We start from the raw sequence: 57,671 nt of genomic DNA on the forward strand, positions 1-57,671 counted from the left end.
ATGAATATGGCCGCAACGTTCGGACAGGCAATTTCCGAGGTCGATCAACTGATCATCGGGCAGGCGCACGAACTGTCAGACAAGCTGAAGCAGCACCGGCTGGAAATGTTCCCGCCGGTCGCGCAGAAGAGCCTGCGCCAGTTCCAGCTCAGCGAGGCCGCCCACTTCCTCGGGGTGACGAGCGGCTATCTGCGCAACCTTTCGCTCGAATCCAAGGGCCCGTTGCCGCAGGTGACGCCTTCGGGCCGCCGCTCCTATACGGCCGAGCAGTTGCAGGAGATGCGCGAATACCTGGAGCAGAACAGCCGCGGCCAGCGCTACGTTCCGCGCCGGCGCGGCGCCGAGCACCTGCAGGTCATCGCCGTCGTGAACTTCAAGGGTGGCTCCGGCAAGACGACGACGACGGCGCATCTGGCGCAGCATCTCGCGCTCACCGGCCACCGCGTCCTGGCCGTCGACCTCGACCCGCAGGCCAGCCTTTCGGCCGTGCACGGCTTCCAGCCGGAATTCGACGTCAACGAGAACGAGACCCTTTACGGGGCCATCCGCTACGATGACCAGCGCCGGCCTCTGAAGGAGATCATCCGCAAGACGAATTTCCCGGGTCTCGATATCGTGCCCGGCAATCTCGAACTCATGGAGTTCGAGCACGACACGCCGCGCATTCTCGCGCAGGGCAACAGCGGCGATTACGGCCGGATCTTCTTTGCCCGTCTCGACGAGGCGCTTTCCACCGTCGCCGACGACTACGACGTCGTGGTGATCGACTGCCCGCCGCAACTCGGCTTCCTGACGATGAGCGCGATCTGCGGCGCGACGGCCGTGCTGATCACAGTACATCCGCAGATGCTCGACGTCATGTCCATGTGCCAGTTCCTGCAGATGCTGGGCGAGGTGCTGAACACGCTGAAGAGCGCGGGCGGCAACATGAACCTCGACTGGCTGCGCTACCTCGTCACCCGCTACGATCCGGCGGACGGGCCGCAGACGCAGATGGTCGCCTTCATGCGCTCGCTCTTCAAGCAGCATGTCCTGACCAGCCCGATGGTGCGCAGCGTCGCGATCGCCGATGCTGCGCTCACCAACCAGACGCTCTACGAGGTCGATCGCAGCCAGTTCACGCGCGCCACTTATGACCGCGCGCTGGAATCCATGGAGGCGGTCAACGCGGAACTCGTCGATCTCATTCACAAGGCATGGGGGCGTTGATCATGGCGCGCAAGAACATTCTTTCCAACCTGATCGCACCGGCCTCCGAGAAGTTGACGCCGGTAAACCCCGGACCGGAAGAGCACCGGCAGCATGTCACCTACAAGGGGATCGGCGCACTCGGCGCGGTGACGCGCAGCATCGATGCGCTCGCGGCCAAGGCGGATGCGGCCAAGGAGATCGAGGCCAAGCTCACGGCCGGTGAGGTCGTCATCGAGCTGGAACCCGACCAGATCGAGGAATCCTTCGTTTCCGACCGTCTGGTGCATTCCGACCAGCAGTTCCAGGAGCTTGTCGAGGCGATGCGCGTGCGCGGCCAGGACTCTCCGATCCTCGTGCGCCCGCATCCCGCAAAGGAGGGCGTCTACCAGATCGCCTTCGGTCATCGCCGCGCCAAGGCCGCCCGTCTGCTCGGCCGGCCCGTTCGCGCGGTGGTCAAGGCGCTGACCGACCGCGATCACGTCATCGCGCAGGGCCAGGAGAACAGCGCGCGCGCCGACCTTTCCTTCCTCGAGCGGGCGACTTTCGCCGGCGAACTGGAAACGAGGGGCTTCGACCGCGAGACGATCATGGCCGCACTCAGCGCCGACAAGACGACCGTTTCGAAGATGCTGTCCGTGGTGAACCGCATCCCCAAGGCCGTTCGCGTCGGCATCGGTCCGGCGCTTTCCATCGGCCGCGACCGCTGGCATGAACTGGCGACGCGTTTCGACGAACCGGCCAACGAGGATCGCGCCGTGGAGTTCCTCGCGCGCGAGCGCATCAAGCTCCGCTCGCCGGAGGAACGCTTCAATCTCGTCAGCGGTCATCTTGCGAAGGGTGACGGGCCGGCGGCGGCGCACAAGCCTGCCCCCGCCACCTGGGAGCGCAAAGACGTTCAGGCCAATATCAAGGCCAATGGCCGCCAATACACGATTGCGCTGAAAGCGGCCGACGCGGCCGGCTTCGGTGCTTACATCACACGCAATCTGGACAGCCTCTACGAGGCGTATCGTTCGGAAAACAAACAGAAATCAGGAGATTGATCCGCAAAAGAAAAAGGCCCCCTCAACGTTACCGTCGCGGAAGCCCTTCTCATCGTTTAGCAGCCTGAGAATCGCACTTCCCCGAATCACAGTCAAGCCTTTTCGGCGCCGGTTTCGGTGATGGGGTCTCTTTTGCCTGTTGAAAGGTGAAGAGACATGGAGACGGACGGCATAACGACGCCCTTCGGGCGGCGGGCGATGACGCTTGGCATGCTGGCAAGCCAGACGATCGCGAAGGCGGTCTCGCCGGAAGCGAGCATCGACAAGTGGAAGCTCTATCGCTGGCTTTGTGAGGCGCGGCCGAAACTCGGCATCAGCGACCGGGCGCTTTCCGTCCTGAATGCGCTGATGAGCTTCCATCCAAAGACCGAGCTTTGCGGCAATGAGGGTCTCGTCGTGTTTCCCTCCAATGCCCAGCTTTCACTCCGCACCCACGGCATGGCAGAAACGACGCTGCGCCGTCACCTTGCCGCGCTTGTCGAGGCGGGCCTTCTGACGCGCAGGGATAGTCCGAACGGCAAACGCTATGTGCGCCGCGACAGGCAGGGCGAGATCGGCGAGGCTTACGGCTTCTCGCTGGCGCCGCTGCTCGCAAGGGCTGGGGAGATCGAGACCGTGGCGGCGGCTGTCACCGCAGAGCGCCTGCTGTTGCAGCGGATGCGTGAACGGATCACGCTGGTTCGCCGCGATATCGCCAAACTGATCGAGACAGCTTTGGAAGACGGCCTTCAGGGCGACTGGATGCGTTATGAGGCGGAATACCGCCAGCAGGTCCTGGCGCTGCCGCGGGTCGCGACGCCTGATATCCTGGCACCGATCCTCGTGGCACTCGAAGCATTGCGGGAAGAAATCCTCAAGCAACTGGAACGACAGTTGATTTTACAAAATTCGGCTGGCAATGCCGGCCATACCGAGCGGCACAAACAGAATTCAAAACCGGACTCCACCTCTGACTTTGAACCAAGCTTCGAAACGAAGCAGGGCGGCGATGGCAGCATTCGACCTGAAACGCTGGAGAGTGGGCGGGTAGCGGCAAGTGCGAGCCGGACCGTAGACAACTCGACGGGTAACGCAATGCCAGCTGACAAGGATGGTCGCCGCCAGCCTCGGCCGGCAGCGACAAACGAGCCGCACAAGCCCTATCCGCTCGGACTTGTCCTGCAGGCCTGCCCGGAAATCGTTCCCTTCGGTCCCGGCGGTGCGATTTCCGGTTGGCGGGACTTGATGACGGCGGCGGTGGTGGTCCGCTCGATGCTGGCCGTCAGCCCCTCGGCCTACGAAAAGGCCTGTGAGGTGCTGGGGCCTGAAAATGCAGCGACGGTGATCGCCTGCATATTCGAGCGTTCGGGGCACATCAACTCGGCCGGCGGCTATCTGCGCGACTTGACCCGCCGGGCGGAGCGGGGCGAGTTCGCCCTTGGCCCGATGCTGATGGCGCTGGTGCGGGCAAACGCGCATCCGGCGACGCGTGCCGGATGATGACAAAGCGGTGCGGCGAATCTGCTTTGGAAACCGCATGTTAACCATGCGGTTCCTAATCATGGGCGGAAGACAAGGAAGCCCGAATCAATGCCGCCATCCGCCTTTGCCCAGCCGCACCGCCATTCCGATACCGTCGTCCCGTTTCCAGCCGAGCGCCGCACTGCCCATGTTCGCCGCTGCGCCGGGGAGCTGGACGGTCTCCAGGGCGAGGATGCGCGCCATTACTGGATGAGGGTCTGCCGGGAGCTGGCGGAGGAGCTGCGCAAGCTCGGATCCAGCGAACACCAGGCGCGTGCGGCTGTCTTTGCTTTTCAGGATGAGGTGCAGCAGGAGCTTTCCCGACTGCACGAAGCCGGCTGATCTCAGATCAGGTTGGATGCGCTCCCGACCAGCCCTGCCGAAAAGAGGAGCAGGAAGACGGCGGCGATGCGATAGACGAGGCGCGGCGAAAGAACCGGCGCCTTGCCGACAACGTGGCCGAGCGTCAGAAAGCTTGTCCCGGCGGTCAGCACCAGCAGGCTGAAAAGCCCGAGTGCGGGAGTGATTTCCGCGAGCGTGCCATGCGGCATGATGACCAGCCCGATGATCGGGGCTTTCGGATTGAGCATGGTCGTCAGGAAAACCTGGCCAATCGTTATCGGGGCTGCCTGGCGCTCCGCCTTTTGCTCCGAAGACACGCGCCAGAGGCGGACCGCCAGAAAAAGTACCCAGCACGCAGCGGCGATCCGCAGACCTGCGGCAAGCGCGGGGCGTCCGTCCAGAAGTGGCGCGGCGATGGTTGCGAGCGGAACGATCACCGCGAGATAGCCGAGGAGTTCTCCCGCCAGCAAGGGAGTGCTCGCCCGCAGCCCACGCGTTGCGGCTGCGACGGTCAGTAGCGTATTGGTCGGGCCGGGCGTCAGCAGAAGCGCGAGAATGGCGAAAGTGAAAAAGCTGTCCGGCATGGTCGTCCATCGGTCGGTTGTAGAACTCCCCTACCCTATGGTCCTCGTGTCGGGCAACCTTGATCTCTATCAAAGCCCTTTCTCTCCGGCGCGAGTCCCGCTAGGAACAGCGAAAGGGTTTCGGTTGGGAGGCGAAAATGACGGAGATGCTGGCTGAGGATATTCGCAGGCTTGAGGAGCAGGAGCGGTTGCTGCGTTTCAGCCGGTTCAGTCCCGATGACGCCTGGGCGCTCGGCAGTCGTATCCGGGAAATGGCAATGGCCCGCGTCGCGAGCGTCGCGATCGATATCTCTTTGCGCGACCGTACGCTTTTCCACTGCGCCCTCCCCGGCACCACGACGGACAATGTCGAGTGGATCCGTCGCAAGCGCAACACCGTCCTGCGGCTTTGGAGCGCCTCCTATCTCGTGGGGCGAAAGCTTGCTCTTTCCGGACGTGACCAGGTGGAAGCTCGCAACCTTTCCTATGCGGACTTTTCCGTGCATGGCGGCAGCGTTCCGCTCTTTGTCGCCGATCTCGGCTGCGTCGGGGCTGTGACGGTCTCGGGCGTGCCGGAACGGATCGACCACGCGATCGTCGTCGATGGACTGGCTGACTTTCTCGGGATCGATCTTGGCGAGGCGCGCCTGCCGGAGTGAGGCCCCTCCCCTCTAAGAAAGACGAGACCGTCCGGCTGCTGGGAAAGAGGAGAGGATCTGGCCTTCCGTGAAGCCGCGCCACGTCCTGGCCTTCGTGATCCTCCCGATCAGCGTGGTTCCCACCACTCTTCGGCTGACCCGCAGCTACATGGACGAGACGCGCCCCTACAGGCGAGTTCGGTCCAGCGCCTTGCAGGTCATCTTGGCCGGTATGAGCCCTCCCCACGCTGATCGCTGACCACGACGATGTCAAAAGCCTGCTCCTGCTATAGGTGCTGGAAAATCCGACGCTTCGCAAGGCGGGAAAAATACCCTAAGGAAATCAATTGCCTGTTTGGATCGTCCGATACCTATTTGATGATCTCGAATCGCAACACGGTCGCTACGAGCAACTATGACCTACCGGGAACCTTCATCAGGTAGAATTTCAACTACCACCCTATTTTTAGAATGCGGTCGCCGGAAAGATGCTCGGTGTGACCGTCTTCAAGGTCGATCATCGATCCCATGGTTTCGATAAGCCGGCACTTACGAAATTTGCCTGCAAGCCCAATGATCGGCTAGGGCCGGTCTGTCTATTGGATGCGATCGCCGATACGATGGAGATCGTTGCGCTGGAAGGCTCAGACCTGGTGGTTCTGGCCGGTCCGTTCGACTTCAGTAGGTCCTCGTCAATATAGTTAGCAATGCCGCGGACGTTGGAGAGGAACTTGCCGAGCGGGATGTCCTGCTTTCCACGTGTCCGGCATCAAGGTACGTCACTATGGTGTCCCGGTGTGCCAGGCGCGATTGCCGAAAACCTCATCGAGAGCAAGCTTTTCGCCCATGAGGGCGCCGCCTATGAGTGCGGTCTCATTGCCTACGCGGCTTGGCACACACGGTGGTAGCCTGAAGCCGGTTTACGAGAAGATGCAGAAATACGGCCTCGGCAGGAGTTTCGAATATTCTGCTGCTTCTGAGGATATGTGAACGTGATGGGTGGATTTCCACCAATCTCCTCGGGCGTTTGTTCCCGTTTCCACCTGCTGAGCGAAGTTTACGGCGGTAAACACGGGCGGATGTCCCCTCCCCGCCTTGCTCCGTCCGCCATGTGGCTCACGCTTGATATATTCAGGAAACGGTGCGGGAGGAGCCACGAACTACGAAGGCCAACGAGGAGCCGGTGCGGTGACCAATGCCGGCATCGGAGAGACCTCCTCTCTCTGTGGCATGATGCTGGTGAGCGCTCTGCAGACGCAGTTCACTACCGTGCTCCAAAAGGAGCGGGGCCGACCGTGATCGACCTGCTGGGTGACCATACGACGAACACAGCGAAGTAGATCCTGGGCGGGCAATCAAGGTTTATCCCCGTAACCTCCCCAGCCCATCTCGATGCCCTGCCCGAAATCCCAACGGCTGAGGAAGGCGGCTTGCCCGGTCTCCAGATCGGCATCTGGCGCTGCGTCTATGCGCCGAAGGGCACCCCGCGGAGATGACCGAGTGTCTCTCCAAGTCGTTGCAGCTTACCTTGAAGGGCCCGAACGTCTTTGCTCACTTTGCCGAACTGGGCACGGTGCCCTTTTCTCGCTGACTTATGCGATTCCGACCGCGCTCAAAACGGGACTGGAGAGCGGGATCGGGGGCTAGAAGCCGACCATCGAGGCTGCTGACCGTTCGCCAATTGAGGCGGCAAGACCTGCTGGACCAGGCTCGCAGCGGCGTTCATGCCGTCGCGGTCTGAGGAGGCCGCAGGGAAAGGGATGCCCATGAAACAAGTACAATTCGACAGCGCCCGTGCGCTCTGCAGTCTGATGTTCACCGCGTTGGAAATCCTCCTAGTTTATCAATGGCTTAACCTTGAATTTAACACAGTGTTCCGCATGGAGCCGGGTTACTCTCCGCTGATCCTCGCTGCATCCAGGCGCTGCTCGGCGTCGTTCTGCTGGTTCAGGCGATGGGATGGACGGAGAGCCGATAGGACCGCTGGCGCTGTGCGGCATGCTCTTCATCCCCCCTGCCCCGGTCTTCTTCGGATTGGCGGTGCGCGGCCTTGGCTTCGTCCCGTCGCTGTTCTTCACGGTGCTGATCGGCGCCTTCGCCTCGTCGCGCATGAAGCCCGGTATGGCGCCCGCCGTCGCCGCCGTCATCACAGTCTTTTCCGCGGTGGTGTTCGGCTATGCCCCCGTTCCGCCGTTCGAGCAGGTCGCCCCCTGGACCCAACTCTAGAGGGATGTGTGAATCTTGTCAGCCATCTCGCGCTCGGCTTCTCGACCGCAGCCTCGCCCACCAATCTCGCCTGCCTCGGTCAAGGCGAAGCGCGACGAGGTCTTTCAGGAGGAGGGCTGACGGAAAAGAGGTGAAGCGTTCACCGGCACCCTTCCATCTTGGATGGCGATCATCACGCAGTTTACCGCGGTCAACTTCAGCCGGCGAGGGTGACGTTGACGCCGGCTGCCTTCAGCGCGGTCGAGATGTCGCGGGGAGGGGCTTTTTCGGTGAAGAGGTCGGTCAGCGCATCGAAAGCGCAGACGCGCACCAGGCCCTGCCGGCCGAACTTGCTGTGGTCGGTGACGACGATGGCCCGCCGACCGCGTGAGACGACGGCGCGGGCGAACTCGGCTTCCTCGAGATCATAGTCCATGATGCCGATGCCGGCGTCGATGGCGCCTGTGGTGATGACGGCGTGGCCGACGGTGAAGTGGCTGATGAATTCGATGGCCGAGACCCCGAAGGCCGCACCGTTGTCGCTGCGCAGCTCGCCGCCGGCCATGTAGACGCGATTGCCGTTGACGGTCGACAGGGTGCGGGCGATATCGGATGAGTTGGTGACGACGGTCAATTGGCGGTGGCCGAGAAGCTCTCGGGCGAGGTAGCTTGTCGTCGTGCCCGTATCGAGCATGATGGAATCGCCGTCGCGGATCGTCGCCGCCACGGCCATGGCGATGGCCTTCTTGGCGTCGCTGTTTTCGCGCATGCGCTTTTCGAAGGGGGCTTCGCCGACGCTTGAGGCCAGCGCCACCGCGCCGTGCATCTTCACCACCGCACCGCTGGTGGTCAGCGGCTTGATGTCCCGCCGCACGGTTTCCAGCGAAACGTCGAGTTCCCGGGCCAGATCCGCGATGGAGACCGTGCCGTCCTGCTGGAGGAGTCGGAGGATGTCGCTGTGGCGTTTGGAATGGTTCATCTCTTCCGAACCCTCGATACTGCCCTTGTTTCATACCCTTTTGGAGATCGCCTGGCAAGAAAACCGCAGAATCGGGCGCAAAGACAGAAAAAACCACAGGCCGGAATTGACAGCCGTGCCTGTCCGGCGTGACATGGGCGAGCCGTGGCATCCACAAGAACAATGGGGGAAGACGCCGGGCGAATTTCGGGGGGAAGTGCATGGAGGGCCTGAGTACGCCCGACCGAGCCGTGGAGGACCGCATCCGCGCCTTGCCCTGCTGGCGCGGGCGTATCGATATCGCGCCGCTCAAGGGCGGCATCAGCAATGAGAGCTATCTGGTGACCGACGGAGCCGGGCGTCATGTGGTGCGCTTCGGCAGGGACTATCCGTTCCATCACGTTTTCCGCGAGCGGGAGCTGATGGTGGCGCGGGCCGCCCATGCGGCGGGCTTCGGGCCGGCGGTGCGCTATGCGGAGCCTGGCGTCATGGTCTCGGTCTATCTCGGGGCGCGGACCTTCGGTGCTGAGGATGTCGCGGCGGAGCGTCGCCGTCTGGCGGCGTTGCTCCGCCGCTTCCACGTCGAAATGCCGGCCGTAATCAGCGGCGCTGCCTTTCTCTTCTGGCCCTTCCATGTGGTCCGGGATTATGGCCGGACGCTTGCGGCCGGCGGCAGCCGTATGACGGCACACCTGCCCGGCTACATCGCACTGGCGCAGGAACTGGAGGCGGCGCAGGCGCCGCTACCCATCGTCTTCGGACACAACGACCTTCTGCCCGCCAACATCCTCGACGACGGTGAGCGGCTCTGGCTGATCGACTTCGAATATGCCGGCTTCTCCACGGCGATGTTCGATCTTGCCGGCACGACCTCCAATGCGGGTCTCTCGGCGGAGGAGGCGGAGGATTTCCTTGCCGCTTATTTCGACGGTGCGCCGGCCCCGGCGATCCGACGCTCGCATGCGGCCATGCAATGCGCCTCGCTGCTGCGCGAGGCCATGTGGAGCATGGTGTCTGAACTCCATCTCGCCGCACCGGGGGCCGACTATGCGGGCTACACGGCGGAAAATCTCGCGCGGCTCGACAGGGCGCTCGATCACTACAGAACGACATACGGGAAACATACCACATGACCCTGCCTTCCCATGCCGGGATCGTTGTCATCGGCGGCGGCATTATCGGCTGCTCGACCGCCTATCATCTTGCACGCGACCATAAGGCGGATGTCGTGCTTCTGGAGCAGGGGATGCTGACATCGGGATCGACCTGGCATGCCGCCGGCCTCGTCGGCCAGTTGCGCTCCTCGGCGTCGATCACCCGCGTGCTGAAATATTCCGTCGATCTCTACAGGGGGCTGGAGGCCGAGACGGGCCTTGCCACCGGCTGGAAGATGACGGGCTGCCTTCGCCTTGCCACCAACCGCGACCGCTGGACGGAATTTCGTCGCCTCGCCACGACGGCCGGGAGCTTCGGCATGGAGATGCATCTGCTGACGCCGCCTGAGGTGAAGGCTATGTGGCCGCTGATGGAGGTCGGCGACCTTGTCGGTGCGAGCTGGCTGCCGACCGACGGGCAGGCAAGCCCCTCGGATATCACCCAGTCGCTCGCCCGCGGCGCACGTATGCACGGGGCGAGGATCATCGAGAATGTCCGTGTCACCGGCTTCGACATGGAGGACGGACGCATCCGCCGCGTACACACCACGGTGGGCGATATCGCCTGCGAAAAGGTCGTCAATTGTGCCGGGCAATGGGCGCGCCAAGTGGGGGCGATGGCGGGCATCAACGTGCCGCTCCAGCCGGTCAAGCACCAGTATATCGTCACCGAGAAGGTGCCGGGCCTTGCCACGGATGCACCGACCGTCCGCGATCCCGATCGCCGCACCTATTTCAAGGAGGAGGTCGGCGGGCTGGTGATGGGCGGCTATGAGCCGAACCCGCAGCCCTGGACGACGGGCGACGTACCGGATGACTGGGCCTACCGCCTGTTCGACGACGACTTCGATCATTTCGAGCAGCATATGGTCGAGGCGATCGCGCGGGTGCCGGCGCTGGAGAAGGTCGGCGTCAGGCAGATGGTCAACGGGCCGGAGAGTTTTACGCCGGACGGCAACTTCATCCTCGGCGTCGCGCCGGAATGTGCGAATATGTTTGTGGGCGCCGGCTTCAATGCCTTCGGTATTGCGTCCGGGGGAGGGGCGGGCTGGGTGCTGGCGCAATGGGTGATCGACGGCGAAGCGCCGCTCGATCTGTGGGCCGTCGATATCCGTCGCTTCACCGGGATGCATCGCGACCGACAATGGGTGCTCGACCGCACGCTGGAAGCCTATGGTAAACACTACACCATCGCCTTCCCGCACGAGGAATACGACAGCGGTCGTCCGCGCCTCGTCTCACCGCTCTATGCCAAGCTGAAGGCACAGGGCGCTGTCTTCGGCTCCAAGCTCGGTTGGGAGCGGCCGAACTGGTTCGCGCCGGCCGGCGTCGAGCCGAAGGATATCTATTCCATGGGCCGGCAGAACTGGTTCGATGCCGTGGGCGAGGAGCACCGCCATGTGCGTGAGGCCGTCGGTCTCTTCGACCAGTCCTCCTTCGCCAAATACGAAATGGCCGGACCGGACGCGCTGAAGGCGCTCGACTGGCTCTGCGCCAATGACACCGACAAGCCTGCGGGCCGGCTCACCTATACGCAGCTTCTCAATACCCGCGGCGGCATCGAGGCGGACCTGACGGTCGCGCGGCTTGCCGATGACGCGTTCTACATCGTTACGGGCACCGGCTTCCGCACGCACGATCTCGGCTGGATCGCGGACCATATTCCCACCGGCCTCGATGTTACGCTGCGTGATGTGACGGAGGATTTCGGCACGCTCTCGCTGATGGGGCCAAAAGCGCGCGACGTGCTTGCGGCTGTTACGGAAGGGGATGTCTCCAATGCCGGTTTCCCCTTCGGTCATGTTCGGGAGATCGTCATTGCCGGTCATCCCGTGCGGGCGCTGCGTGTCACCTATGTCGGTGAGCTTGGCTGGGAGCTGCATATGCCGATTGGCGGGGTCGGGGCGGTCTTCGATGCCCTGATGTCGGCAGGCGCGTCTTTCGGCATCCGTCCGGTCGGCTATCGCGCGCTGGAATCGCTGCGTCTGGAAAAGGGGTACCGCGCCTGGGGTTCCGATATCACGCCGAACGACACACCGCTCGAGGCCGGGTTGGGCTGGGCTGTAAAGCTAAGCAAGACCACCGATTTTCTTGGCCGCCGGGCGTTGGAAGCGGTGCGGGGTGCACCGCGCGGGAAGGCGTTCGCCGGCTTTACGGTGGACGATCCCGATATCGTGCTTCTCGGCCGCGAGACGATCCTGCGAAACGGCGAGCCGGTCGGCTATCTTGCCAGTGGCGGCTTTGGCTATACGCTCGGCAAGGCCATCGGCTACGGCTATGTGCGCCGTGGCGAGGGACTGGATGATGCGTATCTGATGGACGGCGATTACGAACTCGTGGTCGCCATGGAGCGTATACCGGCGAGGATTCATCTCGGCCCGCTTTACGATCCCTCTGCGACACGGGTGAAATGCTGAAAGATATTTCACGAAGTAGTCTTGATTTCATCTCTCTGATCTGAAATATATTTCATTGTGTGAATTATATTGACACGCAATGCGCCTTGCGGTTAGCTGCCCATACCGGACTTCGAGGAGGAAGTTCGGTCTTCATCGAGATCAACGGCGTCGGAACATGACGCCCATGGGCTTTTGGGAGGGGCTTTGGCCCCGAGGAGGATACTTGCGCACTTTTTTGACGACGACCGCCATGGCGGTCCTTGCGACCACGCTTTTTGCCGGCTCCGCATCCGCCGAGACGGAAAGCCCGTTCCGCTGCAAGCCGGGCGAGAAATACGTCATGAACGTCATGGTTTCCGGCGTGGAATACTGGTTCCCGGTCTATGAAATGTTCAAGCAGGCAGGCCAGCAGATGGGCTGCGAGACCGAATATACCGGCACGCCGGAATATGACGTCAACAAGCAGATCGCCACCTTCGACCAGGCGCTGGCGCAGAACCCGGCCGGCATTCTCGTGCACCCGATGAACTCCGATCCGTTCATCGAGCCGATCAACCGCGCCATCGACCAGGGCACGGCGGTCGTCACCTTCGCCGCCGACTCCCCGCTTTCCAAGCGCGTGTCCTTCATTACCTCGGACAATACCCGCGAAGGCACCTATGCAGCCGATGCGATTGCCGAGAAGCTGGGCGGCAAGGGCGAATATGCGGTGCTGGAGAACCCCGGCCAGGACAACCATGACAAGCGCATCGCCGCCTTCATCGCCCGCATGGAGGAGAAGTGGCCGGATATGAAGCTCGTCGGCCGCGCGGCGTCCAACCAGGACCCGACCAAGGCCTATCAGGGCCTGTCGAGCCTCATCCAGGCCAATCCGAACCTCGCCGCGGTCTTCATGCCGGAAGCCAACTCCGCTATCGGCGCGGCGCAGGCCAACAAGGAGGCCGGCGGCAAGGTCCTCATCATGAATGCGGACGTCAACGCCAACATCCTCGATATGATCAAGGCTGGCGAGGTCTTCGGCTCGATCAACCCGAATCAGGGCATGCAGGGCTATATGGGCTTCATGCTGCTGTGGCTTGCCAAGCACCCGGAACTCATTGACCCGATGAACGACGCCAAGCGCTCGGGCTTCAACCCGATGAGCATCCCGGTTGTCGACAACGGCCTTTCCATCGTCACGGCCGAGAATGCCGATGACTTCTATTGGGACAAGTACCTGAAGCGTCGCGGCACCAAGGGTATCGAGGAGTAAGCTCCCAGGCGAATGCCATCCGCGCCCCTGCGGCGCGGATGGTCTTGAAAGGAGAGGGAGGAAGACGATGGCGGAGCCGGTGCTCACCATTCATGGCGTGACCAAGCATTTCGGGGCGGTGAAGGCATTGACGGATGTCGACTTCACGCTCGAACGCGGCGAGGTCCATGCGCTTTGCGGCGAGAACGGCGCCGGCAAGTCGACGCTGATGAACATCATCGCTGGCGTGCTGCAGCCGACCGCGGGCGAGATCCGCGTCGACGGTCAGCCTGTCCGTATACCTTCCCCGGCTGCCGCGCAGGCGCTCGGCATCGGCCTCGTGCACCAGGAGATCGCCCTCTGCCCGGATGCGACTGTCGCCGAAAACATGTTCATGGCGGCGACCAACCGTCGCCGCTCGCCCTTCATGAATTACCGCGCGCTGGAACGCGATGCGCAGGCCGTGATGAACCGCCTTGCCGCCATCGACGTCCGCCGTAAGGTCGCGGACCTGCCGATTTCCAGCCAGCAGCTCGTCGAGATCGCCAAGGCGCTGACGCTCGACTGCCGCGTGCTGATCCTGGACGAGCCGACCGCCGCGCTCACCGAAACCGAAGCGCAGCAGCTTTTCTCGATCATCCGGGATCTCAAGGCGAACGGCATATCGATCATCTATATCAGCCATCGCATGGCCGAGATTTTCAGCCTGTGCGACCGCGTGACCGTCTTCCGCGACGGCCGCTATGTCTGCACCGACCGCATTGCGGATGTGACGCCCGATGATGTGGTGCGCCGCATGGTTGGGCGCGAGATCACCCAGCTCTATCCGGATAAACTCCGCCCCGAAGAGGCGACGAGCGAAACGATCCTCGAAGTCGACGGGATTGGTGACGGTGGGCGCTTCAATAATGTCAGCTTCAGCTTACGCAAGGGCGAAATCCTCGGTATCGGTGGCCTCATCGGCTCCGGCCGCACGGAGATCGCGGAAGGCATCTGCGGCCTGCGGCCACGCACGGCGGGCACGGTGCGCCTGCATGGCGCGGCGCAGAAGATCGCGGCCTATTCCGACGCGGTGAAGGCCGGCATCGTCTACCTTTCGGAGGACCGCAAGGGGTCCGGCGTCTTCCTCGACATGTCCATCGCGCAGAACATTTCCGTGCTGGATCTGAAATCGCTGACCAATGCCGCCGGCCTGCTCGACGGCCGCGCCGAGGCGGTGCTTGCGGAGGATTTCGCAAGGCGGCTTGCCGTGCGCATGGGCGGCATCGAGGCGCCCGTCAAATCGCTGTCCGGCGGCAACCAGCAGAAGATGGCGATCGCCAAGCAGCTTGCGGTGAAGCCGAAGGTCATCCTGATGGATGAGCCGACGCGCGGCATCGATGTCGGTGCCAAGACGGAGATCCATCGCCTGCTGCGCGAGCTTGCCCGCTCGGGCATCGGTATCGTCGTCATTTCCTCGGAAATGCCGGAACTGCTCGGCCTTGCCGACCGCGTTCTGGTCGTGCGGGAAGGGCGTATCGCCGGTGAACTCGGCGCGGACGAGATGTCGGAAGAGGCCGTGATCCGCCTCGCATCGGGACTGGGTACGGCGCAGGCGACAGACCATGCCGCGTGAAGAGAATAAGGGAGAGAGGGAAATGGCAATCGACACGATGGCAGGCGCAGCGCCGAAGACATCGTCCTTCAAGCGCATCGGCACGATGCGCGAGGCCGGGCTGATAGCGATCATTCTGGCGCTTGGGCTGATCATGAGCTTCGCCTCGCCGCACTTCCTGACGCTCGGCAATTTCCGCGCCATGCTGATGAGCTTTTCGGTGGAGGGCATCGTCGTCGTCGGCATGACGATCCTGCTCATCGTCGGCGGCATCGACCTTGCGGTCGGCTCCGTCGTCTGCTTCGCCATGGTACTTTCCGGCTCGCTCTTCCTCGCCGGGCTCGATCCCTGGACCGCCTCGCTGATCGGCATTCTCGCCAGCAGCGCCATCGGCGGCATCATGGGCTTCTTCGTAACGGTCGTCGGCCTCAATCACTTCATAACGTCGCTGGCGGCGATGGTGATCGTGCGCGGCCTCTGCCTTATCATCACCAAGGGCACGCCGCTCTCGCTCTTCACGCTGCCGGCCGGTTTCAAGGCGGTAGGGCAGGGCACCTTCTACGGCGTTCCCTACGTCATTCTGATCTTCGTCGCCGTCGTGATCCTGTTCGACTTCCTGCTGCGCCGGGCGACCGCCTTCCGCAAGGTCTTCTATACCGGCAGCAACGAGAAGGCCGCGCTCTATTCGGGCATCAAGACCAACCAGGTGAAGTTCTGGGTGACGGTGTTGTGCTCGACGCTTGCCGGTGTCGCAGGCGTCATCTACATGTCCCGCTTCGGTGCGGCGACGCCCACCTTCGGCGCCGGCATGGAGCTGAACATCATCGCGGCCGCCGTTATCGGCGGAGCCTCGCTCAACGGCGGTTCGGGCACCATCCTTGGCGCGATCCTCGGCATTGCCCTGCTCTCGCTCGTCACCTCGTCGCTGATCCTGCTCAACGTTTCCGTCTATTGGCAGGACATGATCAAGGGTTGCATTCTGCTCGCCGCCGTGTCCATCGATCATTTCCTGCACAAGCGGAAGGCTGCCTGACATGCCCATCGCCAAACTGAAGCCCGCTCCGCGCGAAGAGATCGTTATCGCCCGCCAGATGCACCAGGCGCTCGTCCTGCACTTCCTGGAAGGCCTGACGCAAGCACAGATCGCCGACCAGCTCGGCCTCTCGCATGCCACCGTCAACCGTCTCATCAAGCGCGGCCGCCAGCTCGGCCTCGTCGAGATCAAGATCAAGTCGCCGGTGGAGCCGCTGGTGGACATGGAAGAGCGGCTTCTGGCGCTCGGCGGCATCGGCCGCGCCGTGGTGGTGCCGACCGTTTCGGACAATCCGCAGACCGCGCTGCTGGCGGTGGGGGAGGCGGCCGCGCGGCTGCTGCTCGAAGAGATCGCCGATGGCGACACGATCTGCATCACCGGCGGCAAGGGCGTCGGGGCCGTGGTCGCCGGCCTTCAGGCCCAGCGCCGCTTCGATGTGGAAGTCATTCCCGCAACGGGCTGCGTGCAGGGCAAGCACTATACCGATGTCAACCATGTCTCGACGCTGATGGCCGAACGGCTGGGCGGGCGCTCCTACCAGATCCACGCGCCGCTCTTTGCCGATGATGCCGCCCAGCGGGCGATGCTGATGAACATGCGATCCGTCGCGGAGGTCTTCCAGCGGGCGCGGGAGGCCAAGGTGGCCGTGGTCGGCATCGGCTCGATTCTGAGCGCGGATTCCACCTATTACGACCTGCATCCGTCCTCCAGCACGGACCGCTCCGCCATCGAGCATTCCGGCGCGAGTGCGGAACTTCTCGCCCACCTGCTGGATGGCGAGGGGCAGGTCTGCGACTACAGCCTCAACCGCGCGCTGGTCTCGCTGACGCTTCAGGAATTCGCCTCGATCCCGACGAAGATCGGCGTGGCGAGCGGCCTCAACAAGGCCGGCTCCATCCTCTCCGTCCTGCGCGGCAGCCATCTCGATACGCTGGTGACGGACGAAGCCACCGGCGCGCGCATTCTCGACCTTGCATCCGAAGAAGGACTTTCCGCATGAGCGGCGAACAGTTGACCCGTGAAATCGGACGCTCCGGCGTCAGCGCCTCGGCCGTCGGCCTCGGCACCTGGGCCATCGGCGGCTGGATGTGGGGCGGTACGGACGAGGCGCAATCCATCGCCGCGATCCAGGCCTCGCTCGATGCCGGCGTGACGCTGATCGATACGGCTCCGGCCTATGGCCTCGGGCGGTCAGAAGATATCGTCGGCAAGGCCATCGCCGGCCGCCGCGACAAGGCCGTCATCGCCACGAAATGCGGCCTCGTCTGGCACACGCGGAAGGGCAACCACTTCTTCGATCAGGACGGCAAGCCGGTTTATCGCTATCTCGGCCGGGATTCGATCATCCACGAGGTTGAGGAGAGCCTGCGCCGTCTCGGCACGGACTATATCGATCTCTATATCACCCACTGGCAGGACCCGACGACGCCCATCGAGGAAACCGTCGCCGCGCTGGAGGCGCTGAAACAGGCCGGCAAGATCCGCGCCATCGGCGCGAGCAACGTCAACCGGTCGGAACTCGAAGCCTATATCCAGACCGGGTCGCTCGATGCGATCCAGGAGCAGTTCAGCATGATCGATCGCGAGATCGAGGCGGACCTGCTGCCGCTCACTGTTCGAAACGGCGTGTCGACGCTCAGCTATTCCTCGCTGGCGCTCGGCCTGCTGTCCGGCACGATAGGTCCGGAACGCATCTTCGCGGGCGACGACCAGCGCAAGGACAATCCGCGCTTCTCCGTTTCCAACCGGCAGAAGGCGACGGATTTTGCCGGAGCGATCCGGCCGGTCGCCGAGCGGCATGGCGCGAGCATCGCCCAGGTCGTCATTGCCTGGACGCTGGCGCAGCCGGGGGTGACATTTGCCCTCTGCGGGGCGCGCAACCCGGCGCAGGCGCTCGACAATGCGCGGGCCGGCACCTTGCGGCTCGGGGCCGATGACCTTGCGGCCATCGATGCCGCGATCGCCGCGAAACTGGCCGATATGGACGGATAACGGGCTGCCATCATGAACCGGAAAGAGACATTGCACGGGCTGCGCCACAGCCCGAAGGTGGACGTGTGTGTCCTCGGCGGCGGCATCAACGGGCTCAGCGTCTTCCGCGAGCTGGCGCTGCAGGGCGTGAACGTGCTGCTGGTCGAGAAGGCGGATTACTGCTCCGGTGCCAGCGCGGCGCTGTCGCGCATGGTGCATGGCGGGCTGCGCTATCTGGAGAACGGCGAATTCAGCCTCGTCCGGGAATCCCTCGTCGAGCGCGACCGGCTGCTGCGCAACGCGCCGCACTACGTCGCCCCGCTGCCGACCACGGTGCCGATCTTCGATACCTTCTCCGGCCTTGCCAACGGCATCGTGCGCTTCCTCGGCCTTACCCGCCGTCCCAGCCGCCGCGGCGCCATCGCCATCAAGGCCGGCCTCGGTATCTATGATTTCCTGACGCGCAAGCGCGCGCTGATGCCCAAGCACCAGTTCCGCAGCCGCAAGGCGACCCTCGGCAAGTGGCCGGCGCTCAATCCGGCCATCCGCAATTCCGCGACCTATTACGACGCCTGGGTCAGCCATCCCGAACGCATCGGCATCGAGCTTCTGCGCGACGGCCTCTCGGCCGGGCCGGATGCGATGGCGCTGAACTATGCGACGGTCGAGGAGAACGGGGCCGGCAGTTTCCTGCTGCGTGACGGCGTTTCCGGTGAGACGCTGCCCATCCAGCCCCGGCTGGTCGTCAATGCGACGGGCGGCTGGATCGATATCGCCAATGGCACGCTGTTCCCGCAGGAAGCGCGTCCTGCGCCGCTGATGGGGGGCACCAAGGGTTCGCACCTCATCGTCGACAATCCCGCGCTCCGCGACATGCTCGACGGCCACATGATCTACTACGAGAACGAGGACGGGCGTATCTGCATCCTGTTCCCCTATCTCGGCAAGGTGCTGGTCGGCTCGACGGATATCCGTGTCGACGATCCCGGCACGGTGCGCTGCGAGGCGGATGAGCGGGACTACATCCTGCAATCCCTCTCCTTCGTGCTGCCCGGCGTGACGATCCGTCCGGAAGAAATCGTCTTCCAGTTTGCCGGCGTGCGCCCCCTGCCGGCCAGCAACGACAGCTTTACCGGCCGCATCCCGCGCGATCATTTCTGCACCGTGCTCGAAGGCGAGAACGGCGGACCGCCGGTGCTCTGCATGATCGGCGGCAAATGGACGACGTTCCGCTCCTTCGGGGAACTGGCCGCCGACATGGCGCTGGAGCGGCTGGGCCTGTCGCGCCGCATCGATACGGCGGAGCGTACCTTCGGCGGGGGGAGGGCTTTCCCCAGGGACCGCGCAAGCTGGATTCGCAAGCTCGCCGTCTCGTCTGGTCTCTCCGAACAGCGGACGGCGATGCTGTTCGATCGCTACGGCACGGATGCGGAGGACGTCGCGACCTTCCTCGTCGCCGGACCGGACCACGCCTTGCCTCACGGCGGCTACAGCGCCCGGGAACTGCTCTTCCTGATCCGCGAGGAGGCGGTTGAGCATCTCGACGACCTGTTGCTGCGCCGCACGACACTGGCGATTTCCGGCGAACTCTCGCTGGCCATGGCCGAGGCCGTTCTGGCGGTTCTGGCCGCCGAAAAGGGCTGGTCCGCAGCGCGCACCGCCGAGGAACGCACCCGCTTTCTCAACCTCATGCACGAGCGCCACGGCGTCTGCGAGCAAACCCTTTCCGCAAGGAACGAACACAGGAGTGAACTATGCGAAACAACCGCAAGGTCCGGATGAACCGGCTGTTCGGCAACGGCCGTTGCCTGGACGTGGCGATCGATCATGGCGTGTGCAACGAACCGTCTTTCCTCGACGGGCTGGAGAACATGCCGGCCGTCGTGAAGGCGCTGGTGGACGCAAGGCCAGACGCGATCCAGATGAACTACGGCCAGGCCGACCTGCTGCAGGACATCCCCGGCAAGGACAAGCCGGCGCTCGTCATGCGCATCGACATGGGCAATCCCTATAACCGCATCCGCCACCGCGACATGTGGGCGGTCCTCCAGAACGAAGCCGAGCCGCTGGTCGGTGCGCTGGAGATGGATGCGGCCTGCGTGGTGGTGAACCTCTTCATGCTGCCGGATGAACCGGATCTCTTCCGCCAGTGCGTGCAGAACATCTCCCGCGTCCGGGCGGACTGCGAGAAGTATGGCATGCCGCTGATGATCGAGCCGCTGGTCATGCAGCCGGTTACCGAGCGCGGGGGCTACATGGTCGATGGCGACGCGGAGAAGATCGTCACGCTGACGCGGCTTGCCCGTGAAATGGGCGCTGATATCGTCAAGGCCGATCCGACGACGAATGCGGAGGACTTCCACCGGGTCGTCGAGGCGGCGCGGTGCCCGGTTCTGGTGCGCGGCGGCGGCAAGGAGGACCTTCGCGCCGTCTTCGACAAATCCGCCGCCTTGATGCGGCAGGGCGCAATGGGCATGGTCTATGGGCGCAACATCTACCAGCATGCCAATCCGAGCGCCGTGGTGCGCGGGCTGATGGCGATCATCCATGCAGATGCGAGCGGCGAGGAAGCCTTCGCCGTCTACCAGCAGGGTTGATGGGCAATGCGGACCTTGGGAGGGGTTCACGATGGGTGAGTATCTGTTGGGGCTGGATGCCGGCAACACCGTCATCAAGGCGGTGATCTTCGACTGCGCGGGCCGGGAGCTGGCGCATGCCGGTGAGGAAGGCCATAGCCGCATGCCGCAGCCCGGCCATGTCGAGCGCGATCTCGGCGAACTCTGGGCCAATGCCAAACGCGTCATCCGCGCCTGCCTCGACAAGGCGGGCATCGCGGCGGGCGATATCGCGGCCATTGGCTGCGCCGGGCACGGCAACGGCTTCTATGCGCTGGACAAAGACGGCGAGCCGCTGATCGGCATCCAGTCGCTCGATACACGGGCGACCGGCCTCGTCGAGGAATGGGCATCTGCCGGTGTCGGTGAGCGGACCTATCCCATCGCCCGCCAGCGCCCTTGGCCCTCCCAGACACCGACGCTGCTTGCCTGGCTGAAGCGCCACAGGCCGGACCTCTTCAAGCGGATCGGCACGGTATTCTTCTCCAAGGATTTCGTCGTCAACCGGCTGACGGGCGCGCGCGTCAGCGAGATGTCGGACATGTCCGGCGCGGGGCTGCTCGACCTTGCGGCGCGGCGCTATGACAGGGCGCTGATGGAGGCCTATGGCCTTGGCGATTGCATGGACATGCTGCCGCCGCTCATCGAAAGCGCCGATATCGCCGGGCGTGTGACGGAGGACGTGGCGCGGGAAACCGGGCTTGCCGCAGGAACGCCGGTCGTCGGCGGGCTGTTCGACGTCGTCGCCTCGGCGCTCGGCTCGGGTGTTTCGCGCACGGGCAGCGCCTCCGTTATCGCCGGCACCTGGAGCATCAACCAGGTGATCATCGACAAGCCGGATCTCAATGGCCCGGTCTTCATGTCCTCGACCTTCGACCGCAGCCGCTACATGGCAATGGAAAACAGCGCCACCTCGGCCGCCAATCTCGAATGGCTGGTACGGGAATTCTTCGAAGGCGATCACCATGGGGAAGTCTCGCCCTTCGACGCCTGCTGCGCGCTGGCGGCGGCGGTCGAGCCGGCGGCGGATGATCCGCTTTACCATCCCTATCTCTACGGCGCGCAGCAGGACGGGCACGCGCGGGCAGGCTTCTACGGCATGGCCGGCTGGCACACAAAGGGGCATCTCGTCCGCGCGCTGCTGGAGGGGGTCGCCTTCGGCCATCGCCAGCATGTGGAGACCATTCGCAAGGCGGGTGCGACCTTCGAGGAGGCCGTGCTTTCCGGCGGCGGCTCGCGTAGCCGGCTCTGGCCGCAGATTTTCGCCGACGTGCTGGGCGTTCCCGTCTCGGTGGCGGTTTCGCGGGAGACCGGGGCGCTCGGCGCGGCAATCGCGGCGGGTACCGGCGTCGGCCTCTTTGCCGATTTCACGGAAGGGGCGGATGCCATGGTGAAGGTCGACCGGCACTATAAGCCGAATGGAGCGCTCGCCGCGCACTACAACAGGCGCTATGCGCTCTACACGGATATTGCCGAAGCGATGACGCCGCTCTGGCGGCGGCTCACGGCATCGGAAAAGGTAGCGACGGGAGTTGCGGCGTGAGCATGCCTATCGATGAAAAGCCGGTGGACGAAGGCAGCTACGATTTCATCGTGGTTGGCGCGGGATCGGCAGGCTGCGTGCTGGCGAACCGGCTTTCCGCCGATCCGAGGAACCGGGTGCTGCTGCTCGAGGCAGGCGGCTCGGACCGCTACCACTGGGTCCATATCCCGATCGGCTACCTCTACTGCATGGGCAATCCACGCACCGACTGGATGATGAAGACGGCGGCGGAGGTGGGGCTGAACGGCCGCGCGCTGAACTATCCGCGTGGCAAGGTGCTGGGCGGCTGCTCGTCGATCAACGGCATGATCTACATGCGCGGGCAGGCGGCCGATTATGACGGCTGGCGGCAGGCGGGCAATGCCGGCTGGGGCTGGGACGATGTTCTGCCCTATTTCGTGAAGTCGGAGGATAATTACCGCGGAAAATCCGCCATGCATGGCGCCGGCGGCGAATGGCGCGTCGAGCGCCAGCGCCTCTCCTGGCCCATTCTCGACGCCTTCCGCGATGGTGCCGAAGAACTCGGCATCGCCAAGACCGACGATTTCAACGACGGCGACAACGAGGGGTCCGGTTATTTCGAGGTGAACCAGCGCGGCGGCCTGCGCTGGAACACGACGAAGGCTTTCCTGCGCCCCGCGATGAAGCGCGGGAACCTGCGCGTGCTGACCGGTGCGGAGACGGAGCGGCTGGAATTCGACGGCAAGGTCGTGACCGGCGTTCGCTTCCGGCTCAATGGCCGGCTCTGCGCTGCGCGGGCGTCGCGCGAGGTAGTGCTTTCGGCCGGCGCGATCAACTCGCCAAAAATCCTGGAACTGTCGGGCGTCGGCCGGCCTGACCTGCTCTCCGGCCTCGGCATCCCGGTCCATCACGATTTGCCGGGCGTCGGCGAGAACCTGCAGGACCACCTTCAGATCCGCACGGTGTTCCGCATCGAGGGTGCACGCACGCTCAACCAGCTTTATCACAACCTCCTCAGCCGCGCAGGGATGGGCCTGCAATATGCGATCAGCCGTTCCGGCCCGCTCTCGATGGCGCCGAGCCAGCTCGGCATCTTTGCGAAGAGCGATCCGGCCGTCGCGACGGCCGATCTCGAATATCACGTCCAGCCGCTCAGCACTGACAGGCTCGGCGAGCCGCTGCACCGCTATCCGGCCGTCACGGTTTCCGTCTGCAATTTGCGGCCTGAAAGCCGCGGTACGGTGCATGTGACGGCGCGCGATAACACGTTGCCACCGGAAATCCGCCCCAACTACCTCTCAACGCCGGGCGACAGGCTGCTGGCCGCAAAGTCCATCCGCCATGCCCGCAGCCTGATGGAGACGCAGGCGATCTCGCGCTTTCGTCCGCAGGAAATGCTGCCGGGTACGGGGTTCCAGAGCGACGATGAGCTTGTCCGCCGGGCCGGCGATATCGCGACCACCATCTTCCACCCCGTAGGCACCTGCAAGATGGGCGGCGATTCGATGGCGGTGGTGGATGCGAAGCTGCGCGTGCACGGCCTCGACCGGCTCCGCGTCGTCGACGCCTCGATCATGCCGACCATCGTTTCCGGCAATACCAATTCGCCGGTGATCATGATCGCCGAGAAGGCGGCGGAGGCGATGCTGGAGAGGAACTAGGACCCGATCCGGTTGAGGAAGGCCAGTACCGCTTCGTTGAAGAGCGTAGGCCTTTGCAGCGGCGCGAAATGGCTGACGCCGGGTAGCGTGACGAGCGTGGCACGGGGAATGTTTGCGGCCAGATAGGCAGCGTGTTCCGGGCGGATGGCGCAAAAACAACCGTGAGGCAGTCGTGAGTTTTGAGAGGTTGCGGAGCAATGCGGCATTTGCATAGCCGCATTGCACAATAAATATTTTCCATCTGGTCAAGAAATGGGCATAGTGCATGCAGCTGATGCACATGGCGGTTTTCCTCCCAGTGCCGCCGTATCGGCTGTTCCCCTCTGGAGGTTTTTGACCTTCACACTTCATGGGCCGCGGTTTCCGCAGGCCCATTTTTTTTGCTTCACGCTGCTACATGCCGTCTGAAATGACGCAGATAGGATGCAATCTCGCGGTTGCATTAGCCTTTTCATTACGCTCTCGTGCTTCAATCTCCCGATACGCAGGCGTGGCCTCGGCAAGAACGGGCATGGTGAAACGGGTGCGGCCTTTGGATGGGACGACAACGATCGCTAGCGGAAAGACAGGCCGGCTTCGAGCCTGCGCCGCCCGTTTCCGGCACAGCCGGAGCCGTGCATGACGCGCCCTCCCAAGACAACGCTGCGCCTTATCGCGGTCGCCTGGCCCTTCGTCCTCATCGTCATCCTGCAGACGGCGCTGGCGACCTTCAGCCTGCAGGTCACCTCGTCGCTGCGGGCCTTCGTCACCGGCGAGAGCCTGTGGTCGAAGGGGCAGCACGACGCGCTCTACTATCTCAACCGCTATGCCGAGTCCGGCAACCGCTCCTTTGTCGACCGCTACCATCAGGCCATGGCGATCCCGATGGGCGACCGCTCGGCGCGGCTGGCGCTGGAAGCAAGCCCCGCGGACAATGCCGCCGCCTTCGAGGGCTTCCTGAAGGGCGGTAACCACCCCGACGACATTCCCAACGTCATCTGGCTCTTCCGCTATTTCCGCTGGCTGCCGATCATGGATGCCAGCATTCGCGACTGGCGCACGGCGGAAGGCGTGCTGATGCAATTGCTGCCGATCGGCGAGGGGATCGATGCGTCGCGCCATATCAGCGACGTCGACCGTCGTGACATCACGCGCCAGCTCGACGAGATAAACGCGCTGGTGACGCCTTTGACCAGGCGGTTCTCCGACCGTCTGGGCGAGGGCACGCGCCAGGTGCAGACGGTGCTCTTCGCCGCCAATCTTGCCATCGCGCTCCTCTTCATCGCGCTGACCGTCTGGCGGCTGAATAGCTTCCTTGCCCATCGCCGCAATATCGAGGAGCAGCTTTCGCACAGTGCGAACCACGACGACCTCACGGGCCTGCCGAACCGGCGGCTCTTCGAGGAAAAGCTGGCGGGCGTGCTCGACAATGCGGAGGCGCGTCATGCGCTGATGTTCATCGACCTCGATCAGTTCAAGGCGGTGAACGACAATGGCGGCCATGCGGCGGGGGACGCGCTGCTGCGTCGGGTCTCGCGCGACCTGAGCAACGCTATCCGCGGCTCGGATGTCCTTGCCCGGCTGGGCGGCGACGAATTCGGCATCGTCCTGCCGAACTGCCTGCCGGACGACGCGCTGCGCATCGCCATGCGGCTGCGCGAGATCACCGAGAGCATCGATTTCGTCTGGAGCGGGCATCGCTATTCGATCAGCGCCAGCATCGGTGTGGTCCATCTTGGCGGGCGCGGCTACACCCTGCAGGAAGCGCTGCGCGCCGCCGACATCGCCTGCTACATGGCCAAGGAGAAGGGACGCAACCGCGTGCATGTCTTCGAGACGAGCGATGCGGCGCAGAACCAGTTCACCGCGAACCTGAGCTGGGTGCAGCGCCTGCACCGGGCGCTGGAGGAGGATCGCTTCCAGCTCTTCTCGCAGGCGATTGCCGCCGCCGACGGGAGCGGGGAGGAGGGGGAGCACTGCGAGATCCTGCTGCGGCTGGAAGAGAACGGCAAGCTGCTTTCGCCCGGCGCCTTCATCCCCGCCGCCGAGCGCTACGGGTTGATGCCGTCGCTCGACCGCTGGGTGATCCGCAACGCGCTCGACCTCATCGGTCGGAACGCCGGCGCGGTCCCGGGCACCTATTCCATCAATCTCAGCGGCCTGACGCTGAAGGACGATACTTTCCTGCCGTTCTTCCGCGAGGCCTTGCAGCGCAGCCGCGTGCCGGCGAGCGTGCTCTGCTTCGAGATCACCGAGACCAGCGCCATCGAGAATCTCGACGAGGCCATCGCCTTCATGAATGCGATGCGCGCCATGGGCTGCCGCTTCGCGCTCGACGATTTCGGGGTCGGCATGTCGTCGCTGACCTACCTGAAGCGCCTGCCGGTCGACTATGTGAAGATCGACGGCAGCTTCGTGCGGGACATGCTGTCGGACAAGACGGACTGGATGACCGTCGAGATGATCAACCAGATATCGCATCTCGCCGGCCGCCGGACGATTGCGGAATTCGTCGAGAGCCCGGAGATCCTGGCGGCGCTGCGCACCATCGGCGTGGACTATGTGCAGGGTTACGCGATCGCGCGGCCCGCGCCTTTCGAGCCGGGACCGTCCGTTTCGGCAATCGAGCCGCGCCGCGCCAGCGTGGGCTGAGGTCAGGCTGGATCCGAGGCGCGCTCCAGCGCCTTCAGCATCGTTCGTTCGGCGAGGTTGAGATAGGTCTCCATCTGCGCCGCGGCCTCGACGGGCCTGTTCTCCTCGACAAGCGACAGGATGGTGGCGTTCATGTCGACGAAGGGGGCGTGCAGGTGCTCCGGGTCGTTCAGCAGGCCGAAGCACAGGCGCAGTTCCGCCGATATGCGCGCGTAGAACTCGTTGAGCCGCGCGCTGTCGGACAGGTCGACCACGGCTGCATGGAAGACCATGTTGGCGCTGCCGACGCCGGTCCAGTCGCCCGCATCGCGCGCGCGCTGCCCGTCGCCGACGGACTGGCGCATGATCCGGATGGCGGGGTGCTGCGGCCAGGCCTGGCGCAGCGCGCCGCATTCAAGCATGCGCCGCACCCGGTAGATATCGATGATCGAGGCCATGGAGGGCACGGCGACGAAAACGCCGCGATTGGCCTCATGGTGCAGGAGACCGTCCTTGGTGAGAAGGCGGAAGGCCTCGCGCAGGGAGTTGCGCGAGACGTCGAAGCGCTCGCTGAATGCGGCCTCGGAAAGGCGCTGGCCGGGAGAAAGCTCGCCCGAGATCAGCAGCGCGCGCATGCGCCGCGCCAGTCGATCCGCAAGCGGCAGGCCATCTGCGTCGTCGGTCATTCCGTTCTCCCTGTCCGGCTGTGGCCTTAGCATGAATGCGGGAACAAGGGAGGCGAAAAGTGCAGGAGATCTGCCGCTTCACGAGAAGAGAATGGAAATATTGTTGAACAATATTGACATTTTTGTCCAGCAAGGCATGATCGCCTGCCTTTACAGGACTGCGTAAGACGGAGGAAGCCATGGCAGCGATCGATCTTAACAGCGATCTCGGTGAAAGCTACGGCGCCTGGCGCATGGGCGACGACGCGGCGATGCTCGCCGTCGTCTCCTCCGCCAATATCGCCTGCGGCTTCCATGCCGGCGACCCGGCGGGCATCTATCGCACGGTGCAGGCCGCCGCCGCGAACGGCGTCGTCGTCGGCGCCCATGTTTCCTATCCGGACCGTGTCGGCTTCGGCCGCCGCGACCTCGATGCGACGGCCGAAGAGTTGATCGCCGACGTCATCTACCAGATCGGCGCGATCAAGGGCATCGCCGCTGCGGCCGGAACCACGGTGCGCTACGTCAAGCCGCACGGCGCGCTCTACAACCGCATCGCCTATGATGCGAAACAGGGGCAGGCGGTCATCGATGGGATCAGGGCGGTCGATCCGGCGCTTGTCCTGATGGGACTTGCCAATGCGCCGATCCTCGATCTGGCGCGCCGCTCCGGTCTTGCCGTCGTGGCGGAGGCCTTCGCCGACCGCGCCTATACGCCGAAGGGTGAACTTGTTTCCCGCCGTGAGGCCGGTTCCGTGCTGCATGATGAGAGGAAGATCGCCGACCGCATGGTGCAGCTTGCCCGTACGGGCACGCTCGAGGCCATCGACGGCAGCACGATCCGGGTGGAGGCCCAGTCGATCTGCGTGCATGGCGACAGCCCCGGCGCCGTCGCCATCGCCCAGGAGATCCGCCGCCGCTTCGAGGCCGAGGGCATTGTCATCCGCTCCTTCGCCGGCAAGGCATGAAGGCATGGCGCGCTTTCTTCCCGTTAGCCTGACCACGATCCTCGTCGAACTGGCCGATCTCGATGAAACGCTGGCGCTTTTCGCCGCGCTTCAGGCGGCCCCCATCGACGGCATCGAGGAAATGGTGCCGGCGGCACGTACGCTGATGATCCGCTTCCGCCCGGAACAGGTGACGCCGGCGGCACTTGCGGCGCGGATCGCAACCTACGACCTGTCGGCGAAGATCGCGCCTTCGGAGCATCTGGTAGAGATCCCGGTGCGCTATGACGGTGAGGACCTGGCCGATGTGGCGGATCTGACGGGCCTTTCCGTGGACGAGGTCGTCCGCCGCCATACGCAAAGCGAGTTCACAGTCGCCTTCTGCGGTTTCGCGCCGGGCTTCGGCTATCTCGTCGGTGGCGATCCGGCGCTGCACGTGCCGCGCCGCAAAAGCCCGCGCACCCGCATTCCCGCCGGCTCCGTGGCGCTCGCCGGGGCCTTCAGCGGCGTCTACCCGCAGGCAAGCCCCGGCGGTTGGCAGATCATCGGCACCACGCCGGTGAAAATGTGGGATATCGACCGCGAGCCGGGCGCACTGTTCCAGCCCGGTTACCGCGTCCGCTTCTTCGACATGGCCAAGTCCGGCCGGACCGTCAGCCTGCCCGAACCGCTACCCCGCCGTGAACGCGCTATCCTGCCGGATGCGCCTTGCTTCACGGTGCGCGCCGCGCCCATGCCCGCCCTCTTTCAGGATCGCGGCCGTTTCGGCCAGACGGGGCAGGGCGTCTCGGCATCCGGGGCGCTCGACCGCGCCGCGTTCAACGCCGCCAACCGTATCGTCGGCAACCCCGCCGGCACGCCCGGGCTCGAACTCACGTTTGGCGGCTTCTCCTTCGAAAGCACCGCCCGCGCCGTGATCGGTCTTGCCGGCGCGGCTACGACGGTCACAGTTCGAGATGCCCTCGGCCGCAGCCGGGATTTTCCGACCTATGCGCCTATCCCGCTGGAGCCTGGCGACGTCGTGACCGTGGGGCACCCGAGGAAAGGCATGCGCGCTTATCTCGCCGTGCGCGGCGGCTTCGATATCGCGCCCGTTCTCGGCAGCGCCGCAACCGACACGCTTGCCGTCGTCGGCCCGGAGCCGGTGGCGGCGGGAAGCGTGCTGGCCCTGAAGGGGGAGCGTGCGGGACTGACGAGCGTTTCCCTCGATGAGGCCCCGGCTTTCGGCCTGCCGTCCGCCGACGATATCGTGACGCTCGACGTGGTGCTCGGCCCTCGGACGGACTGGTTCACACAAAAGGGCGTCGAAACCCTGACCGGCCAGCTCTGGCACGTCACGCCGCAGTCGAACCGCGTGGGCATCCGTCTTGCCGGGGCGGTGCCGCTGGAGCGCAAGGATAGCGCGGAACTGCCGAGCGAGGGCACGGCGACGGGTGCGATCCAGGTGCCGCACAGTGGCCAGCCGGTGCTCTTCCTCGCCGATCACCCGCTGACGGGCGGCTATCCCGTCATCGGTGCGGTCGCCGATCATCATCTGGACCTTGCCGGCCAGATCCCTGTCAATGCCAGCATCCGTTTTCGCCCGATCGGCCCCTTCGCCGAGATCGCCGCGCCGCAGAGCCGATAGGAGGAGCGCCATGAAGAAAGTCCTGATCGCCAATCGCGGTGAGATCGCCGTGCGCATCCTGCGCGCCTGCCGCGACCACGGTCTCCTGTCGGTTGCCGTCTATGCCGACCCGGATGCCGACGCGCTCTTCGTGCGCCTTGCCGACGAGGCCTATGGCCTCGATGGCGTGCGCCCGGCCGAGACCTATCTCGATATCGACAAGCTGATCGCCGTCGCGAAGCGTTCCGGCGCGGATGCGGTGCATCCCGGCTACGGCTTCCTCTCCGAGCGGGCGGAATTCGCAAGGGCCGTGCAGGATGCCGGCCTCGTCTGGATCGGTCCCGATCCGCAGGTGATCGAGGCGCTGGGCGACAAGGTCGAGGCACGGCGCATCGCCGCCAGCGTCGGTGCGCCGCTTGTCGCGGGCAGCGACGGCCCCGTCTCCTCCGCGGCCGAGGTGATCGCCTTCGCCGAACGCCACGGTCTGCCGGTCGCCATCAAGGCGGCGCATGGCGGCGGTGGGCGCGGCATCAAGGTGGCCTGGAAGATGGAGGAGGTCGCCGACCTCTACGAATCGGCCGTGCGTGAGGCGACGGCCGCCTTCGGCCGCGGCGAATGTTTCCTCGAACGTTTCCTCGACCGGCCCCGCCATATCGAGGCGCAGGTCGTCGCCGACCGGCACGGCAACGTCCTGGTGCTCGGCACCCGCGACTGTTCGGCCCAGCGCCGTAACCAGAAGCTCATCGAGGAAGCCCCCGCGCCCTTCCTGACGCCGGAGCAGCGCGAGCGCATCCACGCGGCCGCCAAGGCGATCTGCGCCGCCGCCGGCTATTGCGGCGCGGGCACGGTGGAATTCCTTCTCGGCGCCGATGGCACGATCTCCTTCCTCGAGGTGAACACGCGCCTTCAGGTTGAGCATCCGGTGACGGAGGAGACGACGGGGATCGATCTCGTCATCGAGCAGTTCCGCATTGCTGAAGGCAAGCCCCTGAGCGTTACCGAGACCCCGCAGCCACGCGGCCATTCCATCGAGTTCCGCATCAATGCCGAGGATCCCGGCCGCGGCTTCCTGCCGACGCCGGGGACGGTCACCGCCTTCGATCCGCCGTCCGGCCCGGGCGTGCGCCTCGACAGCGGCGTCGTTACCGGCTCCACCATCCCCGGCGTCTTCGATTCGTTGATGGCCAAGCTCATCGTCACCGGTGCGACGCGCGAGGAGGCGCTGCGCCGTGCCCGCCGGGCATTGCGGGAATTCCGTATCGAAGGCGTGGCGACGGTGCTGCCGTTCCACCGTGCGGCCATCGATACGGAGGATTTCATCGGCGTGGACGGCTTCAAGGTGCATACCCGCTGGATCGAGTCCGAATTCGCCGCCATGCCGGACGCCATGGCCCGGCCGGAGCCGGCGGCCGATCCGTCGTTGATCCGCACCCATATCGAGATCGACGGCAGGCGTGTGGCGCTCGCCGTGCCGAGCCTGCTCCTGGCCGGCCTCGGCGCCGTGGGGCAGGGCGGGGCGCCTGCGAAAGACAAGGTGGCCGACAACGGCATCGCCGCCCCGGTCTCCGGCACCTTGCAGGCCTTCAGCATCGCCGACGGCGCGACGGTCGCAGAGGGCGATCCGGTTGCTGTCATGGAGGCGATGAAGATGGAAACGCAGGTTCTCGCGCCGAAGGCCGGCCGCCTGCGCCTGCGGGCGAGGGAGGGCGACTATCTTCAGGCGGGCGATACGCTGATGGTATTCGAGGATTGACAGGAAGTCCTTTTGCGGTCGGGCGTTTTTACGCTTGCCGTCATTGTCATCCTGCGCTTTCGTCGATATCGCCATCCGGCTCGAAGCTCCGGCCTGGAAGGGCATTTCCAGGCCGGGGGCGAAGCGGTCGCTTTCCTGAAGCGAGGCTGCGCTACATGGCGTGGCTACCGATATAGCCGAGCGATGCGGCGGCCATCCACACGGCCATGGCGATCATCATTAGGTTCTCCGTCAGCGAGATGAAGCCGAGCGGGACGTTGCTCGCACCGCCGACGCAGGCGCATTTCAGTTCGCGGCGGTCGATATAGACGGCCTTGAAGACCGATGCCGCGCCGACCGTGCCGATGAAGAGGGCGACCGGAACCGACAGCCAGTTGAGTGCGCCCGCCACCATCAGCACCCCGGCAAGGCCTTCGGCATAGGGGTAGATGTAGCTATAGGGCACCCAGCGCTTGGCGAGCAGGTCGTAGTTGAGGAACATCGTGGCGAAGCTCTCGACATTCTGTAGCTTCAGCATGGCGAGAACGACCATCGAGAAGGCGATGAACCATTCCGCCGCCTGCAGCGTGAAGGGCGTGCCGCTGACCGCGAAGCTCGTCGCCATGGCCATGAGCGCCGTCAGCGTGAAAAGCACGATGACCGGGCGATAGGTGGTTGCCGCCGGATCCGCGACGGGCTTGCCGAGATAGCGGCGCAGGTCGTCGTAGCCGCCGATGCGCGCGCCGTCGATGAAGACCTGCGGGGTGGTGGCGACGCCGTGCTGTGCCTTGAAGGCGTCGGTTTCCTCGCGGGTCGTCAGGTGGCGGTCGTCCACCGTATAGCCCGAGCGGCGCAGAAGGTCCTTTGCCTTGAGGCCGTAGGGGCAGGTGTGGTGCGGCGTTACCATGCGGTAGAGGATGGCCTTCCGGCCGGCGTTCTGAACTGTGTCCAACATCCCACGTCTCCTGTCTTGTGAAATCGTTGGCAGGACTATAAGTTCCGTACCATGGTACGGAGTCAACACCCTGAAGAGCTGACGATCGGAAAACTTGCCGCCGCCGCCAATGTCGGTGTCGAGACCGTGCGCTTCTACCAGCGCCGCGGGCTGCTCTCGACGCCAAGGCGCATGGACGGCATCCGCCGCTACGGCGAGGCGGACGTCTCACGCCTCCGCTTCATCCGGCAGGCGCAGACGGCGGGCTTCACGCTGGAGGAGATCCGCCAGCTCCTCGCGCTCGATTCGGGCGAGGACCGCGCCGCGGCGCGCGCGATGGCGACGAAGCGCCTTGCCGAACTCGATGCCCGCATGGAGGACCTGCAACGGGCAAGGGCATCGCTGCAGACGCTCGTTTCGGAGTGCGCGGTCGGCAAGAAGGGGCCATGCCCTATCCTGAAATCCTTCGAGGCTTCTTAACCGTCTGTTGGCCTAGTCTTGCAACAGGCATTTAGGAGTCTGGCGTTACGGTGCGGGCATGGCGGCAACCGCGCGCCGCGTTTGCATGGTGACGCCCGTCGGCGGCCCGGCATCTGCAGGATGGGGAGAACGCGTTCGGAATGGATGCGCAGACCATATTCACAACGGCCTCCGTGATGGTGCTCGCCAACGGCGCCATCCTGACGGCCATGGGCCGGGAGCTGCCGGCGAGCCTGCGGGCCGCGGCCATACACTGGTGCCTCGGCACGCTGTTGATCGCGTTCGGCTGCATCGTGTTCGCCTTCGGCGGACCGATGCCGCGTCCGCTGATGCTGTCGGCCGCCAATGCAGCCTTTGCCTTCGGCCTGACGGTCTACTGGATTGCGATCCGCCTGTTCCTGCGGCTGGAGATAAAGGCCCGGTTCTTCCTGCCTGCCGTGGTGGCTTCCGGCGCGGTGGTCTGGTTCTCGGCCGTCATGCCCAGTTTTTCCGTCCGCATGCTCGTCGTCTCGGTCGTCTGGGCCGGCCTGATGCTGATGTGCGTGAGGGATCTTGTCGATCCGTCGCGCGGCAATTCCTCTCTTGCTCGCTCGATCCTCGGTGCGATGTTCGCCGTGGTCGGCCTCTACTCCGTTGCGCGCTGCGGTTTCTATCTCTTCGCCGCGCCGCCAGAGGACTTCGCCGTCGAGGCGGGCGGTCATTGGCTGAACGTGCTGTCCGCCCTTCTGATGACGCTGCTGCCGGTGGTCGGCACGACGGCCTTCCTGCTGATGTGCTCGGATCGCCTGCGGCGGGGGTTGGAGCGCGCGGCGGCGACGGACTACCTGACGGGCCTGCCCAACCGGCGCAGCCTCGCCAAGGCAGGGGCGGGCGCTTTCCTCGATGCGCGGGCCGGCGGTGTCGAATTCGCTGTCGCCGTCTTCGATGTCGACAAGTTCAAGGCGATCAACGACGGCTATGGGCACGATGCCGGCGACCGTGCGCTGATCCACGTCGCCAACCGGCTGAGCGGGCAACTGCGCCCCACGGATATCATCGCCCGCACGGGCGGGGAGGAATTCGTCGTGCTGCTTCGTGAGCTGGTGCCGGGCGATGCGCTTGCTATGGCCGAACGCATGCGCGCTGCCGTCGAGCGGAGCGATTTTTCCGTCGATGGACGCGAGGTCCGGCTGACCATCTCGGCGGGCCTTGCCGTCAGCAATGCCGGCGATGCGGACTATGACAGTGTGCTGCGCCGGGCGGACGATGCGCTCTATCGCGCCAAGGAAAACGGTCGCAACCGCGTGGAGATCGCGCGCGACGACGCTTCACCATCGGGTGAAGCGGCAGGCGGGCGGCTGACGATCAACGATCCGCCCGCCATATCCGGCGAGGACTGGTCCCTGCCGGACGAAGGCCCGCAGGCCCGTCCTCTTGACGGTCAGATTTCGAGATAGGACGAAATCAGCGCGGCGATATCGGACTGCGGGTCGCTGGCGGCCGGGGGCTCCTCCGTCACGCTTTCCGTGTCGCCGGTTCCCGTCGGGCTGAAGGCGAAGCCGGTCACGCCCGGGCCGCGCGGCAGGGCCGCGATCTGCGATGAGGTCATGGCCGCGAGCTGGCTTGGCGTGAAGGCGTTCGCCTGCTCGTTGGTCAAGCCGGCGAGGGCGGCGGTGCCAAGGCCGCCGATGGCGTTCGGGCTGAGCGCGAGGATATGCTCCACCGAGAAGGCGCCGAGATCGTCGGCGCCGAGAGCCGCTGCCTGGGTCGCCGTCAGCGCGCCGACCTGCCCGGTCGAGAGCGCGGCGACCTGCGAAACGCTCATGGCGCCCATCTGGCCGTAGGTGAGGGCGGCCAACTGGTCATTCGTCAGGGCCGCGACGCTCTCGGTCGGCAGGGCGGCGATGACGGACGACGAAAGCCCCTTGATGGCCGTCGCGCTCATGGCCGCAAGCTCGTCGGTGGAGATCGTCTGCATCTGTGCGGTCGTAAGGCCCGACGTGCCCGGCATGGTGAGGGCGGCGATCTGGGCGAGCGAGAAGGCTTCCACCTGCTCGGTCGAGAGTGCGGCGACCTGGGCGCTGCTGAGGCCAGCGATGGCGCCCGTTCCGAGGGCGGCGATCTCGGCCACCGTCAGCGTCGCGACATAGCTCGGCGGCAGGCCCTTGATGGCGGCCGGACCGATGGCCGCGAGCTTGTCCTTCGAGAAGGTGTCGAGCGCCTCGCTTGAGAACCCGCCGAGTGCGGCGGCGGTAAGCGCCGCGATCTGGCCGGTACCAAGGGCTTCCGCCTGCTCGAAGGTGAGACCCGCGGCCTGTGCGCCTGTAAGGCCGGCAAGGCCGCTTGCGCTGAGCGCGGCGATCTGGCGTGGCGTCAGGGCGGCGATGTCGGCGACGGCGAGCGCCGCGACCTGTTTGGAGGTGAGCGCATTCACCTGCGCGGTCGAGAAGGATGCGATCTGGCCCGGCGCGAGCGCCGCGATCTGGCCCGTCGTCATGCCGCTGACGCCCGAAGGGCTGAGCGCCTCGAGCTGTTCGGGCGAGAAGCCGGCAAGGATCGTTTCCGAAAGGCCAGGCATGGCGACCGAGCTGATGGCCGCGATGTCGGCGGTCGAGAACAGCGCGATGTCGCCCGCGTCGAAGGCCGCCATCTGGCGTGAGGTGAAGGCGCCGATCTGCGTTGCGGTCAAGGCTTCGACCTGATCGGCGTTGAGCGCCGTGATCTGCTCGCTTGACAGGCCGGAAATGCCGGCCGTGCTGAGGGCGGCGATCTGGGCTGTGGTCAGCGAGGCGATCATGCCGGTCGTCAGGCCAGTCACGGCGCGCGATCCGATGGCCGCGATATCGGCGGTCGAGAACAGGGCGAGATCGTCAGCGCTGAGCGCCGCGATCTGCCGCGAGGACAGCGCGCCGACCTGCGCCGGTGTCAGGGCCTCGGCCTGCGCGGTGCTGAGGGCGGCGACCTGATCGGTGCCGAGCGCATGGACGCCGTCCGTGCTGAGCGCCGCGATCTGCCGGGGCGACAGCGCCGCAATGTCGTCGGTGCCGAGCGCCGCGATCTGTGCGGAGCCGAATGCGGCCATCTGGAGGGTCGTCAGGGCCTCGAACTGCGTGCTGCTCAGCGCGTCGATCTGCGCGCCGGTGAGGCCGGCGGCATTGATCGCGGCGATCTGGCCCGGCGTGAAGGCGGCGATGGCCGCCGTCGGAAGCCCGGCGAGGGCGCGTGAGCTGATCGCGGCGATCTCCGCGGTGGTGAAGGTTTCGAGATTGTCGGCGCTCAGCGCCGCGATCTGTGCGGAATTGAGGGCGGCGATCTGCGTGCTGGTGAGCGCCTCGGCCTGCGCGGCTGTCAAGCCGGCGATCTGCGTGCCGGTGAGGCCGGAAACGCCGGCGGGGCCGAGCGCTGCGATCTGCGCCGGGGAAAGCGCCGCGATATCCTCCGTGCCGAGGGCCGCGACCTGCCGGGAGCCGAGGGCGGCGAGCTGCGTCGTGGTGAGTGCGCCGACCTGGGCGGAGGAAAGGGCTGCGACCTGATCGCTCGTCATGCCGCTAATACCGGCCGCGCCGAGGGCTGCGACCTGCGCGGTCGACAACGCGGCGAGCATGGCGGAGGTCAGGCCCGGCACGGCGTCGGCGCTGATCGCGGCCATGTCGGCGGAGGAGAAGGTGGCGATCCTGCCCGCATCGAGGGCAGCGATCTGCCGCGAGCCGAGGGCCGCAACCTGCGTGGGCGTAAGGGCCTCGGCCTGGGCGCTGGTGAAGGCCGCGATCTGCTCGGGGGAAAGCGCGGCGATGGTGGCCGCATTGAGCGCGGCGACCTGCTCGGGCGAGAGCGTCGCGATATAATCCGGCCCGAGGATGGCGATCTGGCGGGCATTGAGCGCGCGCATCTGCTCCGGCCGGAGGGAATCGATCTGTTCGCTGGTGAAGGCTGCGACCTGTCGCGGCTCGAGACCGTTGATGGCGGCGGTGCTCAGTGCTGCGACCTGCGCCGTCGAGAGGGAGGAGACAGTCGCCGTCGACAGGCCCGTGATGGCGTCCGCGCGAATGGCGGCGATCTCGCGCGGGGCGAAGGTGGCGATATCAGCGCTCGAGAACGCGGCGATCTGCGCGGCATTCAGAGCGCCGATCTGGGCGGTCGTGAGCGCTTCGGCCTGCGCGGTGCTGAGGGCCGCGATCTGGCTTGAGGTGAGACCGGTGACGCCGGCGCTGCTGAGCCTTGCGATCTGGGTGGTCGTGAGCGCGGCGATGGCGTCGCTCGACAGGCCCGAGATCGCGCCCGAGGTGATGGCGCTCATCTCGGGAAGGGAGAAAGTCGCCAGATCGTCCGGGCCGAGCGCGGCGATCTGGTCGGAGGTGAGGGCGGCGATCTGGCCGGCGTTGAGCGCTTCGGCCTGCGCGGTGCTGAGGGCCGCGATCTGCTGGGTGGTCATCGCGCCGACGGCGGCCGGGTTCAGGGCGGCGATCTGGGCCGTGGTGAGTGAGGCGATGACGGCGGGCGACAGGCCGCGGATGGCCTGCGAGGTGATCATCGCCATGTCCCGCGCGGTGAAGGTCGCGATGTCATCGGCGCCGAGTTCGGCGATCTGCTCGGATTTCAGTGCGCCGACCTGTACGCTGGTCAGCGCCTCGGCCTGGCTGGTGGTGAGCGTGGCAAGCTGCTGCGAGGTGAAGCCGGTGATGCTGCCGGCGTTCAGCGCGGCGATCTGCGCGGCCGTGAGCGCGGCGATCTTGTCCGTGCCGAAGGCGGGAATCTGGCCGGAGGTGAGCGCGCTCATCTGGCGGACGGTGAGTGCGGCGGCCTGGCTCGTGCCGAGGGCGGCGATCTGGCCGGAGGTGAGGCCGGCGATGCCGGATGCGCTGAGCGCGGCGATCTGCTGCGTTGTCAGCCCTGCGACGTCGCTCGCCTTCAGGGCTGCGACCTGCTTGGAGGAGAGGGCCGCGACCTGCTGCGTCGTCATGGCGGCGAGCTGGTCCGGGGTGAGGACGCCGATCTGGTCGGTGCGCAGTCCGCCGACCGCCGACGGGCTGAGAGCACCGATCTGCGCGGGGGAAAGGGCCTTGAGGTCGTCGTCGAGCGCGGCGGCCTGCGTCGCCGTCAGGGCCTTGAGCTGGGTGGTGGAGAGCTGGCTGACCTGCAGCGAGCTTAGCGCTTCGATCTGGCCCGGTGTCAGCCCGGCGAAGGTGCCGGTGGCAAGGGCTGCGATCTGGTCGGAGGTGAGTGAAGCGAAGAGATGCGGCGAGAGGCCGGAAACCGCACCCTTGTTCAGGGCGGCGATCTGCGCGGTGGAAAGGGCGGGCATGTCGCGCGCCTCGAGGCCGGCGATCTGCGTGGAGGTGAGGGCGGCGATCTGCGCGGTGGTGAGGGCGGCGATCTGCGCCGTGGACAGTGCCTCGATCTGGTCGGCCGTCATGGCGGCCAGTGTGGCGCGGTTGAGCGCCGTGGTCTGGGTTGGCGACAGTCCGGCGAGTGCATCGCCGCTGATGCCCTTGACGGCCCGGTTGCCGATGGCGGCGACATCCGCCGTCGAGAAGGTCGCGAGGTCGGCCGCGCTGAGGGCGGCGAGCTGGGTGGAGGAAAGCGCCGAAACCTGCGCGGGCGTCAGCGCCTCGATCTGCGCCGTGGACAGCGCCTCGATCTGGTCCGGCGTCAGGCCGCCGATGCCGGTCGCGCCGATGGCCGCGATCTGCGCCGTCGTCAGCGATGCGAGGAAGGCCGGATCCAGCGAGGCGATCTGCCGGGGCGTGAGGCTGCGGATCTGCGTGCTGGTGAAGGCGGCGATCTGGTCGGGCGAAAGTTCGGAAAGCGAAAGGCTGTCGAGGCCCGCCATCGCCTGGGTGCCGATCGCGGCGAGGTCGTCGGAGGAGAAGGTCGCGATGCCCTCCGGTCCGAGGGCGAGAAGCTGCCGTGCGTTCATCACGCGGACCTGGCTAGGCGTCAGCGCCTCGATCTGGTCGGTGCCGAGCACGTCTAGCTGGCCGGTGGAGAGGCCGGCGACCACGCTCGGGCTGAGCGCGGCGATCTGCTCGGGTGTCAGCGCTGCGATGACGGAGGTGGGCAGGCCCGCGACGGCCTTGCTGCTGAGGGCGGCGATATGCGCCGTCGAGAAGCCCGAGAGCGCATCGGAGTTCATGGCCGAAAGCTGCGCGGAGGTAAGCGCGGCGATCTGCTTGAGCGACAGCGCCTCGATCTGCTCCGGACTCATCGCGCGGATCTGCGCGGCGCCGAGGCCGGGGAGCGTGGCCGTGGCGATGGCGGCGATCTGCTCGGAGGAAAGTTCCGCAATGGCGTCGCTGCGCAGACCCACGATGGCCTTGGCGGTGAGGGCGGCGATATCGGCGGTAGAGAAGGTCGCGAGCGCCTCGCCCGACAGCGCGGCGAGATGCGCGGCGCTGAGGGCCTTGACCTGGGTTGGGGTGAAGGCTTCGACCTGTTCGGCGTCGAGCGCGGCGATCTGCGTGGATTTGAGGGCGGCGATCTGGGCGACGCCGAGGGCGAGGATCTGGTCGGTAGAGAGAGCGGCCATCGCGTCGGAGCCGAGGCCCGACAGCGCGGCGGTCTGGATCGCGGCGATATCCGCCTTGGAGAAGCGCTTGAGCGCCTCGGGATCGATTGCGGCGATCTGCTTGGCGGTGAGCGCGCGCGTCTGGAGCGGCGTGAAGGCTTCGATCTGCTCCTCGCTCATCGACGCGATCTGCGCCGTGGTCAGTCCGGCTATCGCCCCGACGCTGAGCGCGGCGATCTGCGTCGTGGTCATCCCCGAAATCGCGTCTGTGGTAAGGCCCGAGAGCGCGTTGGCCGACAGCGCGGCGATCTTCGCGGGCGTCATCGCCGTGATGTCGTCCTCGTCGAATGCGCCGATCTGCTGGGCGGTGAAGCCCCTGAGCTGTATCTGCGAGAAGGCCTCGATCTGGGTAAGCGTCAGCGCGTCGATCTGCTCCGACGTCAGCCCCTTGACGGCGCTGCTGGAGAGCGCGGCGATCTGGCTGGTGGAAAGCAGTTCGATCGTGTCGGTGCTGAGGGCGGCGACCTGCCGTGCGTCGAGCGCGGCGATCTGCACGGTCCTCAGGGCGCCCGCCTGTTCGTCGGACAGTCCGGCGATGGCGGCGGTGCCTAGTCCCTTGAGGCCGGCGGTCGAAAGGGCGGCGATGCTGGCGCTGGAAAGTTCCGCGATGTCGTCGGTGCCGAAGGTGGCGACCTGTGCGGCGGTGAGGACGGCGATCTGCGCGGGCTTCAGGCTGGCGATCTGCTCGGGGCTGAGCGCGCTCATCTGCGCGACGGTCAGGCCGGGCAGCGCCTGCAGGCTGAGCGCTCCAAGCTGTTCGACGGACAGGCCGGCGATCGTCTCCGTGCTTAGGCCGGATATGGCCTTTGCGGAAAGCGCGGCGAGGTCGTCGAGCGAGAAGAGGGCGATATCGCCCGCGCTCATGGCAGCGAGCTGCGCGGCGGTGAGCGCCTTGGACTGTGCGGGTGTCAGGGCCTCGATCTGCCCGTCCTCAAGGGCGACGACCTGCCGCGGCAACAGGCCGGTGATCGCGCTGGTGCTGAGCGCGGCGATCTGCCCCGTCGAGAAAGCCATGACGGCCTCGTCGCTGAGCGCGGAAATCTGCGCGGGCTTGAGCAGCGCGACCTGAGCGGTGGTCAGCGCGCGGATCTGGTCCGAGGTGAGGCCGGCGACCTGGGAGGCGGTGAGGCCGGCAATGGCGAGCGGGCTCATTGCGGCGAACTGCTCGCTGGAAAGGGCCGCGAGTGCCTCGTTGCCAAGCCCCTGCACGCCCTTGTAGCTGATTGCCGCCATGTCCTCGGCCGAGAAGGTCTGGAGGTCCTCGATGTCGAGGGCGGCAAGCTGGGCCGCGCTCAATGCCTGGACCTGCGAGGCCGTCAGCGCCTCGGCCTGGGTGGAGGAGAGCGTGTTGATCTGCTTGGTGGTCAGCGCGGCGATCTGCCCGGACGTCAGGCCCTCGATCTGGCCAGTCGTGTAACGGTTGAGTGCGCCGATCTGGTCGAGCGACAGGCCGACGATGGCGCTTTGCGTAATGGCGCGGAGCTGGCTGGCGCTGAGGATTTCGATGTCCTGTTCCTCCAGCGCGGCGATCTGCCGCGAGGAGAAGGCGCCGATCTGGCTCGAGGAAAGCGAGGCCACGTCTTCCGTCGACCAAGCCCTGATCGCATCCGTCGAGAGCTGCCGGATCTGGCTGGGGCTGAGCGTGGAAACGATCGACGTCATGGGCAAAGTCCTGCAAAAAACAAACGGATGAACACACAAATCCATAGTCTGGCAGCTTGCTCGATACAGGTGCGAGCTTGCCTGAGCCTGTAGGTGTGTTCCCGTCTGCGGACTTGCACGCGGGCCGTGTATTCAGCCCATGAAGCCGGCGTCAGACGCCGCCGGCGACCATGGTGTAGATCTTTCGGGTGCGCTCGTGGATCGTCCATTCGCCGCGCCAGCCGTGCGGCAGCACGAACATCTCGCCCGCGCCGATATCCCGGCTCGTGCCGTCGCCGTTGTGCAGCGTCACGCGGCCGGCGAGCAGGTGGCAGATCTCGGCGATCTTCGTGCGGTCGGCGGTGAAGCGGCCGGGCGTGCACTCCCAGATGCCGGTCTCCATCTTGCCGTCGGGGCTGGTCCACAGCACGGTCGCCGCCTCCTGCTGGTCGCCCTCGATGGAGGTGGGCTTGGGCGCGAAGGCGCCGATGTCGCGGCTGAGGAGATCGCCGAAGTTCTCGACATGGATCATGGTTCTGTTTCCTGGATTTTTCAGTGGCCGGTGATGCTGTCGGCGATGGCCGCGAGCTTGGAGGTGTGCGGCAGGCCGGCGAATTCACGCTCGTCGGCGATGCGGTAGAGCTGGTACATGGAATGGACGCCGAGCCAGCGGAACGGCTCCGGCTCCCATTTGCGCACCGTGCGGTTGACCCAGGGAAGGCGGGTCAGCTCGGTGTCGCGGCCGAGCACGAGATCGGTGAGCGTGCGGCCGGCGAGATTGGATGAGGAGACGCCGAGGCCGACATAGCCGCCGGCCCAGCCGATGCCCGTCGCCCGGTCGAAGCCGGCCGTCGTGCACCAGTCGCGCGGAACGCCGAGCACGCCGCACCAGGCATGGTCGATCTTCAGCGACTTCGTCTGCGGCAGGAGGCGGGTGAGGATGGCGTGCAGCGCGTCGATGGTCGCCTGCTGCGTCTGTCCGTTGATGTCGGTCTTCGAGCCGAAGCGGTAGGGCACGCCGCGCCCGCCCATGGTGATGCGTCCCTCCCGGGTGCGCTGGGCGTAGCAGTAGGCGTGCGCCGCATCGCCGAGCAGCTCATGGCCCTGCCAGCCGATCTCGTCCCAGAGCGCGGCGGGAAGCGGCTCGGTGACGATCTGCGCGCTGTTGAGCGGCAGCCAGGTGCGCTCCTCGCCGGGAAAGCCGGCCGTGAAACCTTCCGTCGCGCGAATGATGACGGGCGCGCGAACGGTGCCGCGGTCGGTCGTGACGCGGCCCTTCTCGAAGCCCGTCACGGACGTGCCCTCGAAGATCGCGACGCCGAGGCTCTCCACCACGCGCGCAAGGCCGCGCACCAGCTTGGCCGGCTGCACGCGCGCGGTATCGCGTATGACGAAGGCGCCCTTGATATCGGCGATGCGGATGCGCTTCGCGGCGTCTTCGGCGGAAAGCATCTCGATGCGCTCGGCCGGCATCTGCCAGTCGAGATAGAACTGGTATTCCTCGCGGGCGCGGTCGAGCTGCGGCTGGTTGGTGGCGACGGTGATGTTGTCGGCGCGGACGATGTCGGCGTCGATGCCCTCGGCCTCGGTGACGCGGATCACCTCGTCCACGGTGCCGGCCATGGCGCGCTGCATGCCGACCACCGCCTCGCGGCTGGAGGATTTGAGGTATTTTTCCCGCGACCAGCCGAAGCCGCCCGAAAGCCAGCCGCCATTGCGCCCGGACGCGCCGAAGCCGGCGAATTCCCGCTCGACGACGACGATGTCGAGCGCCGGATTGGCCTTCTTCAGGTAATAGGCGGTCCAAAGGCCCGTATAGCCGGCGCCGATGATGCAGATATCGGCGTTGCGGTCGCCAGGAAGGGGAGGCCGCTTCTGCGGAATGCCGCCGATATCGGCGTACCAGAAGGAGATGTTGCCGTTGGTCTTGACGTCCATGGGAGGGACTCCTTTTCCAAGGGGATATTGGGCGGCGGCCGCCTTGGCAACGGGAATTGCGGAACTGTGGCTTCGGCTGATCTCGAAAAGCGTACGATATGCGCGAAAAATACTGCTTTTCGGAAGCGGTTCAATCGCGTTCTATCGCCGCCAAGAGGAGCGGGGGCATGAAGCGCCGCCGCGACCGACCGGAGGAAAAAATCATGAATGCCGAAGAAACAGTACACTACGACAAGGTTCGTGCGATCTACGCGATCCTGCAGGGAGAGCGCGAGGCGGATCTTCTCCTGAAGAACCTGAACATCCTGGATGTGCATGGCGAGACGGTCTACCAGGGTTCGATCCTGGTCTACGACAAGCGTATCGTCGCGCTGAACCCGGACGAGAGCGTGGTGAAGGTGAAGGAGGTGTTCGACGGCAAGGGGCTTTACGCCATCCCCGGCCTGATCGACGCCCATATCCACTTCGAATCCCAGCTCGCCCATCCGACCGCGCTCGCCGAGGCCATGGTGCCCTGCGGCACGACGACGATCTATTCCGAATGCCTAGACCTCTTGAGCGCAGCCGGCGAGGAGGGCGTGGAAGCGGCCGAGAACCTCTTCCGCGACCACGACAAGCTGCCCTACCGCCTCTATGCCTTCGCCCCGGGCAAGAAGGTCTCGGCGGCGGTGACGAACCGGGTGCTCGACATGGAGCCGGTGATCGGTCTCGGCGAGTTCGAGCACTTCACCTATTCGTCGGGCAATGACGACGACTTCCGCAAGGCCGCCTGGGTGCGCGCGCGCGGCGGCTTCATGAACGGCCACTGGGGCGTCACGGCACTTTCCGACATGGTGCTGAACTACCTGCCGGCCATCGGCTGCTCGAACAACCACGACGTCTGGAACGAGAAGGACATCGAGAAGAGCATCCGCTACGGCTTCCCGACCCATATCAAGTTCGGCGTGGGCAGCGCGGAGGTGATCAAGGTGCTGTTGCGCGCCATCGTCGACCGCAAGTGGCCGACGGACAATTTCATGCTGTGCACGGACAATATCTCCGTCGAGCGGCTGCTGACGCAGGGGCATATGGACTGGATCATCTCGCTGTGTGCCGAGATGGGCATCAACCCGATCCATGCGATCAAGATGGCGACGCTGAACACGGCGCGGTCCTTCCACATGGAGGACAGGATCGGCTCGCTGACGCCGGGCCGCTTCGCCGACATCGTGCTGACGGACAGCCTGTCGAAGATCAACCCGCTCTATGTGTTCAAGGATGGGGAGCTTGTGGCGAAGGACCGCAAGATCCTGAAGAACGCCGCGATCGACTATTCGGGCATGTGCAAGAAGGGCGTTCCGGGTCTGAACGATCTGACGCCCGACCAGCTCGACATCGTGCCGCTGGAGGTGTCGGAGGACGGCAAGAGCGCGAAGGTGTATCTGTTCGACGTCTATGGCCGTGGCCATGCGAAGTTCTACCAGGAGGTCTGGGTTCCGCTGAAAGACGGCCGGATCGTTCCGGAGGTGGACGGCGTGAAGTACAGCCGTCTTTCGGTGGTGCAGCGCTATGCGGAGGGCCAGCGTCACATCGTCAACGGCCTGTTCAAGGGCGTCTCGCTCGACCGTGGTGCTGTCGCGACGTTCTGGCCCGCGCCGAAGCCGTATTTCGTGATCGTGGGCGAGGAGAGCGCGGAGATGTGCCATTGCGTCAAGCAGGTGGACAGCCATGCGGGGGCCTGCATCGTGACGGACGGTGGGGTGGAGAAGGCGGCGCTGCCGCTGGAGATCTACGGGGTGATGGCGAACATGACGGTGTCGGAGCTGACGGCGGCGGCAAGTTCCATCGACGCGGCGCTCGAAGACCTCGGCAACCGCAACGAGGGCGAACCCGTCGTCAACAAGCTCCTCTCCCTCTTCATCTCCCTCCACAGGTTCAGGCTCATGCACTGAGCGGTGTGGAGGACCCGGCGGGCGCTCCAGCGCCTGCCGGACCGGAAATAGCGTATTGACCGGGAGGTGGAGTTCCCGGACATGCGCGAAACGAATTATGCTGCGGAAGGCCGGGAGTGACGGGTGGCCCCGCACAATGCCATCGGGAGGAAATCATGGCACATCATGCGGCGGAAGCCGAAATCGTCGACACCGGCAGCCTGACCCGGCGCTGGATCATGTACGTCCTGGGGATCTATATCCTGACCTTCGGCGTCAGCCTTGCCATCCGCGCCGGCGTCGGCATCTCGCCGCAGAGCAGCCTGACGCGCACCATGACGCTGGTCTATACGCCGCTCAGCCAGGGCACCTATAACTTCATGCTCGAACTGATCATGCTCGGGCTGACCTATCTGGTGTTGCCGAAGGACTTCAAGCTGAAGAACTTCGCCTCCCTGATCCCGGCCTTCGTGCTGGCGGTGTTCCTCGACCTCAACCTCAAGCTCACCGAGTTCATCGTGCTGGAGGAATACGCCCTGCGCGTCGCGCTGCTGGTCTTCGCGGACGCTGCGCTCGCCTTCGGCCTCTTCCTGATGATCCGCGCCAATCTCGTGCTGATGCCCATCGACATGTTCGTCAACACGATTTTCAAGCGCACCGGCTGGAAGTGGGGCAACATCAAGACGGGCTTCGACTGCACGCTGCTTGTCACCTCGGCGCTGATTGGCCTCGCCTTCCTCGGAGAGATCAAGTTCATCCGCGAGGGCACGATCCTCAACGCCATCCTCGTCGGCCAGTACATCCGCCTCTATTTCTTCCTGTACAGGAAGATGAGCGCGAAGAAGGATGTCGCCGGCGCCGGCAAGCTCGAGACGGTTGCAAGCTGACGGCGGAATTTTCAGGAAAGCCAGCGGGGCGCCCTTCGAGGCGCCCCGTTTCGTTTGTCTACTGCTGGTCGAGCGCCCGTGTCAGGGTGAGGGCGGCGAGGGTGCAGATCGCGCCGGAGATCAGGTAGCCGCCGATGAAGATGATGCCGAAGCTGGTGGCAAGGCCGAGCGCTACGAGCGGGGCGAAGGCCGCGCCGACGAGCCAGGCAAGGTCTGAGGTCAAGGCCGCGCCGGTATAGCGGTAATACTGCGTGAAGCGCGAGGAGACGGCGCCCGAGGACTGGCCGAAGGTGAGGCCGAGAATGAAGAAGCCGATCAGGATATAGGCGTCCTGCCCCCGGCTGCCCGCATCGAGCAGGAACGGCGCGGAGAAGGAGAAGACGGCGATCAGGATCGCGCCGAACATCAGCTCGGAGCGCCGGCCGATCCGGTCGGCGATGAAGCCGGACAGTACGATGCCGACCGCGCCGAGCGCCGCGCCCGCGACCTGCATCCAGAGAAACTGCTGCACCGGCTGGCTGCCATGCAGGACGACCCAGCTCAGCGGGAAGATGGTGACGAGGTGGAACAGGGCGAAGCTTGCCAGCGGCACGAAGGCGCCGAGCACCACGTCCATGGCATGCTTGCTCAGCATCTCGAAGACCGGCCGGGCCTCCAGTTCCCGCGCCTCCATGGCCGCGCCGAATTCCTTGCTGGCGACGATGCGCAGGCGCGCGAAGAGCGCCACGACATTGATCGCGAAGGCGACGAAGAAGGGATAGCGCCAGCCCCAGGCGAGGAAATCCGCTTCGGAAAGGTGGCTGACGAAATAGCCGAAGAGTACGCTCGCCAGCGCGAAGCCGATGGGCGCGCCGAGCTGCGGGATCATGGCGTACCAGCCGCGGTGGTTCGCCGGCGCGCTGAGGCTGAGCAGCGAGGCCAGCCCGTCCCAGGCACCCCCGAGGGCGAAACCCTGGCCGAGCCGGAAGAGCGCCAGCAGCGCCACCGCCCAGTAGCCGATCGACTCGTAGCCCGGCAGGAAGGCGATGGACGCCGTCGAGCCACCGAGGATGAACAGCGCTGCCGTCAGCTTGACGCCGCGGCCGTAGTTGCGGTCGATCCACATGAAGACGAAGGAGCCGACCGGCCGGGCGAGGAAGGCGAGCGGAAACAGCGCGAAGGACATCAGCGTGGCGGCCACGGCGCTTCCCGCGAAGGGGAAGATCAGCTTGGGGAAGACGAGGATGGAGCCGATGCCGTAGACGAAGAAATCGAAGAATTCCGAGGTACGGCCGATTACCACGCCGATGGCGATGCTGCCGGGCGAGAGCGGCCTGTCGTCGGCATGCATGTGGCGGGCATCGCGCTCCAGGCCGGACGATGTGGGGTGTTGGGCAGCCGAACTCATGAACTCCTCCGCACGGATTTGCGTCATGTCACTGGACTGTTGATCAATCCGCGCCCGATGGCAAGGACAAGTAGGCCCCGTCGCCGGGAACGCCGAAATTGACAACATGCATTTCTATTGCGCTAGTACAAACGCGCATCGACAGATAGTCCCCGATTGACTACCCTCCTGCGACAGAATGCTGCGCTGCGACGATGGACCTCATTTTCAAGCGCCACCGTGCCCGATTATTGCCGACTAGACAGAACGCAAGTTGAGGCCGAAATGCCGAAGCAATTCAGTTTAGCCCGACGCTCCATAGTCTTCGCTCCGATGCTCGCCGCCCTTACCGGCTGCAACATGGTGGTCATGTCGCCCTCGGGCGATATCGCGGCACAGCAACGGGACCTGATCGTCGTCTCGACGATCCTGATGCTGGTCATCATCGTGCCGGTGATCTTCCTGACGCTGTTCTTCGCCTGGCGCTATCGTCAGTCGAACACGGCGGCCAGATACGATCCCGAATGGCATCATTCCACCGGTCTCGAGGTCATCATCTGGTCGGCGCCGCTCGCCATCATCATCGCGCTCGGGGCAATCACCTGGGTCAGTACCCACAAGCTCGACCCCTATCGCCCGCTCGACCGGATCGATGCGGCGCGCCCGGTGGCCGCCGAGACGAAGCCGCTTACCGTCGAAGTGGTGGCGCTCGACTGGAAATGGCTGTTCTTCTATCCGGACTACGGCATTGCCACCGTCAACGAGATGGCGGCGCCTGTCGATGTGCCGATCAACTTCAAGCTCACCGCATCCTCGGTGATGAACGCCTTCTACGTTCCCGCGCTTGCCGGCATGATCTACACCATGCCCGGCATGGAGACGAAGCTGCACGCCGTCATCAACAAGGCCGGCGAATACGAGGGCCTGTCGTCCAACTACAGCGGCGACGGCTTCTCTCACATGCGCTTCAAGTTCCACGGCGTCGATCAGGCCGGTTTCGACGCCTGGGTCGCGCGGGTGCGGCAGGCCGGCACGGCGCTCAACCGCGACGCCTATCTGAAACTGGAGCGTCCGAGCGCCCGCGAGCCGGTGCGTTACTTCTCGTCCGTCGACGAGGGACTCTACCAGGCCATCCTCAACATGTGCGTGCGCGAAGGCCAGATGTGCATGCGGGAGATGATGCATATCGACATGACGGGCGGGGCGGGTACGGACAGCCACGAGAACCGGGAAAGGCTGCGGCACGACAACCGCCATGCCGCAGAGGCTGCGCCCGGCGCCACTGTCCCCGAAACCGGCAATCCCGCGCGCAGCGACGAACCGGCCGAGGGCGTGGAGGCCCGGCAGGAGGAGCCGGCGGCGATGGACCACGACGCGCACCAGTCGCACTAGATTTCATCGCCCCCGCCGCCAGCGGCGGGGGCGCATTCGACACGCTATTGGACGATCCCATGTTCGGTGACATCAGCCTCACGCATTTCCTCTTCGGGCGGCTCACGCTGGAAGCGATCCCCTATCACGAGCCGATCCTTGTCGCGACCTTCGCGGTCGTGGCGGTCGGTGGCCTCGCGCTCCTCGCGCTGATCACGAAGTTCAGGCTCTGGGGCTATCTCTGGCACGAGTGGTTCACGTCGGTCGATCACAAGAAGATCGGCATCATGTACATCGTCCTCGCCATCGTCATGCTGCTGCGCGGCTTCGCCGACGCCATCATGATGCGCATCCAGCAGGCCATCGCCTTCAACGGCAGCGAGGGTTACCTCAACCCGCATCACTACGACCAGATCTTCACCGCCCATGGCGTGATCATGATTTTCTTCGTGGCGATGCCTTTCGTCACCGGCTTCATGAACTATGTCGTGCCGCTGCAGATCGGCGCGCGCGACGTTTCCTTCCCCTTCCTCAACAATTTTTCCTTCTGGATGACGACGGCGGGGGCTGTGATCATCATGATGTCGCTGTTCGTGGGGGAATTCGCGCGCACCGGCTGGCTCGCCTATCCGCCGCTGTCCGGCGCGGACTACAGCCCCGGCGTCGGCGTCGACTATTACATATGGGGCCTGCAGGTGGCGGGCGTCGGCACCACGCTCTCGGGCATCAACCTCATCGCGACAATCGTGAAGATGCGCGCCCCGGGCATGACCTTCATGAAGATGCCGGTCTTCACCTGGACCTCGCTCTGCACGAACATCCTGATCGTCGCGACCTTCCCGATCCTCACCGCCACGCTCGCGCTGCTGTCGCTCGACCGCTATGTCGGCACGCATTTCTTCACGAACGACCTTGGCGGCAATCCGATGATGTATATCAACCTCATCTGGATCTGGGGCCATCCGGAGGTCTATATCCTCGTCCTGCCGGCCTTCGGCATCTTCTCCGAGGTGGTGGCGACCTTCTGCGGCAAGCGCCTCTTCGGCTACACGTCCATGGTCTATGCGACCTGCGTGATCATGATCCTTTCCTACATCGTCTGGCTGCACCACTTCTTCACGATGGGGTCGGGCGCCTCCGTCAACGCCTTCTTCGGCATCACGACCATGATCATCTCGATCCCGACAGGCGCGAAGATGTTCAACTGGCTCTTCACCATGTATCGCGGCCGCATCCGCTACGAGGTGCCGATGCTGTGGACGGTCGGCTTCATGGTGACTTTCGTCATCGGCGGCATGACGGGCGTGATGCTCGCCATCCCGCCGGCCGACTTCGTGCTGCACAATTCGCTCTTCCTCATCGCCCATTTCCACAATGTCATCATCGGCGGCGTGCTGTTCGGGCTGATGGCGGGCGTCGTCTACTGGTTCCCCAAGGCCTTCGGCTACAAGCTCGATCCCTTCTGGGGCAAGATGAGCTTCTGGTTCTGGCAGATCGGCTTCTTCTTCGCCTTCATGCCGCTCTACGTGCTCGGCCTGATGGGCGTCACCCGCCGCGTCAGCCAGTTTGAGGATCCCTCGCTGCAGATCTGGTTCGTCATCGCCGCCTTCGGCGCGGCCCTGATCGCGCTCGGCATCGGCTCCTTCATCGTCCAGCTCGTCGTCAGCTACCTGAGGCGCGACCAGCTCCGCTGCGACAGCGGCGACCCGTGGGACGGCCGCACGCTCGAATGGTCGACCTCCTCGCCGCCGCCGGACTACAACTTCGCCTTCACGCCCGTCGTGCACGATCACGATAGCTGGTACGACATGAAGAGCCGCGGCTATGTGCGCCCGCTGGAGGGCTTCAAGCCGATCCATATGCCGAAGAACACAGGAACGGGCGTCATCCTCGCCGGCATCTCCGTCGTGCTCGCCTTCGCGCTGATCTGGTACATCTGGTGGCTGGCGGTCGTGTCCTTCATCGCGATCGTTGCGGTGTCGATCGCCCATACCTTCAACTACGACCGCGATTACTTCATCCCCGCCGATACAGTGACGGCGACAGAAGACGCGCGCACGAAACTGCTTGCAGAACGGACCTGAGCCATGAGCGCGACCCAAGTCCACAACCCCGACGAAAAGCCGGTCTTCTATCTTACGGAAGAGCATCACCCGGAAAACAGCACCACGCTGGGCTTCTGGCTCTACCTGATGAGCGACTGCCTGATCTTCGCCGTGCTCTTCGCGACCCATGGTGTGCTCGGTCGCAGCTACGCGGCCGGTCCCTCGCCGGCGGATCTTTTCGATCTCAATCTCGTCGCCATCAACACGGCGATGCTGCTCCTGTCCTCCATCACCTACGGTTTCGCCATGCTCCAGATGGAGCGCAACGCGAAGATGGAAACGCTGGTCTGGCTCGGCATCACCGGCCTCTTCGGCGCGGCCTTCCTGGCGCTGGAACTCTACGAGTTCCATCACCTGATCGCCGAGGGCGCAGGCCCGACGCGCTCGGCCTTCCTGTCGTCCTTCTTCACGCTGGTCGGCACGCACGGCCTGCATGTCACCTTCGGCATGATCTGGCTTATCACGCTGATGGTGCAGGTGAAAAAGCACGACCTCACCCGTGAGAATCGCCGCCGGCTGACATGCCTTTCCATGTTCTGGCATTTCCTCGACGTCATCTGGATCGGCGTCTTCTCCTTCGTCTATCTCCTGGGAGTTCTCGGATGAGCCACGAAAGCGCTTCTGACGCCCACCATTCGCACGGCCACGGTCACGAGGCCGGCCACGGCTCCTTCAAGGGCTACATGACCGGCTTCGTCCTGTCGGTCATCCTGACGGCCATTCCCTTCTGGCTGGTCATGGCCGGCGTGCTGGACAGCAAGCTGCTGACGGCGGTGCTCGTCATGGGGATCGGCGTCGTGCAGATCGTCGTGCACATGGTCTATTTCCTGCACATGAACCCGCGCTCGGAAGGCGGCTGGACGATGATGGCGCTGATCTTCACGCTCATCATCGTCGGCATCGCCATCGCCGGTTCCCTCTGGGTCATGCATCATCTCAATGCAAACATGATGCCGATGACCCACGAGATGATGAAGAACATGCCGTGACGACGATGGTTCGTGCCGGAGGAGGGGAGGCCGGAAGGGGCTGGGTGGCCGATGCCTGAGCGCTCCCCACGCGCCCGATACGTCCTCACCGGCTGCCTCTTCTGCCTTGCCGTTGTCTTCCTCGCGCTCGGCACCTGGCAGGTGCAGCGGCTTTTCTGGAAGCTCAACCTGATCGAACGCGTCGAAAGCCGCATCCACGCAGCGCCCGTGGCCGCGCCGGCCCGGGCGGAGTGGCCAAACGTCGCCCGCGAGAAGGACGAATACCGCCGCGTCACCGCGAACGGTCTTTTCCGCCATGACAGGACGGCGCTGGTCCAGGCCGTGACGGAGCGCGGCGCAGGTTTCTGGGTGCTGACGCCGCTCGTCCTGGCCGATGGCTCCACCCTCCTCGTCAATCGCGGCTTCGTGCCCACCGACCGCAGCTCGCCCGAGGCGCGTCTGGCGAGCGAGATCGCCGCCGGTCCCGTCGCCGTCACCGGCCTTCTGCGCATGAGTGAACCGGGCGGCGCGTTCCTGCGCTCCAACGACCCGGTGAGCGAACGCTGGTTCTCCCGCGACGTATCGGCCATCGCGGCCGCCAGGGGGCTGGAAGATGTCGCTCCCTATTTCATCGACGCGGATGCGACGCCCAATCCGGGCGGTCTTCCCATCGGCGGCCTGACGGTCGTCGCCTTCCGCAACAGCCATCTCGTCTATGCGCTTACATGGTATGCGCTGGCGGCCATGAGCGTGTTCGCGGCCTGGCAGGTCCATCGCCGCCGGCTGGCGTGAGAGGTTGCGGGAAAAAAAGAAGCCCCGCACGAAGCGGGGCAGCAAGCGTCACGGTTGGCTCCCAATGACGCGGGGAAGCTCGCGGGTTGCGCGAGTGATCTCCAAGTAGGGTCTGAAGGGGGCACAGGGAAGGTCTGATTCGGCGAATCCGGTACGGTTGTGCAAAAAAATGCGCAGCCGTCCGCCTACGCCTCCTGATCCACCACCAGCCGGTAACCGACGCCCGGCTCGGTCCTGACGATCGTCGGATGGGTCGGGTCGCGCTCGATCTTCTGGCGAAGCTGGCCGATGAAGACGCGCAGGTAATGCAGGTCCTCGCCGTGCGCCGGCCCCCAGACGGAGGTGAGCAGCGTCTTGTGGGTGACGACGCGGCCGGCATGGCGGGCAAGCAGGGTGAGGAGGTCGTATTCCTTCGGCGTCAGCCTGATCGGCTCCTCTTCGCGCAGGATGAGCCGGCGCACGGTATCGATGACGAGACCGTCGGTGGAAAGCGTCGCCGGCGGTGCGGCGGCGCGCTCGCGATGGCGCAGCGCCGTGCGGATGCGCGCCGTCAACTCGCCGATGCCGAAGGGCTTTTCGATATAGTCGTCCGCGCCGAGGTCGAGGGCGGCGATCTTCTCGCTCTCGCGCTCGCGGGCCGAGAGGATGATGATCGGAATTGTGGTCCAGCCGCGCAGGTTCGCTACGACCTCCTTGCCGTCCATGTCCGGCAGGCCGAGGTCGAGGATGACGAGATCGGGGGCGGCGGTCGCCACAGCCTTCAGCGCCTCGCCACCGGTCGCGGCCTCGACAACGTCGTAGCCGGCGGCCTTGAGGGCGGGTTTCAGGAAGCGCTGGATCTGCGGCTCGTCGTCCACTACGAGGATGCGTTCGTTTGTCATTTCGCACCGCCCGCCTTTTTCTCGCTTGCGGGGAAGCGGATGACGATGCGCGTGCCCCGTTTCTTCACGGCGGGGCTTTCCGCATGGATCCTGCCGCCCATCGCCTCGACGAAGCCGCGGGCGATGGACAGGCCGAGGCCGGTGCCGGGCGCACGGCCGTCCGGCTTGCCGCGGCGATAGAACTTTTCGAAGACCCGATCGATCTCCGATGGCGGAATGCCCTTGCCGAGATCGGTGACGGAGATCAGCACGTCGCCGCCGTCCTTGCGGGCATAGACGTTGACCGGTTCCTCCCCGCCATATTTGACCGCATTGTCGAGCAGGTTGAAGAGCACCTGCCCGAGCAGCACGCTGTCGCCCTCGATGAGCGGCAGGTCCGGCGCGATGCCGGTTTCGATGACCTTTCCGGGGAAATACTTGCGGGCGCGCTCGACGGCGGCCTGCACCACGTCGGAGACGTCGAGCCAGTCGCCCTTGGGCTTCAGGGTGCCGGATTCGATGCGCGTCATGTCAAGGAGATTGGAGACGAACCGGCTCATGCGGCTGCCCTCCTCCTCGATGGATTGCAGCAGGTCGTCGCGGCTTTCCGGGGTCATCCTGTCACCGAGCTGACGAAGGCTCGTGACGGCGCCCATGATCGTCGCAAGCGGGGTGCGCAGGTCGTGCGAGATGGAGGAAAGCAGCGCCTCGCGGTAGCGCTCGCCTTCCAGCTTAGCCGCCTGTTCCACGCTTTCCTCCGCAAGCCGCGCGCGGTCGAGCGCGATGGCGGTCTGGTCGAGGATCGCCGAGAGGGCGCGTTCGGCGTTGATGTCCAACCGCTCCTCGGTCTGCTGGATGCCGCAGACGCCGACCAGTCCGTGCGGACCCATCAGCGGGCGGAACTCGAAGCGGCTGTTGGGCAGGGTGCCTGTGCCGGCGCCGGCGGTTTCCTGCTTGTCGCGCGTCCAGCGCGCTGCGGTGAAGTCGGTGACGTCGAGATCGGTATCCGGCGGCCAGACGGCGGCGACCCTGAGATCGGCCTTGTCTGGCAGCAGCAGCGCGATGTTGCGCTTGAGGCTTGCCTGCAGGTGCGAGACCGCCACCCAGATCGCATCGTCCGCCTTGGCCGTCGTCGAGAGCTTGCGCGAGAAATCGTAGAGCGATTGCAGGGCGGTGGCGCGCACGCGCGCGACCTCCGCCTGCTCCCTGATGCGTGAGGCGAACCCGCCCGCGATGATCGCCACGGACAGGAAGACGAGCAGCGCGAAGACCTCATGCGGCGCTGTGATGGTGAAGGTGTGCAGCGGATCGATGAAGAGGAAATTGTAGGCGAGCGCCGAAAGGATCGCCGCGATGAAGGCGGAGACGTAGCCGCCCAGCACCGCCGCGCCGAGAACGGCGAGCAGGAAGAGCAGCGAGATATTGGGCAGTTCCGCGAAGACATAGACCAGCTTGCCGACGACCGCCGTGACGGCGGTGAGGCCCGCGGCAATCAGCGCCGACTGGCGATAGGAGGCGACGGCGGGGAGAGAGAGGCGCGCCGCGGCAGGTATCTTCTCGGCCTTTTCCGGCGTCACGAAATGGATGCCGATGCCGGCCGCCTTGCGGGAGAGCGAATCCGGCAGGGAGGGGGAGAAGAAGCGCGTCCAGCCGCGATGGCGCCTCGCGCCGATGACGATCTGCGTCGCATGCTCGCGGCGGGCGAGCTTCAGGATCTCCTCGACGAAGTCGTTGCCGACCACGCGGCGGGTTTCCGCGCCGAGCTGTTCGGCAAGGCGGAACAGCGCTTCCATCCGTTGCAGCCGCTCGGTGGTTTCCACCTCGCGGTCCGCCCGCTCGATGGAGACGACGAGCCAGGGCGCGTTGAGACCGGAGGCGAGACGGCTCGCCACACGCAGGACCTTTTCCGAAAGCGCGTCCGGCCCGACGCAGACGAGCAGCCGTTCGCCCGTCGCCCAGGGGCCTTCGATGGCATTCTGCTTGAGGTAGTCGACCATCTGGTCGTCCACCCGATCGGCCGTGCGGCGAAGGGCAAGCTCGCGCAGCGCCGTCAGGTTGCCGAGGCGGAAGAAGCGGTCGACGGCGCGGCTGGCGCTTTCCGGCAGGTAGACCTTGCCTTCCTTGAGGCGCTCGATGAGTTCCGTCGGCGGCAGGTCGACCAGCACGACCTCGTCGGCCTTCTTGAGGACGACATCCGGCACGCGCTCGCGCACGGTGACGCCGGTGATCTGCGCCACGAGGTCGGCGAGGCTTTCCAGATGCTGGATGTTGAGCGCCGTCCAGACATCGATGCCGGCGGCGATCAGCTCCTCGATATCCTGGTAGCGCTTGGGGTGGCGGCTTCCTTCGGGATTGGAATGGGCAAGCTCGTCCACCAGCACGATGCGCGGGCGGCGGGCGAGCGCGCCGTCGATGTCGAATTCCTCCAGCGTCTTGCCGCGATGGCTCGCCGCGAGGCGCGGCAGCACGTCCAGCCCTTCGAGCAGGGCGGCGGTTTCGCTGCGGCCGTGGGTCTCCACGAGGCCGACGACGACGTCCACGCCCTCCGCCTTGAGGCGCTTGGCGCGCGAGAGCATGGCGTAGGTCTTGCCGACCCCGGGAGCCGCGCCCAGGAAAACGGTCAACTTGCCCCGGCGGTCCTTCTCCGCCAGGGCAAGCAATGCATCGGGATCCGGTCTGCGACTGTCGTCGCGGTCGTTGTCCGTCATTCTCACTCTCATGTTCCGTGCGCGTCGAGCGCCAGGTTGAGCTGTAGCACGTTCACCCGCGGCTCGCCGATGAATCCGAAAAGCCGGGTTTCTATACGGTTTTCGACAAGGGTTGCCACGTCCGTTTCCGAAAGTCCCCGGGCCTTTGCCACCCGCGCGATCTGCGCCCGGGCGAAGGCGGGCGAGACATGCGGATCGAGGCCGGAGCCGGACGTGGTGACGGCATCGGCCGGAACGGGCGTAGCTAAGCCCGCCGCCTTCAGCCGCTCGATATCGGTCGCGACGCGCTCCTTGAGCCTGGCCGAGGTTGTGCCGAGATTCGAGCCGGACGAGGCGGCGGCGTTATAGGCATCCGGGCCGGTCGCGGAAGGGCGCGGCCAGAAATACCGGTCCGTCGCGAAGGACTGGCCGATCAGGATGGAGCCGATGACGGCGCCGTCCTTCTCGATCAGCGAGCCGTTGGCGGCGGCGGGCATGAGGGCCTGCGCCACGCCCGTCACGGCGAGCGGATAGGCAAGCCCGAGAAGGGCGGTGAGCGTGAGGACGAGAGTGATGGCCGGGCGAAGATGGTTCAGCATGATTACACCAGATGCAGGGCGCTGACGGCAAGGTCGATGGCCTTGATGCCGGCAAAGGGCAGGATCAGACCGCCGAGGCCGTAGACGAGGAGGTTGCGGCGCAGGAGCGCTGCCGCGCCCGCAGGGCGGTAGGCGACGCCGCGCAGCGCCAGCGGAATGAGCGCGACGATGATCAGCGCGTTGAAGATGACCGCCGACAGGATGGCCGATTGCGGCGAGGCAAGGTTCATGACGTTGAGGGCGTCAAGGGCCGGATAGGTCGCGAGGAACAGCGCCGGGATGATCGCGAAATATTTCGCGACGTCGTTGGCGATGGAGAAGGTGGTGAGCGAGCCGCGCGTCATCAGGAGTTGCTTGCCGATCTCGACGATCTCGATGAGCTTGGTAGGGCTGGAATCGAGGTCCACCATGTTCGCCGCCTCCCGCGCGGCCTGCGTGCCGGTCTGCATGGCGACGCCGACATCCGCCTGAGCGAGGGCAGGAGCGTCGTTGGTGCCGTCGCCGCACATGGCGATGAGCCGGCCGCCCTGCTGCTCGCGGCGGATATAGGCGAGCTTGTCTTCCGGGGTGGCCTGGGCGAGGAAATCGTCGACGCCGGCCTCCGAGGCGATGGCGGCGGCGGTCACCGGGTTGTCGCCCGTCACCATGACGGTGCGGATGCCCATGGCGCGCAGCGCCGCGAAGCGCTCCTTGATGCCGGGCTTCACCACGTCCTTCAGGTGGATGACGCCGAGGAGGCGGTTGCCGTCGGCGACGGCGAGCGGCGTGCCGCCGCTGCGTGCGATCGTTTCGACGGCGCGGCGGAACTCGTCGGGGGCTTCGTTCTCCGTAACGCCGGCAAAGCGCAGCACGGCATCCACCGCGCCCTTGCGCAGCCTGCGGCCGCCGACATCCACGCCAGAAAGGCGGGTTTCCGCGGTGAACTCGATCACTGCGTCGAAGCGGGCTTCGGGCGCCTTGATGCCGAATTCGCCGGCGGCGAGCGCCACGATGGAGCGGCCCTCGGGCGTTTCGTCGGAAAGGCTGGCGATGAGCGCGGCTTCCGCAAGCCCGGCCTGTAAGACGTCGGGGGCGGGCAGGAAGTCGCTGGCCATGCGGTTGCCGAAGGTGATGGTGCCCGTCTTGTCGAGCAGCAGCGTATCGACGTCGCCGGCCGCCTCCACTGCGCGGCCCGAGGTGGCGATGACGTTGAAGCGCACGAGGCGGTCCATGCCGGCGATGCCGATGGCCGAGAGCAGGCCGCCGATGGTCGTCGGGATGAGCGTGACGAGAAGGGCGGCGAGCACCGTGACGGTGAGCACCGTGCCGGAATAGCCGGCAAGGCCCCAGATGGCGACGCAGACGAAGAGGAAGATAAGCGTGAGGCCGGACAGCAGGATCGAAAGCGCGATCTCGTTCGGCGTCTTCTGCCGCTGTGCGCCCTCGAT

41 protein-coding genes and 2 pseudogenes (1 of these 43 running past the window's edge) are annotated in these 57,671 nt (G+C 65.4%); 30 read left to right on the forward strand and 13 right to left on the reverse strand.

The window, feature by feature from the left end; translation table 11 throughout:
- Nucleotides 1-6: 6 nt before the first annotated feature.
- The 4 genes from repA (at nt 7) to MOE34_RS21520 (ending at nt 4,076) form a co-directional block, all read left to right on the forward strand.
- Nucleotides 7-1,209 (forward strand): plasmid partitioning protein RepA, encoded by a 1,203-nt coding sequence (repA, locus tag MOE34_RS21505; RefSeq protein WP_431522459.1) that lies wholly within the window; start codon nt 7-9, stop codon nt 1,207-1,209.
- A gap of 2 nt (nt 1,210-1,211) precedes the next feature.
- Entirely contained in the window at nt 1,212-2,234 is a 1,023-nt protein-coding gene (repB, locus tag MOE34_RS21510; RefSeq protein WP_242224547.1) for a plasmid partitioning protein RepB, read from the forward strand.
- Between the two features lie 156 nt (nt 2,235-2,390).
- Nucleotides 2,391-3,713, forward strand: coding sequence for a plasmid replication protein RepC (repC, locus tag MOE34_RS21515; RefSeq protein WP_242224549.1), 1,323 nt, complete (start codon nt 2,391-2,393; stop codon nt 3,711-3,713).
- A gap of 90 nt (nt 3,714-3,803) precedes the next feature.
- On the forward strand, nt 3,804-4,076 hold the full coding sequence (locus MOE34_RS21520; protein ID WP_242224551.1) for a DUF6074 family protein: 273 nt from the start codon (nt 3,804-3,806) through the stop codon (nt 4,074-4,076).
- Nucleotides 4,077-4,078: 2 nt separating this feature from the next.
- Here MOE34_RS21520 and MOE34_RS21525 read toward each other — a convergent pair whose 3' ends face one another.
- A complete protein-coding gene (locus MOE34_RS21525) occupies nt 4,079-4,660 on the reverse strand; it encodes a LysE family translocator (protein ID WP_242224553.1) in 582 nt (193 codons plus the stop codon).
- Nucleotides 4,661-4,797: 137 nt separating this feature from the next.
- On the opposite strand from MOE34_RS21525, the gene MOE34_RS21530 reads away from it, so the two are divergent.
- On the forward strand, nt 4,798-5,298 hold the full coding sequence (locus MOE34_RS21530; protein WP_242224555.1) for a heme-degrading domain-containing protein: 501 nt from the start codon (nt 4,798-4,800) through the stop codon (nt 5,296-5,298).
- 1,745 nt (nt 5,299-7,043) lie between these two features.
- Nucleotides 7,044-7,503 (forward strand): annotated as a pseudogene (locus MOE34_RS21535) (tripartite tricarboxylate transporter TctB family protein).
- A gap of 196 nt (nt 7,504-7,699) precedes the next feature.
- Here MOE34_RS21535 and MOE34_RS21540 read toward each other — a convergent pair.
- Nucleotides 7,700-8,461 carry a DeoR/GlpR family DNA-binding transcription regulator gene (locus MOE34_RS21540; RefSeq protein ID WP_242224557.1) on the reverse strand — a complete coding sequence of 254 codons (762 nt, stop codon included), beginning with the start codon at nt 8,459-8,461 and terminating at the stop codon, nt 7,700-7,702.
- A gap of 200 nt (nt 8,462-8,661) precedes the next feature.
- On the opposite strand from MOE34_RS21540, the gene MOE34_RS21545 reads away from it, so the two are divergent.
- The 11 genes from MOE34_RS21545 (at nt 8,662) to MOE34_RS21595 (ending at nt 23,602) form a co-directional block, all read left to right on the forward strand.
- Nucleotides 8,662-9,573: a phosphotransferase gene (locus MOE34_RS21545; RefSeq protein WP_242224560.1), complete on the forward strand. Its 912-nt coding sequence runs from the start codon at nt 8,662-8,664 to the stop codon at nt 9,571-9,573.
- Nucleotides 9,570-12,011 carry a GcvT family protein gene (locus tag MOE34_RS21550; RefSeq protein WP_242224562.1) on the forward strand — a complete coding sequence of 814 codons (2,442 nt, stop codon included), beginning with the start codon at nt 9,570-9,572 and terminating at the stop codon, nt 12,009-12,011. Before MOE34_RS21545 ends, MOE34_RS21550 begins: the two co-directional genes overlap by 4 nt.
- A 205-nt stretch (nt 12,012-12,216) precedes the next feature.
- On the forward strand, nt 12,217-13,245 hold the full coding sequence (locus MOE34_RS21555; protein ID WP_242224564.1) for a substrate-binding domain-containing protein: 1,029 nt from the start codon (nt 12,217-12,219) through the stop codon (nt 13,243-13,245).
- Nucleotides 13,246-13,312: 67 nt separating this feature from the next.
- Nucleotides 13,313-14,839 (forward strand): sugar ABC transporter ATP-binding protein, encoded by a 1,527-nt coding sequence (locus MOE34_RS21560; protein ID WP_242224566.1) that lies wholly within the window; start codon nt 13,313-13,315, stop codon nt 14,837-14,839.
- Nucleotides 14,840-14,861: 22 nt separating this feature from the next.
- Nucleotides 14,862-15,851, forward strand: coding sequence for an ABC transporter permease (locus MOE34_RS21565; RefSeq protein ID WP_242224569.1), 990 nt, complete (start codon nt 14,862-14,864; stop codon nt 15,849-15,851).
- A 1-nt stretch (nt 15,852) separates the two neighbouring features.
- Entirely contained in the window at nt 15,853-16,851 is a 999-nt protein-coding gene (locus MOE34_RS21570) for a sugar-binding transcriptional regulator (RefSeq protein ID WP_242224571.1), read from the forward strand.
- Nucleotides 16,848-17,843 carry an aldo/keto reductase gene (locus tag MOE34_RS21575; RefSeq protein ID WP_242224573.1) on the forward strand — a complete coding sequence of 332 codons (996 nt, stop codon included), beginning with the start codon at nt 16,848-16,850 and terminating at the stop codon, nt 17,841-17,843. The genes MOE34_RS21570 and MOE34_RS21575 overlap by 4 nt, the downstream gene beginning before the upstream one ends.
- Nucleotides 17,844-17,855: 12 nt before the next feature.
- Entirely contained in the window at nt 17,856-19,604 is a 1,749-nt protein-coding gene (locus MOE34_RS21580) for a glycerol-3-phosphate dehydrogenase/oxidase (protein ID WP_242224575.1), read from the forward strand.
- Nucleotides 19,577-20,419 carry a class I fructose-bisphosphate aldolase gene (locus tag MOE34_RS21585; RefSeq protein WP_431522460.1) on the forward strand — a complete coding sequence of 281 codons (843 nt, stop codon included), beginning with the start codon at nt 19,577-19,579 and terminating at the stop codon, nt 20,417-20,419. The genes MOE34_RS21580 and MOE34_RS21585 overlap by 28 nt, the downstream gene beginning before the upstream one ends.
- A 31-nt stretch (nt 20,420-20,450) precedes the next feature.
- Nucleotides 20,451-21,980, forward strand: coding sequence for an FGGY-family carbohydrate kinase (locus MOE34_RS21590; protein ID WP_242224577.1), 1,530 nt, complete (start codon nt 20,451-20,453; stop codon nt 21,978-21,980).
- Nucleotides 21,981-21,982: 2 nt separating this feature from the next.
- On the forward strand, nt 21,983-23,602 hold the full coding sequence (locus MOE34_RS21595; protein ID WP_242224896.1) for a GMC family oxidoreductase: 1,620 nt from the start codon (nt 21,983-21,985) through the stop codon (nt 23,600-23,602).
- Here the strand turns inward: MOE34_RS21595 and MOE34_RS21600 are convergent.
- Nucleotides 23,599-23,748, reverse strand: a pseudogene (locus MOE34_RS21600) (alpha/beta fold hydrolase); the annotation flags it as partial. The gene MOE34_RS21595 and the pseudogene MOE34_RS21600 sit on opposite strands and share 4 nt — an antisense overlap.
- A gap of 472 nt (nt 23,749-24,220) precedes the next feature.
- Between MOE34_RS21600 and MOE34_RS21605 the strand changes: the two are divergent.
- Nucleotides 24,221-26,233: a putative bifunctional diguanylate cyclase/phosphodiesterase gene (locus tag MOE34_RS21605; protein WP_242224578.1), complete on the forward strand. Its 2,013-nt coding sequence runs from the start codon at nt 24,221-24,223 to the stop codon at nt 26,231-26,233.
- A gap of 2 nt (nt 26,234-26,235) precedes the next feature.
- Here the strand turns inward: MOE34_RS21605 and MOE34_RS21610 are convergent, their stop codons facing one another.
- The gene (locus MOE34_RS21610) at nt 26,236-26,898 is read right to left on the reverse strand and encodes a GntR family transcriptional regulator (RefSeq protein WP_242224580.1); all 663 of its coding nucleotides are present in this window, start codon (nt 26,896-26,898) and stop codon (nt 26,236-26,238) included.
- A 179-nt stretch (nt 26,899-27,077) separates the two neighbouring features.
- On the opposite strand from MOE34_RS21610, the gene MOE34_RS21615 reads away from it, so the two are divergent.
- Genes MOE34_RS21615 through MOE34_RS21625 form a run of 3 tightly spaced genes read left to right on the forward strand, consistent with a single transcriptional unit; the run spans nt 27,078 to nt 31,183 of the window.
- Nucleotides 27,078-27,845, forward strand: a complete 768-nt coding sequence (locus MOE34_RS21615; protein ID WP_242224583.1) for a LamB/YcsF family protein — start codon at nt 27,078-27,080, stop codon at nt 27,843-27,845.
- A gap of 4 nt (nt 27,846-27,849) precedes the next feature.
- Nucleotides 27,850-29,451, forward strand: coding sequence for a 5-oxoprolinase/urea amidolyase family protein (locus tag MOE34_RS21620; RefSeq protein WP_242224587.1), 1,602 nt, complete (start codon nt 27,850-27,852; stop codon nt 29,449-29,451).
- Between the two features lie 10 nt (nt 29,452-29,461).
- A complete protein-coding gene (locus MOE34_RS21625) occupies nt 29,462-31,183 on the forward strand; it encodes an acetyl/propionyl/methylcrotonyl-CoA carboxylase subunit alpha (protein ID WP_242224589.1) in 1,722 nt (573 codons plus the stop codon).
- A gap of 151 nt (nt 31,184-31,334) precedes the next feature.
- On the opposite strand, the gene MOE34_RS21630 is transcribed toward MOE34_RS21625, so the two are convergent.
- Nucleotides 31,335-32,117: a glutaredoxin family protein gene (locus MOE34_RS21630; protein ID WP_242224591.1), complete on the reverse strand. Its 783-nt coding sequence runs from the start codon at nt 32,115-32,117 to the stop codon at nt 31,335-31,337.
- 51 nt (nt 32,118-32,168) lie between these two features.
- On the opposite strand from MOE34_RS21630, the gene MOE34_RS21635 reads away from it, so the two are divergent.
- Both MOE34_RS21635 and MOE34_RS21640 read left to right on the forward strand, forming a co-directional pair.
- Nucleotides 32,169-32,576 carry a MerR family transcriptional regulator gene (locus MOE34_RS21635; protein ID WP_242224598.1) on the forward strand — a complete coding sequence of 136 codons (408 nt, stop codon included), beginning with the start codon at nt 32,169-32,171 and terminating at the stop codon, nt 32,574-32,576.
- 140 nt (nt 32,577-32,716) lie between these two features.
- On the forward strand, nt 32,717-34,012 hold the full coding sequence (locus MOE34_RS21640) for a GGDEF domain-containing protein (RefSeq protein WP_242224600.1): 1,296 nt from the start codon (nt 32,717-32,719) through the stop codon (nt 34,010-34,012).
- Here the strand turns inward: MOE34_RS21640 and MOE34_RS21645 are convergent.
- The 3 genes from MOE34_RS21645 to MOE34_RS21655 form a co-directional block, all read right to left on the reverse strand.
- On the reverse strand, nt 33,997-40,782 hold the full coding sequence (locus MOE34_RS21645; protein ID WP_242224602.1) for a hypothetical protein: 6,786 nt from the start codon (nt 40,780-40,782) through the stop codon (nt 33,997-33,999). The two genes, MOE34_RS21640 and MOE34_RS21645, sit on opposite strands and share 16 nt — an antisense overlap.
- Nucleotides 40,783-40,933: 151 nt before the next feature.
- The gene (locus tag MOE34_RS21650; RefSeq protein WP_242224603.1) at nt 40,934-41,293 is read right to left on the reverse strand and encodes a cupin domain-containing protein; all 360 of its coding nucleotides are present in this window, start codon (nt 41,291-41,293) and stop codon (nt 40,934-40,936) included.
- A gap of 20 nt (nt 41,294-41,313) precedes the next feature.
- Nucleotides 41,314-42,699 carry an NAD(P)/FAD-dependent oxidoreductase gene (locus MOE34_RS21655; protein WP_242224605.1) on the reverse strand — a complete coding sequence of 462 codons (1,386 nt, stop codon included), beginning with the start codon at nt 42,697-42,699 and terminating at the stop codon, nt 41,314-41,316.
- Nucleotides 42,700-42,902: 203 nt separating this feature from the next.
- Here MOE34_RS21655 and MOE34_RS21660 point away from each other — a divergent pair, with 203 nt between their 5' ends.
- Entirely contained in the window at nt 42,903-44,630 is a 1,728-nt protein-coding gene (locus tag MOE34_RS21660) for an amidohydrolase family protein (RefSeq protein WP_242224606.1), read from the forward strand.
- 155 nt (nt 44,631-44,785) lie between these two features.
- The gene (locus MOE34_RS21665; RefSeq protein ID WP_242224609.1) at nt 44,786-45,496 is read left to right on the forward strand and encodes a YczE/YyaS/YitT family protein; all 711 of its coding nucleotides are present in this window, start codon (nt 44,786-44,788) and stop codon (nt 45,494-45,496) included.
- Nucleotides 45,497-45,554: 58 nt separating this feature from the next.
- Here MOE34_RS21665 and MOE34_RS21670 read toward each other — a convergent pair whose 3' ends face one another.
- Nucleotides 45,555-46,883 carry an MFS transporter gene (locus MOE34_RS21670; RefSeq protein WP_242224611.1) on the reverse strand — a complete coding sequence of 443 codons (1,329 nt, stop codon included), beginning with the start codon at nt 46,881-46,883 and terminating at the stop codon, nt 45,555-45,557.
- A 264-nt stretch (nt 46,884-47,147) separates the two neighbouring features.
- On the opposite strand from MOE34_RS21670, the gene cyoA reads away from it, so the two are divergent.
- From cyoA to MOE34_RS21695, 5 genes are read left to right on the forward strand one after another with little or no spacing between them, the layout of a single operon-like run.
- Nucleotides 47,148-48,254: a ubiquinol oxidase subunit II gene (cyoA, locus tag MOE34_RS21675; protein WP_431522461.1), complete on the forward strand. Its 1,107-nt coding sequence runs from the start codon at nt 47,148-47,150 to the stop codon at nt 48,252-48,254.
- A gap of 59 nt (nt 48,255-48,313) precedes the next feature.
- Nucleotides 48,314-50,317 (forward strand): cytochrome o ubiquinol oxidase subunit I, encoded by a 2,004-nt coding sequence (gene cyoB, locus MOE34_RS21680; protein ID WP_242224613.1) that lies wholly within the window; start codon nt 48,314-48,316, stop codon nt 50,315-50,317.
- Between the two features lie 3 nt (nt 50,318-50,320).
- A complete protein-coding gene (cyoC, locus tag MOE34_RS21685; RefSeq protein ID WP_242224615.1) occupies nt 50,321-50,944 on the forward strand; it encodes a cytochrome o ubiquinol oxidase subunit III in 624 nt (207 codons plus the stop codon).
- Nucleotides 50,941-51,327 (forward strand): cytochrome o ubiquinol oxidase subunit IV, encoded by a 387-nt coding sequence (cyoD, locus tag MOE34_RS21690; RefSeq protein WP_242224618.1) that lies wholly within the window; start codon nt 50,941-50,943, stop codon nt 51,325-51,327. The genes cyoC and cyoD overlap by 4 nt, the downstream gene beginning before the upstream one ends.
- Before the next feature lie 51 nt (nt 51,328-51,378).
- On the forward strand, nt 51,379-52,098 hold the full coding sequence (locus MOE34_RS21695; RefSeq protein WP_242224622.1) for an SURF1 family protein: 720 nt from the start codon (nt 51,379-51,381) through the stop codon (nt 52,096-52,098).
- Between the two features lie 185 nt (nt 52,099-52,283).
- Here the strand turns inward: MOE34_RS21695 and MOE34_RS21700 are convergent, their stop codons facing one another.
- The 4 genes in view from MOE34_RS21700 to kdpB are tightly spaced (at most 8 nt apart) and all read right to left on the reverse strand, a layout consistent with a single transcriptional unit that may run on beyond the window.
- Entirely contained in the window at nt 52,284-52,979 is a 696-nt protein-coding gene (locus MOE34_RS21700; RefSeq protein ID WP_242224625.1) for a response regulator, read from the reverse strand.
- The gene (locus tag MOE34_RS21705) at nt 52,976-55,666 is read right to left on the reverse strand and encodes a sensor histidine kinase (protein ID WP_242224627.1); all 2,691 of its coding nucleotides are present in this window, start codon (nt 55,664-55,666) and stop codon (nt 52,976-52,978) included. The genes MOE34_RS21700 and MOE34_RS21705 overlap by 4 nt, the downstream gene beginning before the upstream one ends.
- Nucleotides 55,667-55,674: 8 nt before the next feature.
- The gene (gene kdpC, locus MOE34_RS21710; RefSeq protein ID WP_242224629.1) at nt 55,675-56,244 is read right to left on the reverse strand and encodes a potassium-transporting ATPase subunit KdpC; all 570 of its coding nucleotides are present in this window, start codon (nt 56,242-56,244) and stop codon (nt 55,675-55,677) included.
- 2 nt (nt 56,245-56,246) lie between these two features.
- Nucleotides 56,247-57,671, reverse strand: the 3' portion of a protein-coding gene (kdpB, locus tag MOE34_RS21715) for a potassium-transporting ATPase subunit KdpB (protein WP_277955669.1). 612 nt of this gene lie beyond the right edge of the window; the window shows 1,425 of its 2,037 coding nt (coding positions 613-2,037); the start codon falls outside the window, past its right edge; its stop codon occupies nt 56,247-56,249.

The organism is Shinella zoogloeoides, from assembly GCF_022682305.1.
Taxonomy (GTDB): domain Bacteria; phylum Pseudomonadota; class Alphaproteobacteria; order Rhizobiales; family Rhizobiaceae; genus Shinella; species Shinella zoogloeoides_B.

Coding starts and splice junctions, on each gene's coding strand:
- repB (WP_242224547.1), top strand. CDS start 1,212: ATGGCGCGCAAGAACATTCTTTCCAACCTGATCGCACCGGCCTCCGAG.
- MOE34_RS21605 (WP_242224578.1), top strand. CDS start 24,221: ATGACGCGCCCTCCCAAGACAACGCTGCGCCTTATCGCGGTCGCCTGG.
- cyoC (WP_242224615.1), top strand. CDS start 50,321: ATGAGCGCGACCCAAGTCCACAACCCCGACGAAAAGCCGGTCTTCTAT.
- MOE34_RS21665 (WP_242224609.1), top strand. CDS start 44,786: ATGGCACATCATGCGGCGGAAGCCGAAATCGTCGACACCGGCAGCCTG.
- MOE34_RS21705 (WP_242224627.1), bottom strand. CDS start 55,666: ATGACGGACAACGACCGCGACGACAGTCGCAGACCGGATCCCGATGCA.
- MOE34_RS21695 (WP_242224622.1), top strand. CDS start 51,379: ATGCCTGAGCGCTCCCCACGCGCCCGATACGTCCTCACCGGCTGCCTC.
- MOE34_RS21585 (WP_431522460.1), top strand. CDS start 19,577: ATGCGAAACAACCGCAAGGTCCGGATGAACCGGCTGTTCGGCAACGGC.
- MOE34_RS21595 (WP_242224896.1), top strand. CDS start 21,983: ATGCCTATCGATGAAAAGCCGGTGGACGAAGGCAGCTACGATTTCATC.
- MOE34_RS21550 (WP_242224562.1), top strand. CDS start 9,570: ATGACCCTGCCTTCCCATGCCGGGATCGTTGTCATCGGCGGCGGCATT.
- MOE34_RS21700 (WP_242224625.1), bottom strand. CDS start 52,979: ATGACAAACGAACGCATCCTCGTAGTGGACGACGAGCCGCAGATCCAG.
- MOE34_RS21590 (WP_242224577.1), top strand. CDS start 20,451: ATGGGTGAGTATCTGTTGGGGCTGGATGCCGGCAACACCGTCATCAAG.
- MOE34_RS21525 (WP_242224553.1), bottom strand. CDS start 4,660: ATGCCGGACAGCTTTTTCACTTTCGCCATTCTCGCGCTTCTGCTGACG.
- kdpC (WP_242224629.1), bottom strand. CDS start 56,244: ATGCTGAACCATCTTCGCCCGGCCATCACTCTCGTCCTCACGCTCACC.
- MOE34_RS21620 (WP_242224587.1), top strand. CDS start 27,850: ATGGCGCGCTTTCTTCCCGTTAGCCTGACCACGATCCTCGTCGAACTG.
- MOE34_RS21520 (WP_242224551.1), top strand. CDS start 3,804: ATGCCGCCATCCGCCTTTGCCCAGCCGCACCGCCATTCCGATACCGTC.
- MOE34_RS21540 (WP_242224557.1), bottom strand. CDS start 8,461: ATGAACCATTCCAAACGCCACAGCGACATCCTCCGACTCCTCCAGCAG.
- MOE34_RS21660 (WP_242224606.1), top strand. CDS start 42,903: ATGAATGCCGAAGAAACAGTACACTACGACAAGGTTCGTGCGATCTAC.
- repC (WP_242224549.1), top strand. CDS start 2,391: ATGGAGACGGACGGCATAACGACGCCCTTCGGGCGGCGGGCGATGACG.
- MOE34_RS21570 (WP_242224571.1), top strand. CDS start 15,853: ATGCCCATCGCCAAACTGAAGCCCGCTCCGCGCGAAGAGATCGTTATC.
- MOE34_RS21670 (WP_242224611.1), bottom strand. CDS start 46,883: ATGAGTTCGGCTGCCCAACACCCCACATCGTCCGGCCTGGAGCGCGAT.
- MOE34_RS21650 (WP_242224603.1), bottom strand. CDS start 41,293: ATGATCCATGTCGAGAACTTCGGCGATCTCCTCAGCCGCGACATCGGC.
- MOE34_RS21575 (WP_242224573.1), top strand. CDS start 16,848: ATGAGCGGCGAACAGTTGACCCGTGAAATCGGACGCTCCGGCGTCAGC.
- MOE34_RS21635 (WP_242224598.1), top strand. CDS start 32,169: ATGGTACGGAGTCAACACCCTGAAGAGCTGACGATCGGAAAACTTGCC.
- cyoB (WP_242224613.1), top strand. CDS start 48,314: ATGTTCGGTGACATCAGCCTCACGCATTTCCTCTTCGGGCGGCTCACG.
- MOE34_RS21630 (WP_242224591.1), bottom strand. CDS start 32,117: ATGTTGGACACAGTTCAGAACGCCGGCCGGAAGGCCATCCTCTACCGC.
- MOE34_RS21655 (WP_242224605.1), bottom strand. CDS start 42,699: ATGGACGTCAAGACCAACGGCAACATCTCCTTCTGGTACGCCGATATC.
- cyoD (WP_242224618.1), top strand. CDS start 50,941: ATGAGCCACGAAAGCGCTTCTGACGCCCACCATTCGCACGGCCACGGT.
- MOE34_RS21560 (WP_242224566.1), top strand. CDS start 13,313: ATGGCGGAGCCGGTGCTCACCATTCATGGCGTGACCAAGCATTTCGGG.
- repA (WP_431522459.1), top strand. CDS start 7: ATGGCCGCAACGTTCGGACAGGCAATTTCCGAGGTCGATCAACTGATC.
- MOE34_RS21610 (WP_242224580.1), bottom strand. CDS start 26,898: ATGACCGACGACGCAGATGGCCTGCCGCTTGCGGATCGACTGGCGCGG.
- MOE34_RS21565 (WP_242224569.1), top strand. CDS start 14,862: ATGGCAATCGACACGATGGCAGGCGCAGCGCCGAAGACATCGTCCTTC.
- MOE34_RS21580 (WP_242224575.1), top strand. CDS start 17,856: ATGAACCGGAAAGAGACATTGCACGGGCTGCGCCACAGCCCGAAGGTG.
- MOE34_RS21640 (WP_242224600.1), top strand. CDS start 32,717: ATGGATGCGCAGACCATATTCACAACGGCCTCCGTGATGGTGCTCGCC.
- MOE34_RS21625 (WP_242224589.1), top strand. CDS start 29,462: ATGAAGAAAGTCCTGATCGCCAATCGCGGTGAGATCGCCGTGCGCATC.
- MOE34_RS21530 (WP_242224555.1), top strand. CDS start 4,798: ATGACGGAGATGCTGGCTGAGGATATTCGCAGGCTTGAGGAGCAGGAG.
- cyoA (WP_431522461.1), top strand. CDS start 47,148: ATGCCGAAGCAATTCAGTTTAGCCCGACGCTCCATAGTCTTCGCTCCG.
- MOE34_RS21615 (WP_242224583.1), top strand. CDS start 27,078: ATGGCAGCGATCGATCTTAACAGCGATCTCGGTGAAAGCTACGGCGCC.
- MOE34_RS21645 (WP_242224602.1), bottom strand. CDS start 40,782: ATGACGTCGATCGTTTCCACGCTCAGCCCCAGCCAGATCCGGCAGCTC.
- MOE34_RS21545 (WP_242224560.1), top strand. CDS start 8,662: ATGGAGGGCCTGAGTACGCCCGACCGAGCCGTGGAGGACCGCATCCGC.